Origin of the sequence: Streptomyces puniciscabiei, assembly GCF_006715785.1 — a bacterium.
GTDB classification, from domain to species: Bacteria; Actinomycetota; Actinomycetes; order Streptomycetales; family Streptomycetaceae; genus Streptomyces; species Streptomyces puniciscabiei.
Window position 1 is genome coordinate 394277 of sequence record NZ_VFNX01000003.1, and the last position, 57671, is coordinate 451947.

Annotated in this window: 49 protein-coding genes and 1 pseudogene (1 of these 50 cut by a window edge); 28 read left to right on the forward strand and 22 right to left on the reverse strand. The window is 72.1% G+C overall.

Going from position 1 to position 57671, the window contains the following annotated elements; genetic code table 11:
• The 3 genes from FB563_RS37645 to FB563_RS37655 form a co-directional block, all read right to left on the reverse strand.
• Positions 1–437, reverse strand: the beginning of a protein-coding gene (locus tag FB563_RS37645; RefSeq protein ID WP_055708729.1) for an ABC transporter substrate-binding protein. It extends 916 nt beyond the left edge of the window; 437 of the gene's 1353 nt are visible here — the first part of the coding sequence; it begins with the start codon at positions 435–437; the stop codon falls past the left edge of the window.
• Positions 438–578: 141 nt separating this feature from the next.
• Entirely contained in the window at positions 579–1577 is a 999-nt protein-coding gene (locus tag FB563_RS37650; protein WP_199832947.1) for a LacI family DNA-binding transcriptional regulator, read from the reverse strand.
• A gap of 115 nt (positions 1578–1692) precedes the next feature.
• Positions 1693–2364, reverse strand: a complete 672-nt coding sequence (locus FB563_RS37655; RefSeq protein ID WP_055708727.1) for an MmyB family transcriptional regulator — start codon at positions 2362–2364, stop codon at positions 1693–1695.
• 239 nt (positions 2365–2603) lie between these two features.
• Here FB563_RS37655 and FB563_RS37660 point away from each other — a divergent pair, with 239 nt between their 5' ends.
• From FB563_RS37660 to FB563_RS37670, 3 genes are all read left to right on the forward strand, one after another.
• Positions 2604–3260 (forward strand): helix-turn-helix domain-containing protein, encoded by a 657-nt coding sequence (locus tag FB563_RS37660; RefSeq protein WP_055708726.1) that lies wholly within the window; start codon positions 2604–2606, stop codon positions 3258–3260.
• A 14-nt stretch (positions 3261–3274) separates the two neighbouring features.
• Positions 3275–3832: a hypothetical protein gene (locus tag FB563_RS37665; protein WP_055708725.1), complete on the forward strand. Its 558-nt coding sequence runs from the start codon at positions 3275–3277 to the stop codon at positions 3830–3832.
• Positions 3833–4105: 273 nt separating this feature from the next.
• Positions 4106–4333: a hypothetical protein gene (locus FB563_RS37670; protein WP_055708724.1), complete on the forward strand. Its 228-nt coding sequence runs from the start codon at positions 4106–4108 to the stop codon at positions 4331–4333.
• Positions 4334–4371: 38 nt separating this feature from the next.
• On the opposite strand, the gene FB563_RS37675 is transcribed toward FB563_RS37670, so the two are convergent.
• Both FB563_RS37675 and FB563_RS37680 read right to left on the reverse strand, forming a co-directional pair.
• The gene (locus tag FB563_RS37675) at positions 4372–5052 is read right to left on the reverse strand and encodes a 4'-phosphopantetheinyl transferase family protein (protein WP_055708723.1); all 681 of its coding nucleotides are present in this window, start codon (positions 5050–5052) and stop codon (positions 4372–4374) included.
• Positions 5000–5905, reverse strand: coding sequence for a metallophosphoesterase family protein (locus FB563_RS37680; RefSeq protein ID WP_055708722.1), 906 nt, complete (start codon positions 5903–5905; stop codon positions 5000–5002). The genes FB563_RS37675 and FB563_RS37680 overlap by 53 nt, the downstream gene beginning before the upstream one ends.
• Positions 5906–6225: 320 nt before the next feature.
• On the opposite strand from FB563_RS37680, the gene FB563_RS37685 reads away from it, so the two are divergent.
• A complete protein-coding gene (locus FB563_RS37685) occupies positions 6226–7350 on the forward strand; it encodes an ATP-grasp domain-containing protein (RefSeq protein WP_055708721.1) in 1125 nt (374 codons plus the stop codon).
• A gap of 187 nt (positions 7351–7537) precedes the next feature.
• The gene (locus tag FB563_RS37690; RefSeq protein ID WP_055708720.1) at positions 7538–9226 is read left to right on the forward strand and encodes a carbohydrate binding domain-containing protein; all 1689 of its coding nucleotides are present in this window, start codon (positions 7538–7540) and stop codon (positions 9224–9226) included.
• A gap of 61 nt (positions 9227–9287) precedes the next feature.
• Here the strand turns inward: FB563_RS37690 and FB563_RS37695 are convergent, their stop codons facing one another.
• The 4 genes from FB563_RS37695 to FB563_RS37710 form a co-directional block, all read right to left on the reverse strand.
• The gene (locus FB563_RS37695; protein ID WP_199832946.1) at positions 9288–10538 is read right to left on the reverse strand and encodes an alpha-L-fucosidase; all 1251 of its coding nucleotides are present in this window, start codon (positions 10536–10538) and stop codon (positions 9288–9290) included.
• A 4-nt stretch (positions 10539–10542) separates the two neighbouring features.
• A complete protein-coding gene (locus tag FB563_RS37700; protein ID WP_055708718.1) occupies positions 10543–13584 on the reverse strand; it encodes an alpha-mannosidase in 3042 nt (1013 codons plus the stop codon).
• A gap of 67 nt (positions 13585–13651) precedes the next feature.
• On the reverse strand, positions 13652–14989 hold the full coding sequence (locus tag FB563_RS37705) for a 6-phospho-beta-glucosidase (protein ID WP_055708717.1): 1338 nt from the start codon (positions 14987–14989) through the stop codon (positions 13652–13654).
• Positions 14986–15750 carry a DeoR/GlpR family DNA-binding transcription regulator gene (locus FB563_RS37710; RefSeq protein WP_055708716.1) on the reverse strand — a complete coding sequence of 255 codons (765 nt, stop codon included), beginning with the start codon at positions 15748–15750 and terminating at the stop codon, positions 14986–14988. The genes FB563_RS37705 and FB563_RS37710 overlap by 4 nt, the downstream gene beginning before the upstream one ends.
• Positions 15751–15877: 127 nt before the next feature.
• Between FB563_RS37710 and FB563_RS37715 the strand changes: the two genes are divergently transcribed.
• From FB563_RS37715 to FB563_RS37745, 7 genes are all read left to right on the forward strand, one after another.
• Positions 15878–16897, forward strand: a complete 1020-nt coding sequence (locus FB563_RS37715) for a carbohydrate kinase family protein (protein WP_142219204.1) — start codon at positions 15878–15880, stop codon at positions 16895–16897.
• A 57-nt stretch (positions 16898–16954) separates the two neighbouring features.
• A complete protein-coding gene (locus tag FB563_RS37720; protein WP_055707124.1) occupies positions 16955–18241 on the forward strand; it encodes an ABC transporter substrate-binding protein in 1287 nt (428 codons plus the stop codon).
• Complete coding sequence (locus FB563_RS37725; RefSeq protein ID WP_055707123.1) at positions 18241–19212, forward strand: carbohydrate ABC transporter permease; 972 nt, start codon at positions 18241–18243, stop codon at positions 19210–19212. The genes FB563_RS37720 and FB563_RS37725 overlap by 1 nt, the downstream gene beginning before the upstream one ends.
• A 5-nt stretch (positions 19213–19217) precedes the next feature.
• Positions 19218–20081: a carbohydrate ABC transporter permease gene (locus FB563_RS37730; RefSeq protein WP_055707122.1), complete on the forward strand. Its 864-nt coding sequence runs from the start codon at positions 19218–19220 to the stop codon at positions 20079–20081.
• Entirely contained in the window at positions 20078–22996 is a 2919-nt protein-coding gene (locus FB563_RS37735; RefSeq protein ID WP_055707121.1) for a glycoside hydrolase family 2 TIM barrel-domain containing protein, read from the forward strand. Before FB563_RS37730 ends, FB563_RS37735 begins: the two co-directional genes overlap by 4 nt.
• A 44-nt stretch (positions 22997–23040) precedes the next feature.
• Positions 23041–24864, forward strand: a complete 1824-nt coding sequence (locus FB563_RS37740) for a LamG-like jellyroll fold domain-containing protein (RefSeq protein ID WP_055707120.1) — start codon at positions 23041–23043, stop codon at positions 24862–24864.
• A gap of 108 nt (positions 24865–24972) precedes the next feature.
• A complete protein-coding gene (locus FB563_RS37745) occupies positions 24973–25719 on the forward strand; it encodes an IclR family transcriptional regulator (RefSeq protein ID WP_055707125.1) in 747 nt (248 codons plus the stop codon).
• Positions 25720–25749: 30 nt separating this feature from the next.
• On the opposite strand, the gene FB563_RS37750 is transcribed toward FB563_RS37745, so the two are convergent.
• Positions 25750–26088, reverse strand: coding sequence for a nuclear transport factor 2 family protein (locus tag FB563_RS37750; protein ID WP_055707119.1), 339 nt, complete (start codon positions 26086–26088; stop codon positions 25750–25752).
• 177 nt (positions 26089–26265) lie between these two features.
• Here FB563_RS37750 and FB563_RS45035 point away from each other — a divergent pair, with 177 nt between their 5' ends.
• Both FB563_RS45035 and FB563_RS37755 read left to right on the forward strand, forming a co-directional pair.
• Positions 26266–26397 carry a hypothetical protein gene (locus tag FB563_RS45035; RefSeq protein WP_267888653.1) on the forward strand — a complete coding sequence of 44 codons (132 nt, stop codon included), beginning with the start codon at positions 26266–26268 and terminating at the stop codon, positions 26395–26397.
• A gap of 200 nt (positions 26398–26597) precedes the next feature.
• On the forward strand, positions 26598–27998 hold the full coding sequence (locus tag FB563_RS37755) for a glycoside hydrolase family 16 protein (RefSeq protein WP_055707118.1): 1401 nt from the start codon (positions 26598–26600) through the stop codon (positions 27996–27998).
• An 85-nt stretch (positions 27999–28083) separates the two neighbouring features.
• On the opposite strand, the gene FB563_RS37760 is transcribed toward FB563_RS37755, so the two are convergent.
• Positions 28084–28989, reverse strand: a complete 906-nt coding sequence (locus FB563_RS37760; RefSeq protein WP_055707117.1) for a helix-turn-helix domain-containing protein — start codon at positions 28987–28989, stop codon at positions 28084–28086.
• 146 nt (positions 28990–29135) lie between these two features.
• Between FB563_RS37760 and tkt the strand changes: the two genes are divergently transcribed.
• From tkt to FB563_RS37795, 7 genes are read left to right on the forward strand one after another with little or no spacing between them, the layout of a single operon-like run.
• A complete protein-coding gene (tkt, locus tag FB563_RS37765; protein WP_055707116.1) occupies positions 29136–31211 on the forward strand; it encodes a transketolase in 2076 nt (691 codons plus the stop codon).
• Positions 31212–31241: 30 nt separating this feature from the next.
• Complete coding sequence (gene tal, locus FB563_RS37770; protein ID WP_055707115.1) at positions 31242–32387, forward strand: transaldolase; 1146 nt, start codon at positions 31242–31244, stop codon at positions 32385–32387.
• The gene (zwf, locus tag FB563_RS37775; RefSeq protein ID WP_055707114.1) at positions 32384–33991 is read left to right on the forward strand and encodes a glucose-6-phosphate dehydrogenase; all 1608 of its coding nucleotides are present in this window, start codon (positions 32384–32386) and stop codon (positions 33989–33991) included. Before tal ends, zwf begins: the two co-directional genes overlap by 4 nt.
• Positions 33988–34914: a glucose-6-phosphate dehydrogenase assembly protein OpcA gene (gene opcA / locus FB563_RS37780; protein ID WP_055707113.1), complete on the forward strand. Its 927-nt coding sequence runs from the start codon at positions 33988–33990 to the stop codon at positions 34912–34914. Before zwf ends, opcA begins: the two co-directional genes overlap by 4 nt.
• 1 nt (position 34915) lies before the next feature.
• On the forward strand, positions 34916–36577 hold the full coding sequence (pgi, locus tag FB563_RS37785) for a glucose-6-phosphate isomerase (protein WP_142219205.1): 1662 nt from the start codon (positions 34916–34918) through the stop codon (positions 36575–36577).
• A gap of 1 nt (position 36578) precedes the next feature.
• Positions 36579–37457, forward strand: coding sequence for a phosphogluconate dehydrogenase (NAD(+)-dependent, decarboxylating) (gene gnd, locus FB563_RS37790; protein ID WP_055710398.1), 879 nt, complete (start codon positions 36579–36581; stop codon positions 37455–37457).
• A gap of 6 nt (positions 37458–37463) precedes the next feature.
• Positions 37464–38051, forward strand: a complete 588-nt coding sequence (locus FB563_RS37795) for a histidine phosphatase family protein (RefSeq protein ID WP_055710397.1) — start codon at positions 37464–37466, stop codon at positions 38049–38051.
• Positions 38052–38375: 324 nt separating this feature from the next.
• On the opposite strand, the gene FB563_RS37800 is transcribed toward FB563_RS37795, so the two are convergent.
• The 3 genes from FB563_RS37800 to FB563_RS37810 form a co-directional block, all read right to left on the reverse strand.
• The gene (locus tag FB563_RS37800) at positions 38376–40292 is read right to left on the reverse strand and encodes an ArnT family glycosyltransferase (protein WP_055710396.1); all 1917 of its coding nucleotides are present in this window, start codon (positions 40290–40292) and stop codon (positions 38376–38378) included.
• 170 nt (positions 40293–40462) lie between these two features.
• Entirely contained in the window at positions 40463–42274 is a 1812-nt protein-coding gene (locus FB563_RS37805; RefSeq protein ID WP_142219206.1) for a bifunctional sugar phosphate isomerase/epimerase/4-hydroxyphenylpyruvate dioxygenase family protein, read from the reverse strand.
• A 14-nt stretch (positions 42275–42288) separates the two neighbouring features.
• Entirely contained in the window at positions 42289–43182 is an 894-nt protein-coding gene (locus FB563_RS37810) for a shikimate dehydrogenase (protein ID WP_055710628.1), read from the reverse strand.
• A 166-nt stretch (positions 43183–43348) separates the two neighbouring features.
• Here FB563_RS37810 and FB563_RS37815 point away from each other — a divergent pair, with 166 nt between their 5' ends.
• A complete protein-coding gene (locus tag FB563_RS37815) occupies positions 43349–44014 on the forward strand; it encodes a TetR/AcrR family transcriptional regulator (protein ID WP_055710629.1) in 666 nt (221 codons plus the stop codon).
• Between the two features lie 197 nt (positions 44015–44211).
• A complete protein-coding gene (locus tag FB563_RS37820; protein ID WP_142219207.1) occupies positions 44212–45573 on the forward strand; it encodes an MFS transporter in 1362 nt (453 codons plus the stop codon).
• An 87-nt stretch (positions 45574–45660) separates the two neighbouring features.
• Here the strand turns inward: FB563_RS37820 and FB563_RS37825 are convergent, their stop codons facing one another.
• The gene (locus FB563_RS37825; RefSeq protein ID WP_055705916.1) at positions 45661–46002 is read right to left on the reverse strand and encodes a VOC family protein; all 342 of its coding nucleotides are present in this window, start codon (positions 46000–46002) and stop codon (positions 45661–45663) included.
• Positions 46003–46224: 222 nt separating this feature from the next.
• Complete coding sequence (locus FB563_RS37830; protein ID WP_055705912.1) at positions 46225–46821, reverse strand: TetR/AcrR family transcriptional regulator; 597 nt, start codon at positions 46819–46821, stop codon at positions 46225–46227.
• 104 nt (positions 46822–46925) lie between these two features.
• On the opposite strand from FB563_RS37830, the gene FB563_RS37835 reads away from it, so the two are divergent.
• Entirely contained in the window at positions 46926–47804 is an 879-nt protein-coding gene (locus FB563_RS37835; protein ID WP_055705911.1) for an NAD(P)-dependent oxidoreductase, read from the forward strand.
• An 11-nt stretch (positions 47805–47815) separates the two neighbouring features.
• Here FB563_RS37835 and FB563_RS37840 read toward each other — a convergent pair whose 3' ends face one another.
• The gene (locus FB563_RS37840; RefSeq protein ID WP_055705910.1) at positions 47816–48259 is read right to left on the reverse strand and encodes a PPOX class F420-dependent oxidoreductase; all 444 of its coding nucleotides are present in this window, start codon (positions 48257–48259) and stop codon (positions 47816–47818) included.
• A gap of 90 nt (positions 48260–48349) precedes the next feature.
• Here FB563_RS37840 and FB563_RS37845 point away from each other — a divergent pair, with 90 nt between their 5' ends.
• From FB563_RS37845 to FB563_RS37855, 3 genes are all read left to right on the forward strand, one after another.
• Positions 48350–48931 carry a TetR/AcrR family transcriptional regulator gene (locus FB563_RS37845; RefSeq protein ID WP_055705909.1) on the forward strand — a complete coding sequence of 194 codons (582 nt, stop codon included), beginning with the start codon at positions 48350–48352 and terminating at the stop codon, positions 48929–48931.
• Entirely contained in the window at positions 48928–50313 is a 1386-nt protein-coding gene (locus FB563_RS37850; protein WP_079048737.1) for an MFS transporter, read from the forward strand. The genes FB563_RS37845 and FB563_RS37850 overlap by 4 nt, the downstream gene beginning before the upstream one ends.
• A 61-nt stretch (positions 50314–50374) precedes the next feature.
• Positions 50375–51598, forward strand: coding sequence for a serine hydrolase domain-containing protein (locus tag FB563_RS37855; protein ID WP_055705915.1), 1224 nt, complete (start codon positions 50375–50377; stop codon positions 51596–51598).
• Positions 51599–51659: 61 nt separating this feature from the next.
• Here FB563_RS37855 and ribA read toward each other — a convergent pair whose 3' ends face one another.
• Positions 51660–52331, reverse strand: coding sequence for a GTP cyclohydrolase II (ribA, locus tag FB563_RS37860; protein ID WP_055705908.1), 672 nt, complete (start codon positions 52329–52331; stop codon positions 51660–51662).
• Positions 52332–52369: 38 nt separating this feature from the next.
• Here ribA and FB563_RS37865 point away from each other — a divergent pair, with 38 nt between their 5' ends.
• A complete protein-coding gene (locus FB563_RS37865) occupies positions 52370–53158 on the forward strand; it encodes a creatininase family protein (protein ID WP_079048736.1) in 789 nt (262 codons plus the stop codon).
• Positions 53159–53595: 437 nt separating this feature from the next.
• On the opposite strand, the pseudogene FB563_RS37870 reads toward FB563_RS37865, so the two are convergent.
• From FB563_RS37870 to FB563_RS37885, 4 genes and pseudogenes are all read right to left on the reverse strand, one after another.
• Positions 53596–54789 (reverse strand): annotated as a pseudogene (locus FB563_RS37870) (lysylphosphatidylglycerol synthase transmembrane domain-containing protein); the annotation flags it as partial.
• A gap of 89 nt (positions 54790–54878) precedes the next feature.
• The gene (locus FB563_RS37875; protein WP_055705907.1) at positions 54879–56009 is read right to left on the reverse strand and encodes a class I SAM-dependent methyltransferase; all 1131 of its coding nucleotides are present in this window, start codon (positions 56007–56009) and stop codon (positions 54879–54881) included.
• Positions 56006–57208, reverse strand: coding sequence for a glycosyltransferase family 4 protein (locus FB563_RS37880; RefSeq protein ID WP_199832796.1), 1203 nt, complete (start codon positions 57206–57208; stop codon positions 56006–56008). Before FB563_RS37880 ends, FB563_RS37875 begins: the two co-directional genes overlap by 4 nt.
• Positions 57181–57579: a 6-pyruvoyl trahydropterin synthase family protein gene (locus FB563_RS37885; protein WP_023545418.1), complete on the reverse strand. Its 399-nt coding sequence runs from the start codon at positions 57577–57579 to the stop codon at positions 57181–57183. The genes FB563_RS37880 and FB563_RS37885 overlap by 28 nt, the downstream gene beginning before the upstream one ends.
• Positions 57580–57671: the final 92 nt, after the last annotated feature.

Consider the following 57671-nt stretch of genomic DNA (forward strand, 5'->3'; position numbering starts at 1 on the left):
ACCTTTCCGCCGACGGTGTAGATGTCCCGCAGCTGCTTCTGGATGGTGCCGTAGGACTTCAACTCCTTGAGGTACGGCGTGAGATCGGCTGCCTGGCCGATGTCCACGACGTGCTTGGCGTCGGTGAAGTACGTGTAGAAGACGTCCTCCATCTGACCGCCGGCGAGCTTGGCGTCGAACGTCTTCGGGTCCTGGCAGGGGAAGGCGTCGTGCGGCACGACGTCGATGTCCGGGTTCCGCTTCTCGAAGGAGGCGACGTCCTCCTCGAAGAAGCTCCGGTCGACCTTGGCGCTCCTGGGCGGCTCGCAGTTGACGGTGATGCGGGTCTTGCCGCTCGCCGAGCCGTCGCCGCCCGAGCCGCAGCCGGTGGCGGCAAGGGCGAGCGAGGAGCAGACGCCGATCGCGACGAAGGTACGACGGAACCCGGTGCTTGTCATCGGTGGACCCCCAGATGGCACTCATGGCAGGAGCGGTGGGCGCCGCACACTCAAGCACCGCCGACATCTCTTCGCAAGATGTCGCGCAGGCTCTGTAATTATTTGACAGATGGCTGGATGCTCACGATCACCGTCGGTCAGTCACCCACGTGGGGCTTGCGCGGTGGAGCCGCGCACCACCAGCTCCGGCTCGAACAGCAGCTCCTCGGCGGGTACGGCGGTGCCGCCGATCTGGGCGTTCAGCAGCTCCACGGCGGCGCGGCCCATGGCCTCGATGGGCTGGCGGACGGTGGTGAGCGGGGGCTCGGTGCAGTTCATGAAGGCCGAGTCGTCGTAGCCGACGACCGAGATCCGCCCCGGCACGCCGTACCCCTTGCGGCGCGCGGCCCTGACCGCGCCCAGTGCGAGCGGGTCGCTGGCGCAGATGATGCCGGTGACACCCCGGTCGATCAGCCGGGACGCGGCGGCGTGACCGCCCTCGATGGAAAAGATCGCCCGCGCGACGAACTCCTCCGGCAGGTCGCCTGCGATCGCCCGCGCGGCGGCCAGCTTGCGCGCCGAGGGCACGTGGTCGCCGGGGCCGAGGACCAGCCCGATGCGCTCGTGGCCGAGCGAGGCCAGGTGCCGCCACGACTGCTCCACGGCGACGGCGTCGTCACAGGACACGCCGGGGAAGCCGAGGTGTTCGATGGCCGCGTTGACCAGCACGACGGGGATGTTGCGGTCGGCCAGCAGCCGGTAGTGGTCGTGCGGGGCGTCCGCCTGGGCGTACAGACCGCCGGCGAAGACGACGCCGGAGACCTGCTGCTGCAGCAGCAGTTCGACGTAGTCCGCCTCCGAGACGCCGCCCTTGGTCTGCGTGCACAGCACGGGGGTGAGTCCGAGCTGGGCGAGCGCACCGCCGATGACCTCGGCGAACGCCGGGAAGATGGGGTTCTGCAGCTCCGGCAGGACCAGGCCGACGAGCCGGGCGCGTTCGCCGCGCAGCTGGGTGGGGCGCTCGTAACCGAGGACGTCGAGGGCCGTCAGCACCGCCTGCCGGGTGGCTTCGGAGACGCCGGGTTTGCCGTTGAGCACCCGGCTGACGGTCGCTTCGCTGACGCCGACCTTCTTCGCCACTTCCGCAAGTCGTCGAGTCATGGACGCAAGAGTAGCGCAACTATTGCAAGGCGCTTGCGTAAGACGGGGGGCTCCCGTGTCCCTTCGGAGCGCTCGACCCGGCGCCGCCGGCGACCTGAACGCCGGCGGTGCCGGGTCAGCTCTCGGGGGAAGGGACGATCGTGAGGTGGGTCGCCGTGCTCCGCGAGCGGCGCGGACGGCGTACCGGCGCGGTGGGCCGGCGGTTCTCGCGCAGGACCAGGGAGAGGCGCCGGTAGCCGAGGTCGAGCAGGGCCTGCGGTGTCTCCTCGACGATGCGGCACTCGGTGGGGCCGCGCCGCGGGTCGGGGTGGAGCAGCAGCCGGACGGCGCCGTCCAGCCGGGTCGCGCTCTCGCCGACGGCATGGATCCAGTGCGGCAGGCCCTGCCGGTAGGCGGCCTCCATGAGCGGGTCCTGGGCGATGTCCCGGCGGATCGCCTGGAGTTCGTGGTCGTGGCCGTACGTCTCCAGGGCGGTCCTGAGGTGGGCCAGCATCGGCAGGCACCAGCCCTGTTCGTGCTCGCCGAGGACGTCGGCCGCGTCCGGGTGGAACAGGACGAACCGCAGGAAGTTGTCCCCGGGCATGGCCGTCGCGTGCCGGCGCGCCCCGCGGAAGAGTGTCTCGAACGCGCCGTTGGCCATGACCACGTCCCAGCGGTGGTCGACGACCAGGGACGGGCAGGCGAGGGACTCCAGCAGTGCTGCGTAGTCCTGCAGATACGCCTGGTTCGCGCAGGTGTCGGGGACGGGCCGCGGTGCCGGCCGCTGCCCTCCTGCCTGATGTGCCATCGGGAGGTCACCCCTCTTGCCTCTGCGGCCTTCACGCGGCCCTGCGATCCTGCGGCCCGCGACAAGACCGTGTCAACTATCGTGGCATTTTGCGGCCGTTGACGGCTGAAATTCGCCACAGTTGTGGCTACACCTGGATGTGAGTTCGAGGCACCCGCTACTCTCCGGGAAGTTCACGGCGATCGCTCGTGAGAAGCACGCCGCATCTGAAGCCCTTGAGAGACGTAGGAGTTCTGTCGGTGACGGATGGCTACGAGGATCGGGGCGCCACGGCGACCGCCCAGCTGCCGGCCGTCGTCGCCCGCGTCACCGCGCTCGCCGACCGGCTCGGCGTGCCGCACGCCGAGGTCTTCGACGTCGGGCGGCTCTCCGTGGCCTGCGGGGTCCCGGAGCCGGTGGTCAGGGCGTTGCTCGCGGGACGGCCGGCCGGCGAACCGGACGTCCAGGCACGCTTTCTGCAGCGCCTGGACCTGCTGCGGCGCACTCGGCTGAAACCCAACGGCCGCAAGTACACCCAGCAGGAGATCGCCGACGGCGCGGGCATGTCCCGGCAGCAGGCCGGCGCCCTCATCAACGGCGACCGGCGGCCGACCATGGAGCACTGCGACGCGCTGCAGCGCTTCTTCCGGGTGCACGCCGGCTTCCTCACCGCGGAGGACCCGGAGGCGCTGGCCGGTGCGCTGCAGCGCACCGAGCAGGAGCTGCTGACCAAGCTCGCCGACCGGGAGCGGGCCGCCGCCGGGGCCGAGGAGGATCCGCTGGAGCGGTTGCTGCAGGACCACGGGGTGCGCGGAATAGCCTGGCGGGCCGCGCAGTTGCCCACCGACCAGCACCGGGACAAGGTCGCGGAGTGGCTCGACATGCTCCTGGAGAGCGTCAAACGGCCCGAGTCGTGAGCCGGGGGAGGACTGTGGGCATCGGCAGGGACATGCGCCGGCTGTGCAACGAGCTGGTGGGCGGGCTGGCGCTGCCTGCACCGGCGCCGCCGCCAGAGCTGTACCGCGCGCTGTGCGAGGCGATGAGCCGCAGACGGGGCCGGCCGGTGCATTTCCGTGCGGCCGCCTTCCCGCCGGGCACGGCGAGCGGCCTGTGGCTGGACCTGACCGACCGCGACCTCGTCGTGGTGGAGGAACGCACCGCGCCCGACCACCAGTTGGTGATCCTCGGCCACGAGCTGTGGCACATGCAGGCCGACCACCGCGGACACCACGTCGGCGGGGTCGGGGTCGCCACCCGGCTGCTGCACGACGACACCGACGAAGAGGCGCTCCGGGCCACGGTGCAGCGGGTCGCGGCCCGGACCCGCTTCGACCTCACCGAGGAGCGGGACGCCGAGACCTTCGGTCTGCTGCTGGCCACCAAGTGCCGTACCTGGCTGGCCGGTTCGGCCCTGCGCGGCCCGGTGCACCGCGACGACGTGGCCGGGCGCATCGAGGCGTCCCTGGGGTACCCGGGGCCGCAGGGCTGATCCGGCCGCAGGGCTGATCCGGCCGCAGGGCTGAACCGAGGCCGTAACGGCGCAGGGCCCCGGTGCCGTGCTGTGGTCCGGTCGGCCGGCTGTCGTGCGCCGGTCGGCGGCCGTACCGGGCCGTCACCCCTCAGGCCTCACCGAAAGGATTCGGCCTCGGCTGAGCGGGCGAACCGGGACGCGGCCGAACGGCGTTGTCAGTGGTGGGCGGCAAGCTGGAGAGGTGCGCCGCAGGGCGCACGACCGTGACGCCTACTCGGGGAGAGCCGACCGATGCCCACCGCCGTACTGACCGACCGTGAGCGCACCGCCGTACAGGCCTATCTGCGGCTGCTGCATACCGTGCGCGCCGCCTTCGACGGGCCACCGGACGGCGGCCGGCCCGGCCTGGTGCCACCCGCCGTGCTGGCCGAGGCGGACCAGGCCCTGGCGCGCGCCGGCCTCACGGGCAACGAGGAACAGTTCTTCCGGCTGCTGCGCGACTGGTGTCCGCCGGCCTGACCCGGCCGGGCGCGCCGCGCCGCGTCGCTGCCGGGGGTTCAGGGATGCGGGACGATCACAGCGGTGGCGACCAGCCCGTCGCGTACGGCCCACCGGCCGTCGAGGACCTGGAGCCGACGGCCGCCGACCCGGGGCCCCGGGACGAGGAGTTCGGCACGCAGCGTGCCGTGCGGCTCCTCGCCGGGGCCCGGGTCGAGGGTGAGGTCGGCCTCGGTGAAGTCCAGCCAGCTGCCCACCAGGGGGAACCACGCCTTGTAGACGGACTCCTTGGCGCTGAACAGGATCGTGTCCCAGTGCACGGCCGGCCGCTGCCCGGCGAGCCGGTCGAGCCGCTCGGCCTCGGCGGGCAGCAGGACGGACGCACCGACACCGTCCGGGAGCGGTCCGTGCGGTTCGGCGTCGACGCCCAGGGAGGCCAGGTCGGCGGCGCGGGCCAGGGCGGCGGCGCAGTAGCCGTCGCAGTGGGTCATGCTGCCGATCAGGCCGTCCGGCCAGCGCGGTGCGCCCCGCTCACCGCGGAGGATGGGCTGCGCGGGCACGCCGAGCTTCTCCATGGCGCGCCGGGCGCAGCCGCGTGCGGCGGTGAACTCGCGGCGGCGTTTGGCCACGGAACGCGCGACGAGCGCTTCCTCCCCTGGGTGGAGCGGGGCGTCCCACAACGGGTCGTCACCGTGTGCCTCCACGGCCACGACCGACTCCGGGAACAGCTCCTCGATCACCGGTCTCGACCTCCGTCGGCAGGATGCGGCGCGGCCTTCCCGGCGGTTCCGGGCGCTTGCGCCATTCGCGGGGATAGCCTACGGAGACCTCCTCGAAGCGGACTCCGTCGTGCCAGGTGGTGCGCGGGATGTGCAGATGGCCGTAGACCATGGTCGCGACGCGGAACCGGCGGTGCCAGTCGGCGGTCAGCAGGGTGCCGCACCACATGGCGAACTCGGGATACCAGAGCACCTCGGTGGGATGCCGGTGCAGCGGATAGTGGTTGACCGGTACGACGGGCAGGTCCGCGGGCAGTTCGGCGAGCCTGCGCTCGGTCTCGGCGACCCGCGCCCGGCACCAGTCGTCACGGGTCGGATAGGGGTCGGGATGCAGCAGGTACTCGTCGTTGCAGACGACGCCCGTGCCGTGCGCGTAGGCCAGGCCCTCGGCCTTGGTGGCGCAGCCGGGCGGCAGGAAGGAGTAGTCGTACAGCAGGAACAGCGGGGCGACGGCGACCGGGCCGCCGGGGCCCCGCCACACCGGATAGGGGTCCTCGGGCGTGACGACGCCCAGCTCGCGGCACAGCTCGACCAGGTGTTCGTAGCGGGCGACGCCGCGCAGGGTGACCGGATCCTTCGGGTGCGTCCACAGCTCGTGGTTGCCGGGGGCCCACAGCACCTTGCGGAAGCGGCCCGCGAGCTGCTCCAGGGTCCAGCGGATGTCGGCCACCGTCTCGGCGATGTCACCGGCCACGACGAGCCAGTCCTCGTCACTGGTGGGCCGCATGTCCTCGACCAGTGCGCGGTTCTCGGGATAGCCGATGTGCAGGTCGCTGATGGCCAGCAGCTGCCCGGCCCCGGCCGCAGACTCCACCCTGCACCCCTTCCGATCATCCTCCGCCGGGACCACGAGAACACATGCGCGGACACCCGGACAAGAGGCTCCCCGGTCGCCGTGTCGCGGGGGCACCGCGGCGGACCGGCGCCGATCGGAGGGACCTCGGCGAGCCTGCTGGACGAGTCCCGGAAATCCGTAACATCCGCGTTGCACGCGCGGGCCTTTGAAAGCCGTATGATCGCCCCGACACCAACACCCCATCTCCCTTTTCGCAGGGGTTGTTTGGCGTCCCTTCCTTCCTCCTGCCCGGGCACGGGCCGCTGAGCCCTGCCCGAAAACCATGAAAGGCGGCCTGCATGCTCTCTCGCGTACGCGTCTGGCTCAACCGCACGTACGCGGAGAACGTGTTCTTCATGGATCAGCTGCGCAGAAATCCCAGCGATCGCGCGGTGGAGATCCACGCCACGCACGGGGATCCCGACTCCCCCGTCCTGGCCGCCGCCGACACCGCCGACCTGGAACCGGAGGGCCTGTCCCCGGCCGCGTACGTCGAGTACGCACTCGACCAGTGCGCCCGGCGCGGCATCGACGTGTTCGTGCCCCGGCTGCACCAGGCGGCGATCGTGCGGCACCGCGCGGAGTTCGCCGCGGCGGGTACGGCGCTGCTGGCGCCGACGCCCGAGGCGGTGGCCGTGTTCGAGGACAAGGCGACCGCGTACGAGGCGGTCCGCTCGGTGGGTGTCCCGGTGCCGCCGTGGTGGCGGGTGCGGACGGCCGACGAACTCCTCGCCGCTGTCGAGGAGTTGGAGGCATCCGGGCACAAGGCGTGCTTCAAGCCGGCCGCCGGGGCCGGCGGGGTCGGCTTCCGGGTGATCACCCGCGCCCCGTTCTCGCTCGGCCACCTCGAGGGGTTCCCGAGCCCGTACGTCCAGCTGGACCTCGTCGTCGAGGCACTGCGGCGGTCCGGGCAGCCGGTGGACTGGCTGGTGATGCCGCGCCTGGAGCAGCCCGAGGTGTCGGTCGACTGCCTGACGGGGCCCGACAACCGGCTGCGGCTCGCGGTGGGCCGCACCAAGAACGGCCGGCGAAGGGGCTTCACCCTGGACGAGCGGTGGCTGGAGCCGGCCCGGCTGATCGCGGAGGGCTTCGGGCTGCACCACCTGTCCAACATCCAGTTCCGCATGCTCGGCGACCGGCCGGTACTGATGGACGTCAACACGCGGCCCGCGGGTGGCCTGCACCAGCTGTCGCTGTGCGGGGTGAACGCGCCCTGGGCCGCCGTGCAGTTGGCGCTGGGTGAGGATCCCGGGGTGATCGAGCCGCCGTTCCTGGGGCAGGACTACACGGTGGTCGCGGGGCCGCGATCGCTGCTTCCCGTGCCTGCGCTTCGGCGGCAGAGGGAGGCGGAGATGGAGTCGGAGATCGCCCTTCCGGTGTTGCCTGCGCAGGCGGCTTCTGCGGTGGAGGTCCTGCCGCTTTAGGTCGTACGCCGGCTGCGGGTCGTTCGTGGTTGTTCGCGCCCGCGCGGCGGAGCCGCATATCCACTACAGCCCCGCGCCCCTTCGGGCGCGGGCCCCCTTGACAGCAGGATTGGTCCATACCAAATTCATTGGCGCACCTCCGCACAGCCGTGCACTCCCGAACACCCCATCCCCACAGGGAGATCGCGTGCGCAATCCACTCGGACGTCACAGACGTCGGCTTCTCGCCCTCCTCGGTTCCGTCGCCCTGGCGATCGGCGGGGCCATCGCCCTTCCGGGCACCGCCCAGGCGGCCAACCTCCTCACCAACCCCGGCTTCGAGTCCGGCGGCCTGTCCCCCTGGACCTGCACCGGCAATCTCGGCTCGGTCGTCTCCTCCCCCGTGCACAGCGGCTCGAAGGCACTGCAGGGGGCGGTGACGGACAGCGACAACGCCCAGTGCAGCCAGACCGTCGCCGTGCAGCCGAACACGACGTACACCCTCAGCGGCTGGGTACGCGGCAGTTACGTGTACCTGGGCGTGAACGGCGGCGCCTCGACCTGGACGACCTCGCCGACGGCGTACAGCCGGTTGAGCATGTCCTTCACCACCGGTGCCTCGCAGACCAGCGCCACCATCTACGTCCACGGCTGGTACGCCCAGGGCACCTACTGGGCCGACGACATCGGCCTGGACGGCCCGGGCGGCGGCGGGGGCGGCGGTGACACCCAGGCGCCCTCCGCCCCGACGGGCCTTGCCTCGACCGGCAAGACGTCGTCGAGCGTTTCCCTGTCGTGGAACGCCGCCACGGACAACGTGGGCGTGACGGGATACGACATCTACAGCGGCTCGAACCAGGTGCTGACCGTCTCCGGCACGTCCGCCACGGTCAGCGGGCTGTCGCCCAGCACGTCGTACACCTTCACGGTGAAGGCGCACGACGCGGCCGGGAACGTCTCGGCCGCCTCCAACGCCGTCTCCGTGACCACGAACGCGGGCAGCGGCGGCGGCACCGGGTTCAAGCAGGCCGCACCGTATCTGTACGAGGGCTGGGGTGACCCGCCGAGCCCGACGACGGTGATGAGCGCGACCGGCATCAAGTGGTTCACCATGGCGTTCGTGCTGGACTCCGGCGGCTGCACCCCGGCCTGGGACGGCAGCCGGCCGCTCACCGGCGGCGCCGACCAGAGCGCGATCAACGCCGTCCGGTCCGCCGGCGGTGACATCGTGCCGTCCTTCGGCGGCTGGCAGGGCAGCAAGCTCGGCGCCAACTGCTCCTCGGCCGCCGCGCTCGCCGGCGCCATCCAGAAGGTGATCGACGCCTACGGCCTGAAGGCCGTCGACATGGACATCGAGAACACGGACGAGTTCGAGAACGAGGCCGTGCAGGCGAAGATCCTCACCGCGCTGAAGACGGTCAAGGCCAACAACCCCGGCCTGAGGACCATCGTCACCTTCGGCACCTCGACCACCGGGCCGACGTACTACGGCAACCGGCTGATCGAGCAGGCGCAGTCGCTCGGCGCGAACATCGACGTGTTCACGATCATGCCGTTCGACTTCGGCGGTGGCTCGGACATGTACGGCAACACCGTCAACGCCGCGGAGGGCCTGAAGAACAAGCTGAAGTCGACCTTCGGCTGGGACGACGCGACCGCCTACGCCCATATCGGCATCTCGGGCATGAACGGCCTGTCCGACCAGCAGGAGACGACCACCCCGGCGATCTGGACCCAGATCCGCGACTGGGCGAACTCCCACCACATCGCGCGGCTCGCCTTCTGGGCGGTCAACCGGGACCGGCCGTGCGCGGGCGGCGGTGTGGTGAGCAACTGCTCCGGCATCAGCCAGAACAACTGGCAGTTCACCTCGATCACGGCCGGGTTCACCGGCTGATCCGTACGGTCGAGCGCGCGGGGGTGCCCAGACCGGGCACCCCCGCGCGGCGACCCCCGGATCAGAACCGGCCCGAACCGCGGTACAGCTCCAGCTCCCCGTCGAGTTCCACGGCCAGCACGGTGGCGTACGGGTCGAGGTCCGCCGCGGCCGGCGGGTCGATCCACAGCACGCCGACCGCCTCGTGCAGGCCGCCGGTCACCCGGTGGCCCAGTTCGGTGCCGGTGCCGAGCACGGTGACCCTGCGGACCGCCGTCGCCAGGCCCCGGACGCCGATCTCGGCGCGCGGGATGTCGAACAGGGTGAGGTAGAGGGTACGGCGGTCGGCGGAGAGGGTGCTGGGGCCGTAGTGGTGCCCGGCGGGCAGGCCGCGGACCGTGCCGTACACCGCCTCCGCGTGCCCGCGGATCCACTCCCCCAGCGCTTCCAGGCGCTCGGCCTGCGGCTGCGGGATGGTGCCGTCCTCCATGGGGCCGACGTCGAGGAGCAGGTTGCCGCCCCCGCCGATGGTCTCGGTGAAGTAGCGGATCAGCTGCGACACCGACTTGTGGTTGTGGTCGTGGTGCTGGTAGCCCCACGAGTCGTTGATCGTGAGGCACAGCTCCCAGGGGCCGTCCGGCGGCACGAGGGGAGCACCCTGCTCGGGGGTGGCGTAGTCGCCCTCGCCGAGCATGCGCGCGTTGAAGACGACGTCGGGCACGTACGACCGGACGAGAGCGGCGAGTTCGGGGATGCGCCACTGCTCCTCGCTGCGGTCCCACTCGCCGTCGAACCACATCAGGTCGGGCCGGTAGCGGGAGGCCAGCTCGCGGATCTGGCCGTCCCGGTAGGCGAGGAAACGCTCCCAGGCCTGAAGGTCCTCCTCCTCGGCGGCGACCTCGGAGTAGCGGTTGTCCGCCAGCTCCGGTGGGCGGCCCGGTTTGCGCGTCGAGGCGTAGTCGGGGTGGTTCCAGTCGGAGTGCGAGTAGTAGAGGCCGACCTTCAGGCCCCTCTCGCGCAGGGCCTCGGCGTAGGGGCCGATGTAGTCCTTGCCGAGGTTGAGGTCGCCGTACCGGGTGTCCCACAGGGCGACCCCGTCATGGTGGCGGCTGGTCAGGACGGCGTACCGGGCGCCGGCGCGGGCGAACAGGTCCGCCCACGCCTTCGGGTCGTACCGGGCGCCCGTGAATCGCTCCAGCTGGGACATGTACCTCTCGTGCGGGACGACGCCGTCGTAGAACGACCAGGACTCCTGGACGCCGTCGACGGCGTAGATGCCCCAGTGGACGAAGATGCCCAGCTTGGCGTCGGTGAACCAGGGTTGCATGGGCACGGGGTCAGCCCCTGCGCAGCCGGAGCGTGAGGATCTGGAAGGGCCGCAGCTCCACGGGCACACCCCCGTCGGCCACCTCGGCCTCCTGCAGCGGGCGCTCCAGCAGGTCGGTGACCGATGCGCCCGCGAGCGGGAAGCCGGTCCGCAGGACGCCCCGGGCCCGGCCGCCGCGCGACTCGTAGAGCCGTACGACCACGTCGCCCGACGCGTCGTCGGCGAGCTTGACCGCCTCGACGGTCACGCCCGCCCCGTCCACGGAGACGACCGGCTCGGGCTCGCCCGCCGAATCCGCCGTCCGCAGGGGGAGGTTGAGGGCGTAGCCCTCGGCGACGGCGTCCTCGATGCTCGCGCCGGGGAGCAGGGAGTAGGTGAAGCGGTGGCGGCCCTGGTCGGCCCCGGGGTCCGGGATGCGCGGGGCGCGCACCAGGCTGAGGCGGACCGTGGTCGTCGTCCCGCCGTCCTCGCGGACCGTGCGGGAGACGTCGTGGCCGTAGGTGGAGTCGTTGAGGACCGCGACGCCGTAGCCGGGCTCGGCGATGTGCACCCAGCGGTGGCCGGAGACCTCGAAACGGGCCGCCTCCCAGCTGGTGTTGGTGTGCGTCGGGCGCTGGACGTGGCCGTAGGCGATCTCCGCGCAGGAGTGCGGGGCCCGGATGTCCACCGGGAAGCCGGCCTTGAGGATCTTCTCGGCCTCGTGCCAGTCGATGTCGGTCTCGAAGTCGATGCGGGGGCTGCCGGCGCGGAGCGTGATCGTCTGGGTGATCGTCGAGCCCTTGCCGAAGGAGCGTGAGACGCGGATCGAGCCGAGCAGCGGGTCCTGGTCGACGATCTCGATCTCCGAGGCCTCCAACAGGTCCGTGTAGCGGTTCTTGTAGTGCTTGTCGATGTCCCAGGCGTCCCAGTAGTTCGGGAGGTCCGTGTGCAGGCGCAGCAGGTTGCCCTGGCCTGCGAGGACTTCGCGGTTCGCGCGCAGGTCGACCACGGAGGACAGGGTGCCGTCCGCGGCGACCTCCACGCGGACCAGGCCGTTGTCGAGGACCCGCCCGTCGACCGTCACCGGGTGCGGGGGCTCGGCGCCCGTCAGGGGGGCGCTGCCGCTCGCGGGTACCTCCACGTAGGCCGGTGCGCCCGCCGCCGTGCGGATCACCTCGGCGCGGTCGAACGGGCTGGTGTTGAACACGCGGGTCCCGCCGTCGCCGAGCGCGGCCACCGCTTCGGCCGTCAGCTCCTCCACCTCCCTCGCGACCCGGGCGTACTCGGCCTCCGCCTCACGGTGCACCCAGGCGATCGAGGAGCCCGGCAGGATGTCGTGGAACTGGTGCAGCAGCACCGTCTTCCACAGGCGGTCGAGCTTCTCGTACGGGTAGGCGTAGCCCGGCGCGTGCAGCGCGGCCGTCGTCGCCCACAACTCGGCCTCGCGCAGGCGGTGTTCGGAGCGGCGGTTGCCCTGCTTGGTGCGGGCCTGGGAGGTGTACGTGGCCCGGTGCAGCTCCAGGTACAGCTCGCCGACCCACACCGGGGCGTCCGGGTACTCCTCGCGGGCCTTGGCGAAGAACGCGTCCGGGTGCTCGACGACGACCTTGGGCGAGCCCTCCAGGTCCCTCAGGCGCCTTGCCCGCTCCATGATCTCGCGGGTGGGGCCGCCGCCGCCGTCGCCCCAGCCGAACGGGGCCAGGGAGCGGGTGGCGCCGCCCTTCTCGGCGTAGTTGCGCACCGCGCGGGACATCTCCTCGCCGCTGAAGCGGGCGTTGTAGGTGTCGACCGGCGGGAAGTGCGTGAAGATGCGCGTGCCGTCGATGCCCTCCCACCAGAAGGTGTGGTGGGGGAACCTGTTGGTCTGGTTCCAGGAGATCTTCTGCGTGAGGAACCAGTCGTTGCCCGCGAGCTTGGCCAGCTGCGGGTAGGCGGCGCTGTAGCCGAAGGAGTCGGGCAGCCAGACGCCCTTGGTCTCGACGCCGAAGTGCTCGATGAAGAACCGCTTGCCGTGGATCAGCTGGCGGGCGACGGCCTCGCCGCCGGGCAGGTTGCCGTCGGCCTCCACCCACATGCCGCCGACGGGCGCCCACTGGCCCTTCTCGACGGACTTCTTGATCCGCTCCCACACCCGCGGGTAGTGGTCGCGCACCCACTCGTACTGCTGGGCCTGTGAGCACGCGAAGACGAAATCCTCGTACTCGTCGGCCAGGGACGTCACGTTCGAGAACGTCCGGGACGTCTTGCGCTTGGTCTCGCGGATGGGCCACAGCCACGCCGAGTCGATGTGCGCGTGGCCGACGCCGGAGATGATGTGCGCGCTGGCGTGGGCGGGCCTGGACAGCACCGGCTTCAGGGATTGCCGTACCGCAGGGGCCGAACCGGCGATGTCGTCCAGGTCCAGCAGGTCGAGGGCGCGGTCCAGCGCGTGCAGGATCTCGTGCCGGCGCGGCTCGTGCTCGCCGAGTTCCACCATCAGCTCGCGCAGCACCTGGAGGTCGAGGTCCAGGTGCCAGACCTCCTCGTCGAGGACGGCGAGGTCGGCGCGCCTGAAGGTGTACAGCGGCCTGTCGCCGGCGGTCAGGACGTCGCCGAGCGGAGTCGGCGCCGCGAAGCCGCCTGCCAGGATGTCCGGGTTGGAGGCGGCCTCGACCAGGTAGTGCACGGCCTCGCCGCCGTCCGCGGGGTTGGCGACCGGCACGTACTGGTTGAGCGGGTTGACCGCCTTCAGCGGGGTCCCGTCGGTGAGGTGGACCAGGGCCTCGGCCTGGTTGCCGGGCCAGTCGCCGACGAAGCCGAGGTCGATGACCGCCTCGACGCGCCTGCCGGCCCACTCCGCGGGCACCCGTCCGCTCATCCGGAACCAGGTCGTGCCCCAGGGCGGCCCCCAGGGGGTGTCCATCGCGAAGGGCTCGTACGGCGCGGCGGCGGCCTCGGCGAAGGGCACCGGCTCGCCCGGCGCCTGCCAGGCCTCGACCGCGAGGGGTGTGGTGGCCGCGTAGATGGCGGGCTTGATGCGCTGGTGGTGGAGACGCTCGGCGCGCTCCTCGATCCTGCGGCGTTCGTCGTGCATCAGGGGTCTCCAGTGCGGGGGAGCAAGCGGTGGGCAAGCGGGCCAGCAAGCGCTTTCCGACGGGCGTTCACCCAAGGTACGCGAGGCCCGGATGGACCTCGATGTACCCCTCGACCAGCCGACGGGCCACGTTCACGGAGTCGACCAGGGGGTGCAGCGCGAAGGCCTTCACGGCCGTCGCACGGGAGCCCGACTCGGCGGCGGCGAGCACCTCGCGCTCGACCGCCTTCACCGCGCAGACCAGGCCGGTGGCGTGACCGGGCAGCGGGTCTGCGGCGACCGGGTGGGCGCCGTTGGCGTCGACCAGGCAGGGCACCTCGATGACGGCGTCCGTGTCCAGGACCGACAGGGTGCGCCGATTGCGGACGTTCAGGATGAGGGTCGTGCGCTCGTCGCGGGCGATGGCCCGCATCAGGGCCAGGGCGACCTTCTCGTAGCCGCCGGAGAGGTCGTCGGCCTCGCGCTCGCCGGCGCCGGCCGTCTCCCGGTTCTCCGCCATGTACGTCGCCTCGCGCTCGGCCCGGGTGCGGTCCCAGGCCTCGAGGGCCGACACGCCGGCGCGGACGGCCTCCTCGTAGAAGCGGGCCTGCTGGTCGCGCAGGAAGGCCCCGCGTGTTGGGGCGCCGCTCCTGTATGCGCGGACGGCCTCGCGGTTGAAGTAGTAGTAGTGCAGGTACTCGTTCGGGATCGCCCCGAGCGACTGCAGCCAGTCGACGCCGAAGAGCTTGCCCTCCTCGAAGGAGCCGAGCAGGTCGGGGTCGGCGAGCAGGCGCGGGAGTTCGTCGCGGCCGGCGATGCGCAGTCCGCGGACCCAGCCGAGGTGGTTGAGGCCGACGTAGTCGATCCAGGCCTCCTTCGGGTCGGCACCGAGCACACGGGCGATACGGCGGCCGAGGCCGACCGGTGAGTCGCAGATGCCGATGACGCGGTCGCCCAGGTGGCGGGACATGGCCTCGGTGACAAGACCTGCCGGGTTGGTGAAGTTGATGACCCAGGCGTCCGGGGCGAGCCGGGCGACCCGGCGCGCGATGTCGACGGCGACGGGGACGGTCCTGAGGCCGTAGGCGATGCCACCCGCGCCGACCGTCTCCTGGCCGAGCACGCCCTCGGCCAGGGCCACGCGCTCGTCGTTCGCCCTGCCCTCCAGGCCGCCGACGCGGATCGCCGAGAAGACGAAGTCGGCGCCGCGCAGGGCCTCGTCGAGGTCGGTCGTGGCGGTCACCCGGGGAGCGTCCTCGGCGCCGGCGGCCTGCTCGGCGAGGACGCGGGTCACCGCGGACAGCCGGCCGGCGTCCAGGTCGTGCAGCACGACCTCGGTGACCCGCCCCTCGCCGCGGTCGCCCAGCAAGGCGCCGTACACGAGCGGCACCCGGAACCCGCCGCCGCCCAGAATCGTCAGCTTCACGCCTGTACCTTTCCCGCCAGGACCACCTCGACGCCCGCCTCCTGAAGCGAGGAGCGGGTCACCGGGTCGACCGGCGCGTCCGTCACCACCACGTCCAGCTCCTCGGGACCGCAGACTCTCGCCATGCCCGTACCCGGGAACTTGGCGGAGTCGGCCAGCAGGACGACCTTGTCGCCGGCCTTGATCATGGCCCGCTTCACGGGCACCTCCACGACCGTCGTGTCCATCACCTGCCCGCCCGGGCGCACACCGCTGGTGCCGAGGAAGAGCCAGTCCGCGTGCAGCTGACGCAGGTTGTCCTCGGTGAGGAAGCCGACCAGGGAGCGGTACTCGCGGCGGACCATGCCGCCGAGCAGCACCAGCTCGATGCCCTCGTCCTCGGCGAGCTCCTCGTAGACCACCAGGTTGCTGGTGATCACGGTGAGGCGGCGGCCGTGGAGCTGGCGGGCCAGCCGGTAGGCGGTGGTGCCGATGTCGAGCAGCACCGACTGGCCGTCGCGGACCATCGCCGCCGCACGCGCCGCTATCGCGTCCTTCTCGGCCACGCGCACCTCGGCGACCTCGGCGAAGGGCTGGTCGCCCTCCTCGACGACCGCACCGCCGTGCACCCGCGTGAGCAGACCGTCCTCCTCCAGCTTGACCAGGTCGCGCCGGACCGTCGCGGGGCTCACACCCAGCTGCTCGGAGAGGTCGGTCACGGACGCGGGGCCGCCGGAGCGCAGGGCCCGCAGGATGAGTTGGTGTCGTCGTTCTGCCAGCACGCCATGAACACTACTCGTCATCTTCAATCATTTCTATGCTCAGTTCTGCTCGGCTATTGACCAATCTCCCCCGGCGGCGCACGATTCCCGTCATCGAAAATGACGAGGTTTGACGAGAGGCGTGCGCGTGGACGACGACAGGCCCGACGTGCTCCTGACCGGGCTGCTCTTCTACGACCTCGTCCTCACGGGGCTCGGGAAGCCGCCGACGCCCGGCGAGGAGACATGGACGGCCGGCATGGGCTGCGGCCCGGGCGGTATCGCGAACCTCGCGGTGGCCGCGTCACGCTTCGGTCTGCGCACCTCGCTGGCCACCGTCTTCGGGGACGACTTCTACGGCGTGTACTGCCGTCAAGTCCTGGGCGACCAGGAGGACGTCGACCTCTCGCTCTCCCGCACCGCCGACGGCTGGCCCACCCCCGTCACCGTCGCGCTCGCCACCGGCCACGACCGGGCCCTGGTGACCCACGGCCAGGAGCCGCCGTACTCGCAGGACGCGCTGATGGGCGACCCGCCCCAGGCGCGCACCGCCCTCGTGCACCTGGAGGCCGAGCCCCGCGAGTGGCTCGCCAAGGCCGCCGCGCACGGCACCCGCGTCTACGCCGACGTCGGCTGGGATCCCACCCAGGAATGGTCCGCCGACCTCCTCGACCAGCTGAATCTGTGCCACGCCTTCCTCCCCAACGAGAACGAGGCGATGGCCTACACCCGCACCGACAGCGCGCGGGCCGCCCTCGCCGCGCTCGCCGAGCTGGTCCCCGTGGCCGTGGTCACCCGGGGCGGAGACGGGGCGATGGCCGTCGACCAGACGACCGGCGAGTACGCGGAGGCCCCGGCCCTCGACGTGGACGTGCTGGACGCGACGGGCGCCGGCGACGTGTTCGGCGCGAGCTTCGTGGCGGCCTCGCTGGGCGGCTGGCCGCTGGCCGAGCGGCTGCGGTTCGCCGTCCTCGCCGCCGGACTGTCCGTCCGCCACCACGGCGGCGCGCTCGCCGCCCCCGGCTGGTACGGCGTCGACCGCTGGTGGCGCTCCGTGACCGAACCCGGTCTGAGGCGCGCGTACGGCTTCCTCGCGGACCGGCTCCCGGCGGACGTCGGCCCGCCGGTCCGCCGCGCCCCCGTGACCCCGCCCGCGCGGCCGCACTGACCCACCCCCCTCGTTCGCATGCCAAGTCCCGTGAAGATCCGAAAGGCGGTGGGAGCTGTGCGGCTCTCACGAAGAGGCCTGCTGCGCGCGGGCCTGGCCGGTACGGCCGCCACGACCCTCGGCGGGCTGACGTCCGGCTGTGCCGTACCGACCGGCTCGACCGGCCGGAACATGGTCCTGTGGTACTGGGACGGCGGCCTCGGCGACACCGTCCTGAAGAAGGCCGAGTCCCGCTACCGCTCCTCGGTCGACCTCCGGGCGATCAAGGTCGGCGGCTACTACCGCTCCAAGCTGATCACCACGCTGGCCGGCCGTGCCCGCATCCCCGACATCGCGGGCCTCAAGGGCGAGGACATGGCGTCCTACCTGCCCGACGCCGACCAGTTCGTGGATCTGCGCAGCCTCGGGGCGGAGAAGTACAAGAGCCGGTACCTGACCTGGAAGTGGGAGCAGGGCATCGCCGACGACGGCACGATGGTCGGCTTTCCGATCGACTGCGGGCCGGTGGCGCACTTCTACCAGTACCCGGTGTTCCGGAAGGCGGGACTGCCGTACGAACCGGCCGACGTCTCCAGGGAGTTGAACACCTGGGAGAAGTTCTTCACGGCGGGCGAGCGACTGCGCAAGCGGATCCCGGGGACCTCGCTGCTCACCGACGTCAACAGCGTGTTCGAGAACGTGGTGCAGCAGGGCGGCAAACGGTACGTCGACAAGGACCGCAATTTCATCGGCGACCAGGAGCATGTGCGCCACGCCTGGGCGCTGGCCGTGGAGGCCAAGCGGCGCGGGATCGTCTCGAACCTCGTCACCGGCACCCCGGACCAGATCTCCGCCGTGGACGACGGCAGGCTCCCCAGCCAGCTCGGCGCGTCCTGGGCGACGTACGACATCAAGAACGGCAACCCGAAGACCAAGGGCAGGTGGCGGATCGCCGACATGCCGGTACGGCCCTCCAACAACGGCGGCTCGTTCCTGTCGATCACCAAGGCGTGCCGGGAGCCCGAGCGGGCCTTCGAGATCATCGCGTGGATGCTCGACGCGGCCAACCAGGCCTCGGGCTACGTCGACGCGGGCCTGTTCCCCTCCACACCCGCCTCCTACGGCCTGCCGCAGCTGCGCGAGCCCGACCCGTTCTTCGGCGGCCAGGTGACGACGGACGTCTTCGGTCCGGCCGCGCAGAAGATCGCGGTGGCTTACAACAGCCCGTACGACGTGGCGCTCGGGCAGCCCATCAAGGACGAGATCAAGAACGTCGGCGTCCTCGGCAAGAACCCGGACAACGCCTGGAGTGACGCCATGAGCAAGTGCCGGCGCATCGCGAAGCACCTGGGGGTGAACTACTGATGGCCACCGCGCTGGAGAAGCCCCAGCCCCCCGTCGTCGCGGAACGGACAGCGGCCGCCCGACCCCGCACGGGGTTCCGCACGTACTGGCACCTCTACGCCGCGATCTCCCCGTTCTATCTGCTCTTCCTCGCCTTCGGCCTGGTCCCCGTCGGCTTCTCGCTCTACCTGTCGTTCCACCGCTGGGACGGCCTCGGCCCGATGGAGTGGGCGGGTCTGTCGCAGTACCGGTACCTGCTGAGCGACAGCGACTTCTGGAGTTCGATCGGGAACACGATCGTCATCTGGACGCTCGCGACCTTCCCCATGATCTTCCTGGCGATGGTCACGGCCGTGATGCTCAACTCGGCGGTCCGCTTCAAGAACGTCTACCGCTTCGCGTACTTCCTGCCGAACGTGACCTCGGTCGTCGCCGTCGCGATCGTCTTCGGCTCGGTCTTCTCCACCAACTTCGGCCTGGTGAACGCCCTGTTGCAGGCCGTGGGGCTGGACCAGGTGGCGTGGCTGAACACCCCGTGGGGCATCAAGGTCGCCATCGCGACGCTGATGACCTGGCAGTGGACCGGCTACAACGCGATCATCTTCCTCGCCGGCCTGCAGACCGTTCCGAGCGAGTTGTACGAGGCGGCGCGGGTGGACGGTGCGGGTCCCGTGCAGACGTTCTTCCGGATCACGCTGCCCATGCTGCGGCCGACCCTGCTCTTCGTGCTCGTGGTCTCGACGGTCACCGGTCTGCAGAGCTTCACCGAGGCGCAGGTGCTGCTGCAGAACACCTCCAACGACTCGACGTTCTCCGGCGGCCCGGGTCACGCGGGCCGGACGATGGTCCTCTACTTCTTCCAGCAGACCTTCGACAACAACGACTTCGGTTACGGCGCCGCCGTGGCGTGGGGGATCTTCCTCGTCGTCGTCATCTTCTCGATCATCAACTGGCGCCTGGTGCGGCGCCGGGGCGAAGACCAGGAGGCCTGAACGCCATGGCATCCCTCCAGGACACCAAGCGGCCCGGGGGCATCAAGGGAACCCGCGGCCGGGGCATCGCGCTGCACGCCGTGCTCGTCGTCGGGCTGCTGCTGTCGGCCTTCCCGTTCTACTGGGCCGTGATCATGTCGACGCACACGTCGACCGAGATCTTCTCCTACCCGCCCAAGCTGCTGCCGGGCTCGCACTTCCTGCGGAACGTCCGCAGCCTCTTCGACAACGTCGACTTCTTCGGCTCGATGCTCAACTCGCTGCTGGTGGCGTCGGCGGTGACCTTCCTGGTCCTGTTCTTCGACTCGCTGGCCGCGTTCGTCTTCGCGAAGTTCGACTTCCCGGGCCGCAGGCCGCTGTTCGCCCTGCTGATGCTGATCTTCATGGTGCCGACGCAGCTGGCGATCATCCCGCAGTTCGTGATGATGGCGAAGATCGGCTGGATCGGCTCCATGACGGCGCTGATCGTGCCGGCGGCGGCGAACGCCTTCGGCATCTTCTGGATGCGCCAGTACATGAGGAGCGCGATCCACGACGAACTGCTGGACGCCTCCCGGATCGACGGCGCGAACTTCCTGCGCCAGTACTGGCACGTGGCACTGCCGGTCGTCCGGCCGGGCCTGGCCTTCCTCGGCATCTTCACCTTCATGGGCCAGTGGAACGACTACGCCTGGCCCCTGGTCGCCCTCACCAACCCCGACAACGTCACCCTCCAGGTGGCGCTGTCCCAGCTCAACGGCGTCCACGGCACCACCGACTACGGCATGGTCATGACCGGTGCCCTGCTCGCCCTCGTCCCGCTGCTGATCGTCTTCGCGATCGGCGCCAAGCAGATCATCGGCGACCTCGGCAAGGGGGCCATCCGTTGACGGATCCCCTCTCCGCCCTCAGCCCCTGGCGGACACCCGAGCTGACCTCGTGGGGCCGCCTGCCCATGAACGCCGTCGACCGGCGCTCCGGCGCACTCCCCCTGGACGGCGACTGGCGCTTCCAGTTGCTGCCCACGCCGGACGCGCCGGTCGGCGATGCGTGGTCCTCGGCGCACGTCCCCGGCGCCTGGACCCTGCAGGACACCGGCGACCCGCCGCGGTACACCAACGTCCGCATGCCGTTCGCCGACTTCCCGCCCGGCTCGCCCGCGGCCAACCCGACGGGCGTGTACGAGCGTGCGGTGGACGTGCCCGGCGAGTGGGCCGGGCGACGGATCGTGCTGCGGGTCGGGGCCGCCGAGAGCGTGCTCCTCGTGTACGTGGACGGGCGGCCCGTCGGCGTCTCCAAGGACTCCCACCTGGCCGCCGAGTTCGATCTGACGGAGGTGGTGCGCGCCGGTGAGCGGTCGGTCGTACGGCTGACCGTCATGAAGTGGTCGGACGCCTCGCACATCGAGGACCAGGACCAGTGGTGGCACGGCGGGATCACCCGCTCGGTGCTGCTGTACGCGACCGACCCGCTGCACCTGGCCGACGTGACCGTGCGGGCCGGGTACAACGGAGAGCTGCGCGTGGACTGCCGGGTGCGTCACGCCCGCGGTGCGCTCCCCGGGGGGTGGTACGTCAGCGGCGAGCTGGAGGGTGAACTCCTGCTCCAGGACGGCGAGTTCGACCGCGCCGCCATCGAGGACGAGCGCGTCTCCGACTTCCTCGGCGAGGCCCGTCTGCGCACCACCGTCCCGCACGTGCGCACCTGGAACGCCGAGACGCCCGAGCTGTACGACCTCACCGTCCGCCTGCACCGCCCGGACGGAACCGTCGCCGACACCTCGCGGCACCGCATCGGCTTCCGCGACGTCGGGATCGCCGGCCGGGACCTGCTCGTCAACGGCGAGCGGGTGTTCATCCGGGGTGTCAACCGGCACGACTTCCACCCGCTGACGGGCCGCACGGTGTCGTACGAGGACATGCGCGCGGACCTGGTCCTGCTCAAACGATTCGGCTTCAACGCGATCCGCACCTCCCACTACCCGGGCGACCCGGCCCTGTACGACCTCGCCGACGAGCTGGGCCTCTACGTCGTCGACGAGGCCGACATCGAGTCCCACGACCACGCCCACGAGATCGCCGACGACCCGCGCTATCTCAACGCCTTCGTGGACCGGGTCTCGCGGATGGTGCTGCGGGACAAGAACCACCCGTCGGTCATCATCTGGTCGCTGGGCAACGAGTCCGACTACGGCGCGAACCACGACGCGGCGGCGGGCTGGCTGCGTCGGCACGACCCGACCCGGCCCATCCAGTACGAGGGGGCCGCCAAGCTCGACTGGGCCGCGACGGACGACGTCTCCGACATCGCCTGTCCGATGTACGCGCCGATCGAGGACTGCGTCGCCCACGCGCTGTCCGGGCGGCAGACCAGACCCCTCGTCCAGTGCGAGTACTCCCACGCGATGGGCAACAGCAACGGCACGCTGGCGGACCATTGGGCGGCCATCGAGTCCACGCCGGGTCTTCAGGGCGGGTTCATCTGGGAGTTCTGGGACCACGGGATTCTGCAACGCGTGAGCGACGGCAGACCCGCCGGGCGCGCGGGCGCCGGGCTGTACGACAACGGTGTCACCGCACCCGGCCACCGCTGGGCCTACGGCGGCGACTTCGGCGAGACGGTCCACGACGGCGCGTTCGTCGCCGACGGCGTCGTCTTCCCCGACCGCACCCCGAAGCCCGCGCTGTACGAGCACCGGGAGATCGCGGCGCCCGTACGCATCGAGTGCTACAAGCACGAGGGCATCGTGCTCGGCAACCACCAGCACTTCCGCGGCCTGGACTGGCTGGCCGGCGAGTGGGAGCTGGTGCTGGCCGACGGCAGGAGGCTGACCGCGCCGGCCGAGCTGCCCGACCTGCGTCCCGGCCAGACGGCCGCGGTGCCGCTGCCCTTCGAGGTGCCGCGCGACGGCGGCGAGGCCTGGCTGACCCTGCGGGTGACCGTGGCCGAGGAGCAGCCGTGGGCGCCGCGCGGCACCGAGGTGTGCGTACCGCAGGTGCGGCTGCGCGGGCCCGCCGTGGTGGCCGACGTGCCGGCGGAGGGGCACGTCGAGGTCGACGGCGAGGGCCTGCTCGTGCACCCGCTGCTGACGGCGGCACCGACGCTGTCGCTGTGGCGGGCGCCCACCGACAACGACGAGCTGGGCGGCATGGCGCGGCGCTGGCGGACCTGGGGACTCGACTCGCTGGTCCGCAAGGTCGTGTCGGTACGGCAGGAGCACGGCCGGGTGACCGTGGACGCCGAGTACGCCGGCACGGTCGGGGTCGTACGGCACCGGCAGGTGTGCACGCCTGTCGAGGGCGGCATCCGCATCGACGAGGAGGCCGAGCTGCCGCAGGAGTTCGACGACGTGGCCCGGGTCGGCACGGTCTTCGAGACGGCGGGGGGCCTGGACCTGCTGGAGTGGTTCGGGCAGGGGCCCTGGGAGTCGTATCCCGACCGCTGCGCGGGCGCGCCCGTCGGCCACCACTCCCTCCCCGTCGACGCCTTGTTCACCCCCTATCTGCGTCCGCAGGAGAGCGGCGGCCGGCACGGTGTACGGCGGTTCACGCTGTCGGCGCCGGACGCGACCGGTCTCGCGGTCGAGCTGGACGAGCCACGGCAGGTCTCGGTCACCCGGCATCGCGCCGAGGACCTGACGGCCGCGGCGCACCACGACGAACTGGTGCCGCGTTCCGGGTGCGTGGTGCACATCGACGCGGCGCACCGAGGGCTGGGCACGGCGTCGTGCGGCCCGGACACCTTCCCCGAGTACCGCATCCAGGCGGGCGTCCATCGCTGGAGCTGGACCCTGCGCGTTCTGTGACCCCCCGCGCCGTTCCCCGTCACGCCACCCCTCACGGAGCACACGTGTGTACTTCGCATGACCACAGCCGGGGCGAGGCCCCACAGGCCGGTGCCGGCAGACGCGGTTTCCTCAGGGCCACCGCACTGCTCGGCGCCGCCGCCACCGCCGGGGTGGCGCTGCCGGCCGTCGCCGATGCGGCCGGGAGCAGCCGGCGGCCCGACACGGAGAGCCGTCGCTTCACGCTCGCGGTGATGCCCGACACCCAGTACCTGTTCGACGGACCGAGCATCCACCCGGCGCCGCTCGAAGCGTCGCTCCGCTATCTCCTGGAGCACGGCAGGGACGACAACATCGTCTTCCTGACCCACCTCGGCGACCTCACCCAGAACGGCGCCGAGGACGAGTTCGCCGCGATCGGCGAGGCCTTCGGGATCCTCGACCGTCGCAGCGTCGGCTACAGCGTGCTGGCCGGCAACCACGACGTCAGGTCGTCGACGGACGACCAGCGCGGCCCGACGCCGTACCTGGACACCTTCGGGCCGCACCGCTTCCGGGGCAAGCCGACGTTCGCGGGCGCCTCGCCGGACGGCTACCACACCTGTCACCTGTTCCGGGCGGGTGGCCGTGAGTGGATGGTGCTCGCGCTGGACTGGCGGCTGTCGGCGCGGGGGTACGCCTGGGCGAAGGACGTGCTCGCCCGGCACCCGAGGACGCCGGTCGTGCTCACCACGCACGAACTGGTCGTCGGGGACGAGCAGTTGTCGGCGTACGGGCAGCAGCTGTGGGACCAGTTGATCGAGGACCACGACCAGATCTTCCTCACTCTGAACGGCCACTACTGGCCCGCGGGCCGCGCGGTCCGCAAGAACGCGGCCGGCAACGAGGTGCACCTGCACCTCACGAACTACCAGAACCGCTACTTCGGCGGCGCGGCGATGATCCGCCTCTACCACTTCGACCTGGACCGGAACGTCATCGACGTGGAGACGGTCTCGCCGTGGATCCTCGGCCGGGCCGGGAAGGGGCTGGGCGAGCTGGAGCGGCAGGAGATCGAGCTCAGCGGCGACGCGGACCGCTTCTCGGTCGAGATCGACTTCGCCGCCCGTTTCTCCGGCTTCGATCCGGTGCCGTCCCGCCCGGCGCGGCCCGCGTCGACGATGCTGATACCGGGCACGGTGGCCTACTGGCGCTTCGAGTCGCCCGTCTCCGGCACCGTCCGCGACCTCTCCGGCCGTGGCAACGACCTCACCGTGGTCGCGGTGGGCGGCGGCACGCTCGGCTGGTCGGCCGACCACCATCCCGACCAGCCCGGCCACGGCAGCCTGGAGTTCCGGGGCCACAAGGCGCCGCTGAGCGGCGCGTACCTGCGCACCGTCGACTCCGCCCCGCTCAACTCGGCCACGTTCGAGAACGGTTACACGATCGAGGCCTTCTACCGGCTGCCCGCCGACTGGGACCCGGACCACAACGCCTGGTCCGGGATCGTCGGCCGCACCGGCACGGGCGGGGCGGCCGGCAAGACCGCCGACGATCCCGACGAACCGCTCGCCACGCTCTCGCTCTCCAACGACCGCGAGCCCCAGTGGGCGATGCGCCCGCTCAACCAGGAGGGCATCGCCACCAACTGGGGCCAGGAGACGCCCCTGGAGACCTGGTGGCACCTCGCGGTGGTGAACGACGGCAGGCACACGACCCTGTACGTCGAGAGCTGCCCGGTCGTCCGCAACCCGGGGGCCGCCGCGGTCGGCATCACCTCGGTCGGCCTGCCGTGGCTGCTCGGCGGCTACGAGTACGCCGGGAAGATCGACCAGATCCTGCACGGACGGCTCGGCGACGTACGGATCGTCTCCCGGGCGCTTCCCGTCACCTCCTTCATGACCCACTGACGCACCCGGAAGGGCGGGGCGGCACGCCGCGGTCGAGCAACGCGGAGCGGCGTCGGTTACGATCCCGGCCGGGACGAAGGGTGACCGGGGCGACAGGGTGAGGTGTCCGTGAGCGATCGGTCCGCGGCCGACCGGTTGCTGGCCGTGCTCGGCGCGTTCGACCATGAGCACCCCGCCCTCTCCCTGACGGACATCAGCCGCCGGGCCGGGCTCAGTCTGACCACGGCGCACCGGCTGGCGGGCGCCCTGACCGCATGGGGCGCGCTGGAGCGGGACGCGGCCGGGGTGTACCACGTGGGTCTGCGGCTGTGGGAGGTGGCCGCGCTCGCGCCGCGCGGCCTGGGCCTGAGGCAGCTGGCGCTGCCGTACCTGGAGGACCTGTACGAGGCGACGCACGAGAACGTGCAGCTGGCGGTGCGGGACGGCACGGAGGTCGTCTACATCGAGTGGCTGTCGGGCCGTTCGGCGGTGGGCGTGCACATCCGGGTCGGCGCGCGCTGGCCGCTGCACGCCACCGGCGTCGGGCTCGTCCTCCTCGCCCACGCGGGCCCGGACCTGCAGGAGGAGTACTGCGCCGGGCCGCTGGCCGCCTTCACCCCGTACACGATCACCGATCCGGGGCGGCTGCGCCGTACCCTCGCCGAGGTGCGCCGCTCCGGCGTGGCGGTGAGTGAGCGTCAGGTGACGGAGGACGCGCTGTCGGTGGCGGCACCGGTGCGCGGGCCGGGCGGGGACGTGGTGGCGGCGGTGTCGGTGGTGGTGCCCCGGGCGGGTGCCCAGGTCCCGGCGCTGGCCCCCGCGGTACGGCTGGCGGCCCGGGGGATCTCCCGGGCGCTGGGCTGGCGGCCGCAGTAGGACGAGCGCCGAAGGACCCGCTGGGCCGGCTCACGCCCTCCCGCCGAAGAAGACCTGTACCTCCCGGATGAGCCCGTCGCGGACGGTGATCGCCTCCATGTTGCGGTACCGGTCGCCTCCGGCGAGTTCGTACTCGTACTGGACGAACACCACCTCCTCGTCCACGGCGACGAGGTGCAGCACACGCTGCTCGGCGAACCGGTCCGCGGTGGGAAAGCAGCGCTCGAAGAACGCCGCCTTGTCGATGCGGTCGTCCTGCGGGCTGGTGAAGGTGAAGTCGTCGGCGTACAGCGGGAGGGCCGCCTCGCGGTCCTGTGAGCGGTAGTGGCGGAACGCCGCCTCGACGACGCTCGCCGGGGATCCGTTCATGCGTTTCTCCTCGGCCGGGAGGGCGTGTCCTCACCGGAATCTCAGGGAGCGCCCGCCGGATTCAAAGGAGCGTCCCAGACAAGCCTCGCAGGATGCCCACGCACCGTCGGAGAACCCAGGAAGGCGTGTCGTGGCAGTGGCGCACATATCGAACCGGTCCACAGGGCAGCCACGGAGGTGGGCTGTGTCGGGCTGCATGACGCCAAGGGCGCGGGCGACAGCTCGGGCGAGCGGACCGTCGACCCGGCCAACGGGCTCAACGGATGGAATCTGTCCTGGGCGGACTGGAAGGCGGGCAGCGCGGTCTGAGTCGGATCCGAGCCGGGTCTGAGCCGGTACGGGCGGCTTCACCCCCTGAACTCCCCTGCGGATCAAGGACTTTCTTTGTTTCATCTCTTGACGACCGCAGGGGCGGGGAGCACATTGGCGGCACCTTGAGAGCGCTCTCAGCCGAATTGTGGGAGCGCTCTCACACTGCCCCCGCACACTCCCCGTACCGAGAGGCCCCCATGAGCGATTCCTCCGGCACACCCAGAACCCGCCGCCCCCTGCGCCGCGCGTTCGCCGCCGCCGTCGCCACGCTCGGCCTGGCGGCGGCGATCGCCACGGCCGCCACCGCGCCCGCCGGCGCCACCGCTCCCACGCCCCCGTCCGGCTGGAGCCAGGTCTTCCTGGACGACTTCAACGGCGCGGCGGGCTCCGGCGTCAACACCGCCAACTGGCAGTACGACACCGGTACTTCGTACCCGGGCGGTGCCGCGAACTGGGGCACCGGCGAGGTCGAGACGATGACCTCCAGCACGAACAACGTGGCACTCGACGGCAACGGCGACCTGCTCATCACCCCGCGCCGCGACGCCTCCGGCAACTGGACCTCCGGCCGGATCGAGACCACCCGGACGGACTTCCAGCCCCCGGCCGGCGGCAAGCTGCGCGTGGAGGCCCGCATCCAGATGCCCAACGTGACCGGGGACGCGGCCGCCGGCTACTGGCCCGCCTTCTGGATGCTGGGCGCGCCCTACCGCGGCAACTACCAGAACTGGCCGAGCGTCGGCGAACTGGACGTCATGGAGAACGTCCAGGGCCTGAACAAGACCTGGGCCACCATGCACTGCGGCACCAACCCGGGCGGCCCGTGCAACGAGACGACGGGCCTCGGCAACTCGACGGCGTGCCCGAACACCACCTGCCAGTCGGGCTTCCACACCTACACCATGGAGTGGGACCGCTCGGTGAGCCCGGAGGCGATCGGGTTCTACGTCGACGGCGTCAACTACCAGACGGTCACGGCGAACCAGATGGACGCGACCACCTGGGCCAACGCCACGAACCACGGCTTCTTCGTCATCCTGAACGTGGCGATGGGGGGCGGCTTCCCCGCGGCCTTCGGCGGCGGTCCGACCGGCGCCACGGACCCCGGCCACCCGATGGTCGTCGACTACGTGCAGGTCCTGCAGTCCTCGGGCAGCGGCGGCACCACTCCCCCGCCGTCCGGCAACCGCGACGCCTACAGCCCCGTCCAGGCGGAGTCCTACGACAGCCAGTCGGGCGTCAGCACCGAGACCACGAGCGACACCGGTGGCGGCCAGGACATCGGCTGGATCGCGAACGGCGACTGGGCGCTGTACAAGGGCGTGAACTTCGGCTCGGCACCGGCCACCCAGTTCTACGCCCGGGTGGCGAGCGGTGCCGCGTCCGGGGTGAGCGGTCTGGTGGAGGTGCGCCTGGACAGCCGGTCCAGCCCACCCATCGGCAGCTTCGCCGTCGGCAACACCGGGGGCTGGCAGTCCTGGCGGACGATCCCGGCCAACATCGGCTCGGTCACCGGAACGCACGACGTCTACCTGACCTTCAGCAGCGGCCAGCCTGCCGACTTCGTGAACGTCAACTGGTTCGACTTCGGCCACTGATCAGCCGACGACAGGGGGTGGCCCGCGCCCGTGGGCCAACCCCCGACTCGTCATGTGCGGGACGGTCGGGGCGCGGGGACGTGCGCTACCGCAGTTCCGCCCGGAACGCCACCGGAGTGTGTCCGGTGTGCAGATGGAAGAACTTGGTGAAGTTCGCCGCGTCGGGGAAGCCCACGGCCGCCCCGACGCGGCCGATCGGCAGATCGGTGTGGGCGAGGAGGCGCTTGGCCTCCAGGACGACGCGTTTGTCGATGAAGCCCTTGGGGGTCTCGCCGGTGGCGGCGCGGACGGCGCGCACGAGGGTGCGGCGGGAGTAGCCGAGGGCGTCGGCGTAGGCGCTGACGCTGTGATTGGTGGCGAAGCCCTGCTCGACGGCGTCCCGGAAGCGGGTGAAGGTGCTGTCCGCCGGCGGCCGGCCCGCCTCGGCGGAGCTGGCCGCGAGGTGCGCGAGGCGCAGCAGGCACGCGGTGAGGGTGTGCCTCAGGACGGCGGTGTGCAGGCTGAGCGGGAGCGTGGCGGTGTCCTCGTACTCGCGCCGCAGCTGGTCGAGACAGGCCTGGAGCGCGGCGAGCCGGTCCGGGTCGGGGTGCAGCAGGGGCGGCAGGTCGTAGCGGTACAGGCCGGTGGCCTCGACGGTGGCGCGCGGCAGGAAGCCGGGCTGCATGGTCAGGACGGTTCCGCGGTACACGGCCTCGCGGGAGAAGCGGTGGACCTGTCCGGGGCGGATCCACAGCAGGTCGCCGGCGCCGGCCTCGTACTCGGCGAAGTCGATCATGTGCCGTACGGGTCCGTCGGTGAACAGCATGACCACGTGGAAGTCGATGCGGTGGACGCGGTGCAGGGGGGCGTCGGCGTGCCAGGTGTGGTCGGTCCCCATGGGGCCGATCTGCATGCCGACGCCGCCGACGGCCAGCTCGGTCGGGAAGGGGAAGGTCCTGATGCCCTCACCGCCCGCACCCGACTCCTCACTTTGGGGCGTTCTATCAGCCATGTCCTTTTCGTGCCGTCCCTGTCGCGCGATCACTGTCCCAGATTCACCACAGGCTGACACACCCCGACCTTTCCCCGAAAAAGTCAGACTTTTAAGTTTGAACGCGTCAGGCCAGCTTTCCCGCACTGAACGAGGACTTCTTGAAGATGACCACGCAGACTTCCGACGGCTTCGAGTGGACCGACCTCGACCGGCGAGCCGTGGACACCGCCCGTCTTCTGGCGGCCGACGCGGTGCAGAAGGTGGGCAACGGCCACCCGGGCACGGCGATGAGCCTGGCGCCTGCCGCGTACACGATCTTTCAGAAGGTTATGCGTCACGATCCCGCCGACCCCGAGTGGACCGGCCGGGACCGCTTCGTCCTCTCCCCCGGCCACACCTCGCTGACCCTCTACACGCAGCTGTTCCTGGCCGGGTACGAGCTGGAGCTGGACGACCTGAAGGCCTTCCGCACCCATGGCTCCAAGACCCCGGGCCACCCGGAGTACGGCCACACCGCCGGCGTCGAGACCACCACCGGCCCGCTGGGCCAGGGCGTCGCCAACGCGGTCGGCATGGCGATGGCGGCCCGCTACGAGCGCGGCCTGTTCGACCCCGAGGCCCCCGCGGGCACCTCCCCCTTCGACCACACCGTCTGGGCGATCGTCTCAGACGGCGACCTTCAGGAGGGCGTCTCCGCCGAGGCCTCCTCGCTCGCCGGCCACCAGAAGCTCGGCAACCTGGTCTTCCTCTACGACGACAACCACATCTCCATCGAGGGCGACACCGCGACCGCCTTCTCCGAGGACGTGCTGAAGCGCTACGAGGCCTACGGCTGGCACACCCAGCGCATCGAGCCCACCGCCGACGGCGACATCGACGTCCCCGCCCTGTACGCGGCGCTCAAGGCCGCGCAGGCCGAGACCGAGCGGCCGTCGATCATCGCGATGCGCACGATCATCGCCTGGCCCGCCCCGAACGCGCAGAACACCGAGGCCTCCCACGGCTCCGCGCTCGGTGAGGAGGAGATCGCCGCCACCAAGCGCGTCCTGGGCTTCGACCCGGAGCAGACCTTCCAGGTCGCGGACGAGGTCCTGAAGCACACCCGGCGGGCCCTGGACCGGGGCGCCGAGGCGCACGCCGCCTGGGACAAGCGGATCACCGAGTGGCGCAGCGCCCAGCCGGAGCGCGCCGGGCTGTTCGACCGGGTGAGCAAGGGCGAGCTGCCCGAGGGCTGGGAGCAGAGCATCCCGGTCTTCGAGGAGGGCAAGTCGGTCGCCACTCGCGCCGCCTCCGGCAAGGTGCTGCAGGCGCTCGGCCCGGTGATCCCCGAGCTGTGGGGCGGCTCCGCCGACCTCGCCGGGTCCAACAACACCACCATCGACAAGACCAGCTCCTTCCTGCCCGAGGGCAACCCGCTGCCCGAGGCCGACCCGTACGGCCGTACCGTCCACTTCGGCATCCGCGAGTTCTCCATGGCCGCGGAGATGAACGGCATCGCCCTGCACGGCAACACCCGGATCTACGGCGGCACCTTCCTGGTGTTCTCCGACTACATGCGCAACGCGGTGCGCATGTCGGCGCTGATGCAGCTGCCGGTGACGTACGTGTGGACGCACGACTCCATCGGCCTCGGCGAGGACGGCCCCACCCACCAGCCCGTCGAACACCTGGCCTCGCTGCGCGCGATCCCCGGCCTGAACGTCGTCCGCCCGGCCGACGCCAACGAGACCGCGGTGGCCTGGGCCGAGATCCTGAAGAGGCACGCCGTGAACCCCGCCCCGCACGGGCTCGCGCTCACCCGCCAGGGCGTGCCGGTGTACGCGCCGAACGAGGACGCGGCCAAGGGCGGCTATGTGCTGCGCGAGTCCTCGACCGAGGTCCCGGAGGTGATCATCATCGCGACGGGCTCCGAGGTGCAGCTGGCCGTGGCCGCGCGGGAACGGCTGGAGGCCGAGGGGATCGGCACGCGGGTGGTGTCCATGCCGTCCGTGGAGTGGTTCGAGGAGCAGCCGCGCGAGTACCGCGAGCGGGTGCTGCCGCCGTCCGTGAAGGCCCGGGTCGCCGTGGAGGCCGGGATCGGTCTGACCTGGTACCGGTACGTGGGCGACGCGGGACGCATCGTCTCCCTCGAGCACTTCGGCGCCTCCGCCGACGCCACGACCCTGTTCGCCGAGTTCGGCTTCACCCCTGAGAACGTCGCCGCTGCGGCCCGCGAGTCCCTCGCCGCGGCGCGCGCCTGACACCGACGCCCGATACGACCCGAAAGAAGAATGATCACTGTGACCGAAGCAATCGCGACCCCGGGAGCCCTCAAGCGCCTCGCCGACGAGGGCGTGTCGATCTGGCTCGACGACCTGTCGCGCAAGCGGATCACCTCGGGCAGCCTCGCCGAGCTCGTGGCGAGCGGGAGCGCCGTCGGTGTCACCACGAACCCCTCGATCTTCCAGGCCGCCATCGGCTCCGGCGAGGGCTACGAGGAGCAGCTGAGCGACCTCGCCGTACGCGGGGTGACCGTGGACGAGGCCGTGCGGATGATGACGACCGCCGACGTGCGCGACGCCGCCGACATCCTCCGTGACGTGTACGACGCCACCAACGGCCGGGACGGCCGCGTCTCCATCGAGGTCGACCCCCGCCTCGCGCACGACACCGGGGCCACCGTCGCCGAGGCCAAGCAGCTCGCCTGGCTCGTCGACCGTCCCAACGTGATGATCAAGATCCCGGCGACCAAGGCGGGCCTGCCGGCCATCACCGAGGTCATCGGCCTGGGTATCAGCGTCAACGTGACCCTGATCTTCTCCCTGGAGCGGTACCGCGAGGTCATGGCCGCCTACCTGGCCGGCCTGGAGAAGGCCCGCGAGCGTGGCATCGACCTCTCCACGATCCACTCGGTGGCGTCCTTCTTCGTCTCCCGTGTGGACTCCGAGATCGACAAGCGGCTGACCGCCCTCGGCACCGACGAGGCCCTCTCGCTCAAGGGCCGCGCGGCCCTCGCCAACGCCCGGCTCGCCTACGAGGCCTACGAGGAGGTGTTCGCCTCCGAGCGCTGGATCGCGCTCGCCGGTGCCAGGGCGAACAAGCAGCGCCCGCTGTGGGCCTCCACGGGTGTGAAGGACCCCGCCTACAAGGACACCCTGTACGTGGACGAGCTGGTCGCGCCGGGCACGGTCAACACCATGCCGGAGGCCACCCTGAACGCCGTCGCCGACCACGGCGGGATCACCGGCGACACGGTGACCGGCGGCTACGCACAGGCCCGCGCCGACCTGGCCGCCGTGGAGCGGCTCGGCATCCCCTACGACGAAGTCGTCCAGCAGCTGGAGGACGAGGGCGTCGCCAAGTTCGAGGCCGCCTGGCAGGAACTGCTGGACGCCGTGGCGACGTCCCTGAAGAGCAAGGGAGCTGACGCCCGATGACCGAGAACGCACCCGCCGCCGAGGCACCCGCGCCTCAGGCGCCCGCACCCGAGGCGGTGCAGGTCCCGGTGGGTCCGGCCGCCGGCTGGGAGAACCCGCTGCGGGACACCAGCGACCGCCGGCTCCCCCGGATCGCGGGCCCGTCCGGGCTCGTCATCTTCGGGGTGACCGGTGACCTGTCCCGCAAGAAGCTGATGCCGGCGGTGTACGACCTCGCCAACCGCGGTCTGCTGCCGCCGGGCTTCTCCCTCGTCGGGTTCGCCCGGCGGGACTGGGAGAACCAGGACTTCGCGGAGGTCGTGCACAGCGCGGTGAAGGAGCACGCCCGCACCCCGTTCCGCGAGGAGGTGTGGCAGCAGCTGGCCGAGGGCATGCGGTTCATCCCCGGAGACTTCGACGACGACACCGCCTTCAAGCAGCTGAAGGACGCCGTCGAGGAGCTGGACGCCTCCCGCGGCACCGGCGGCAACTTCGCGTTCTACCTGTCGGTGCCGCCGAAGTTCTTCCCCAAGGTCGTGCAGCAGCTGAAGAAGCACGGGCTGGCGAACCCGCCCCAGGGCTCCTGGCGGCGCGCGGTCATCGAGAAGCCGTTCGGCCACGACCTGGACAGCGCCCGCGAGCTGAACGCGATCGTGCACGAGGTGTTCGAGCCGGACCAGGTGTTCCGCATCGACCACTACCTCGGCAAGGAGACCGTCCAGAACATCCTGGCGCTGCGCTTCGCCAACCAGATGTACGAGCCGATCTGGAACCGGTCGTACGTCGACCACGTGCAGATCACCATGGCCGAGGACATCGGCATCGGCGGGCGCGCGGGCTACTACGACGGCATCGGCGCCGCCCGTGACGTCATCCAGAACCACCTGCTGCAGCTGATGGCGCTGACCGCCATGGAGGAGCCGATCGCGTTCGACGCGGAGGCGCTGCTCACCGAGAAGCTGAAGGTGCTGAAGTCGGTGCGGCTGCCGGAGGACCTCGGCAGGCACACCGTCCGGGCGCAGTACGCGGATGGCTGGCAGGGCGGCGAGAAGGTGGTCGGCTACCTCCAGGAGGAGGGCATCGACCCGAAGTCGAAGACCGACACCTTCGCCGCGATCAAGCTGGGCATCGACAACCGCCGCTGGGCGGGCGTGCCGTTCTACCTGCGTACCGGCAAGCGGCTGGGCCGCCGGGTCACCGAGATCGCGGTGGTCTTCAAGCGGGCCCCGCACTCCCCCTTCGACTCCACCGCCACCGAGGAACTCGGGCAGAACGCGATCGTGATCCGCGTCCAGCCGGACGAGGGCATGACCGTGCGGTTCGGCTCCAAGGTGCCGGGCACCTCGATGGAGATCCGGGACGTGTCGATGGACTTCGCCTACGGCGAGTCCTTCACCGAGTCCAGCCCGGAGGCGTACGAGCGGCTCATCCTGGACGTGCTGCTCGGCGACGCGAATTTGTTCCCCCGTCACCAGGAAGTGGAAGAGTCCTGGAAGATCCTCGACCCGATCGAGGAGTACTGGGCGGCGCACGGCAGGCCGGCGCAGTACGCGTCGGGCAGCTGGGGACCGAGTGAAGCGGACGAGATGCTCGCACGAGACGGACGGAGCTGGCGCAGGCCATGAAGATCGACCTGACCGACACCACGGCAAGCAAGATCAACAAGGCGCTGGTGCAGGGCCGCCGCGCCATCGGCACCCCCGCCGTGGGCATGGTCCTGACGATGGTCATCGTCACGGACGAGGAGAACGCCTACGACTCGATCAAGGCCGCCGAGGACGCCTCGCACGAGCACCCGATGCGGACCCTGGTCGTCATCAAGCGGCACGTGCGCACCCTGCGCGACCGCACCCACTCCCGGCTCGACGCCGAGGTCCGGGTCGGCTCCGAGGCCGGCACCGGCGAGACGGTCGTGCTGCGCACCTACGGCGAGGTGTCCGACCACGCCGACTCGGTCGTGCTGCCGCTGCTGCTGCCGGACGCGCCCGTCGTCGTGTGGTGGCCGGTGGACGCGCCCGACGCCCCGTCCGAGGACCCGCTCGGCGCGCTCGCGCAGCGCCGGATCACCGACCTGTACGCGTTCGAGCGGCCCATGGAGGTCCTGGAGACCCGCGCCCGCAACTACGCCCCCGGCGACACCGACCTCGCCTGGACCCGGCTCACCCTGTGGCGGTCCATGCTGGCCGCCGCCCTGGACCAGGCCCGGGTGCCGATCACGACGGCCGCCGTCGAGGCCGAGGCGGCCAACCCCAGCGCCGAACTGCTGGCCCGCTGGCTGGAGGCCCGCCTGAAGGTGACCGTGGACCGCGTGGTCACCGCCGGACCGGTCGTCACCGCCGTACGGCTCGGCACCCAGAACGGCGAGATCCGCATCGACCGCCCCGAGGGGCCGCTCGCCACGCTGACCCTGCCGGGCCAGCCGCCGCGCACCCTGGCCCTGAAGGTCCGCCCCACCTCCGAACTCATCGCCGAGGAGCTGCGCCGCCTCGACGCCGACGAGATGTACGCCATCGCCCTGAAGGGCGAGGCCGCCAAGGAGAACGCCTGAGATGGCCCAGTCCGAGTCTGTCAAGCTCACCCACCGGCCCGAGTGGACGGCCCTCGCCGACCACCGCGCCGAGGGGCAGCCGCACCTGCGCGAACTGTTCGGGGCGGACCCCGGCCGCGCCGAGCGGTACGTCGTACGGGTCGGCGACCTGTACATCGACTACAGCAAGCACCTGATCACCGACGAGACGCTGGCCCTGCTGCAGGAACTCGCCACCGCCACCGGCGTGTTCGCGCTGCGTGACGCCATGTTCCGCGGCGAGAGGATCAACGTCACCGAGAACCGTGCGGTCCTGCACACCGCGCTGCGCGCCCCCCGGGACGCGGTGATCGAGGTCGACGGGGAGAACGTCGTCCCGAAGGTGCACGCCGTCCTCGACAAGATGACCGGGTTCGCCGGCAAGGTCCGCTCGGGCGAGTGGACCGGCCACACCGGCAGGCGCATCAAGAACGTCGTCAACGTCGGCATCGGCGGCTCCGACCTCGGCCCGGCGATGGCGTACGAGGTGCTGCGCCCTTACACCGCACGGGAGTTGACGTTCCGCTTCGTGTCGAACGTGGACGGCGCGGACCTGCACGAGGCCACCCGGGACCTGGACCCGGCGGAGACCCTGTTCATCGTCGCGTCCAAGACGTTCACCACGATCGAGACGATCACCAACGCGACCTCGGCCCGTTCCTGGCTGCTCAAGGCCTTCGACGGCGACGAGAAGGCGGTCGCGAAGCACTTCGTGGCGCTGTCCACGAACGCGGAGAAGGTCGCCGAGTTCGGCATCGACACGGCCAACATGTTCGAGTTCTGGGACTGGGTCGGCGGCCGCTACTCGTACGACTCCGCGATCGGCCTGTCCCTGATGATCGCCATCGGCCCGGACCGGTTCCGGGAGATGCTCGACGGCTTCCGGCTGGTCGACGACCACTTCCGCACCGCGCCCGCCGAGGCCAACGCCCCCTTGCTGCTGGGCCTGCTGGGCATCTGGTACGGCAACTTCCACGACGCCCAGTCGCACGCGGTGCTGCCGTACAGCCACTACCTGTCGAAGTTCACCGCCTACCTCCAGCAGCTGGACATGGAGTCCAACGGCAAGTCGGTGCAGCGGGACGGCCGGCCGGTGGAGTGGCAGACCGGGCCGGTGGTGTGGGGCACCCCGGGCACCAACGGGCAGCACGCCTACTACCAGTTGATCCACCAGGGCACCAAGCTGATCCCGGCGGACTTCATCGGCTTCGCCCGGCCCGTCGGCGAGCTGAGCGAGGAACTCAAGGCCCAGCACGACCTGTTGATGGCCAACTTCTTCGCCCAGACCCAGGCGCTGGCCTTCGGCAAGAGCGCCGAGGAGGTCCGCGCGGAGGGCGTGCCGCAGGAGCAGGTCACCCACCGCACCTTCCGCGGCGGCCACCCCACCACCACGATCCTCGCCGGTGAGCTGACCCCGTCCGTGCTCGGCCAGCTGATCGCCCTCTACGAACACAAGGTGTTCGTGCAGGGCGCCGTGTGGAACATCGACTCCTTCGACCAGTGGGGCGTGGAACTGGGCAAGGTCCTCGCCAAGCGCGTCGAGCCCGCCCTCACCGAGGGCGCTCAGGTCCCCGGTCTCGACCCGTCCACCACGGCCCTCGTCGCCGCCTACCGCACCCTCAAGAACGCATCGGAAGTGAACTGATATGCAGCTCGGTCTCATCGGTCTCGGCAAGATGGGCGGCAACATGCGCGAGCGGATCCGCCGCGCCGGCCACACCGTCATCGGCTACGACCGCAATCCCGAGGTCTCCGACGTCAAGTCGCTCGCCGAACTGGTCGAGAAGCTGGACGCGCCCCGCCATGTGTGGGTGATGGTCCCGGCCGGCACCGCCACGCAGACCGTCATCGACGAGCTCGGCGACCTGCTGGAGCCCGGCGACACGGTGATCGACGGTGGCAACTCCCGCTGGACGGACGACGAGAAGCACGCCGCCGCCCTCGGTATCAAGGGCATCGGCTTCGTCGACGCAGGTGTCTCCGGCGGTGTGTGGGGCCTGGAGAACGGCTACGCCCTCATGGTCGGCGGCGACAAGCAGCACGTCGAGCCGCTGAAGCCGATCTTCGAGGCGCTCAAGCCGGAGGGCCCGTACGGCTATGTCCACGCGGGCCGGGTCGGCGCCGGGCACTTCTCCAAGATGGTCCACAACGGCATCGAGTACGCCATGATGCAGGCCTACGCCGAGGGCTGGGAGCTGCTGGAGAAGGTGCACTCGGTGGAGAACGTGCGCGAGGTGTTCCGCTCCTGGCAGGAAGGGACGGTCATCCGTTCCTGGCTCCTCGACCTCGCGGTCAACGCCCTGGACGAGGACGAGCACCTGGAGAAGCTGCGCGGCTACGCGGAGGACTCCGGCGAGGGCCGCTGGACGGTGGAGGCGGCGATCGACAACGCCGTACCGCTCCCGGCGATCACCGCCTCTCTCTTCGCCCGGTTCGCCTCCCGGCAGGACGACTCTCCGCAGATGAAGATGATCGCGGCGCTGCGCAACCAGTTCGGTGGCCACGCGGTCGAGAAGAAGGACTGACCCGCCGTGGGGGACCTCCTGCTGGTCCGCCACGGTGAGACGGAGTGGAGCAGGTCGGGACAGCACACCAGCTTCACCGACCTGCCCCTGACCGGGCACGGCGAGGAACAGGCCAAGTCCCTCGCCCCGCTCCTCACCGGCCGGACCTACGCCCTGACACTGGCCAGCCCGCTGGACCGCGCGCTGCGCACCGCCGAACTCGCGGGCCTCGTCGGGGTCGTGCCCGATCCCGACCTGCACGAGTGGGACTACGGCGGCTACGAGGGCATCACCACCGTCGACATCCACCGCACCCGCCCCGGCTGGGACCTGTGGACCGACGGCGTGCCGCCCGGCCCCGAGGGCCACCCCGGCGAGTCACCGGAGGAGATCGGGGCCCGCGCCGACCGCGTGCTGGCCCGGGTGTCCCCGGCCCTGGCGGAGGGGGACGTGGTCCTCGTCGCCCACGCGCACTTCCTGCGCGTGCTCACCGCCCGCAGGCTGGGCCTGCCGCCCGCCGAGGGCCGGCTGTTCCAGCTGGCCACGGGCACGGTCAGCCGACTGTCGACCGAGCACGGACGACCCGTGATCGCCGAGTGGAACAGACGGGCCTGACGGCCCGTCGGCCGCGGCCCGGTTCACCCCAGGTGAACCGGGCCGCTGTCGTACAGCAGCGGGGATCACGGGCGGCCGCCGGCAGTGCCCTCCAGCACAGCAGCCGGGCACGCGGCCGCCAGCGCCCAGACGGAACGCACAGCCCTGACCGCCCCTCTCCCACACCCCCGGCTCACCCCCGGTGAGCCAGGCCGCAGTCACACAGCAGCCGGGATCACAGGCGGCCGCCGGCAGTGGGCGGCGCTCCGGCACAGCAGCCGGGCGCGGCCGCCAGGGCGCAGACGGAACGCACGGCCGTGACCGATCCTCGCCCGCAACCCCGGCTCATCCCCGGTGAGCCGGGCCGCAGTCGTAGAGCCGGTGGGACCGGTCGCCGGAGTGGTACGCCGACGGGGGGACGAGCGCGCAGTGGACGGTCGTCCAGCGCACGAGCCCACCGACGGGCGTGTCGTGCCGGTACCCGGCCAGGACGTCCCCTCGGGACAGGACGACGTAGCGCAGCCGGCCGGAGCGGATCAGCCGGTGGAAGCGGGCGGGCGAGGGGTACGGGACCCGCCCGGTGAAACCGCCCATGGGCATGACGTGTGCGTTCGCCGATATGACGTAGGGCGCGGCGGACCACCAACCGGGGATCGCGGCCACATACTCGGCGCTGCCGCGGTGGGCGGTGAGGTAGGCGAGCAAGTGCCGCTGGTCTGAGTTCAGTCGGGCGAGCGGATTGCCCTGGCGGTGGCTGCTGGGGCCGACGCGGCCCAGCGAGCCGGGCTGGTTGTAGCGCGGTGACAGCGCCGACGCCGACCACGCGGCGGGCACCAGCAGGACCGCGGCCAGTCCCACGGCCAGACCGGCGGTGACCATGCGCGGGCGGTGCCGGACCGCGGTCAGGGCCAGACCGGCCAGCGCGAGGGTGGCGGCGACCGGGGCCGACCAGGGCAGGAAACGTGGGTACCACAGGGTCAGCGCCACACACCAGGCGGCGTTCCCGGCGAGCGCCACCGGCAGTACCCAGGCCCGTCGGCCGCCCCTCAGGGCCGCCCGCCAGGCCGGTACGACACCGGCGCCGGCGAACGCCGCGAGGGGCACCGCGACCACGCCCATGTAGTAGGTGTGCCCCGTCACGCTGCCGAAGCTGAAGACGAGGAAGAACGTCGCCAGCCATCCGCCCCACAGCACCTGGCCCGCGAGCACGCGGTCCGTACGGGGGACGCGCCGCCGCCACAGTGCCACCGCGCCGCCGGCCAGGCCGAGCGCGGCGAGCGGGTAGAGCCACCCGGTCTGCGTGGCGAGCCCCGGGCTGAACATCTTCCACACGCTGTCGCCCATGCCGGGGCCCGAACCGGCCGCCCGCAGGATCTCGTTGGGCGTGACGCTGCCGGTGCCGGCCGCGTCGACACCGACGGTGTGGAAGCGGGTGAGGAAGTTGTAGCCGACGACCAGACCGAACGCCGAGTTGTCCGTGGTGCCGTCGAGATACGGCCGGGCGGAGCCCGGGGTGAGGGTGGCCACCACCATCCACGACACCGACACCGCGAAGGTCACCGCCGCGGCGAGTGCGAGATCGCGCAGCCGGCGGCCGAGGCTCCGGGGAGCGGCGACCAGGTAGGTGGCGGCCAGCGCGGGGAGCACCGCCCAGGCCTCCAGCATCTTGCACTGGAAGGCCACGCCCACCCAGAACCCGGCGAGCAGCAGGGGGACGAGCCTGCCCCGCTCGGTCGCCCGCCAGACGGCCTCGGCGGCGAGAAGCAGCAACAGGACGAACGGCGCATCCTCGGTGACGGACCGCCCAAGGCCGACGGTCACCGGAGTGAGGGCCAGGAAGGCGGCGGCCAGCAGCCCGGCGGGCACGCCCGCCCAGCGACGCACCAGCACATGGAGCACGACCACCGAGGCCACGCCCTCGAGCGCCTGCGGCAGCACCAGCGCCCACGGGTGGAAGCCGAACACCAGCGCCGACAGGGCCTGCGGCCACAGGAACCCGGGCAGCTTGTCGATGGTGAGGGTGTTGCCCGGGTCGAAGGAGCCGTAGAAGAAGGCGACCGGGTTGTCCGTCATGCTGCGCACCGCGGAGGCGTAGAACCCGTGGTACGCGCTGTGGCCGAGGCCCCACAGGGACAGCAGCGCGGCGAGCGCGGCGATGGCCGCCAGCGCCGGACGCTCGTACCGGCCGGTACGCGGGCGGGGCGGGGCGGCGGGCGGCGGCCCGTCGCCCCGGACGACCGACTGGGTGGGGGTGGTCAGCATGAACGGCCTTTCGGGCTCCCGGAAACGCAGTGATCCGGGCGCGGCGCGCATGCCGGATCTCGCGGAGTATCCGCCGCCTGACGTGTACGGAGCCTGAACCGCAGCTGAACCCGGTGGAGGTCTCACCGGCCTCTCACTCGTACGACAAGTCCGGTAAGACGCCGGTCGGTTCAGTGCAAGAGCCGTCCCGCGTGCTGGGCCGCGAGGCGTACCGGGGCGTTCGCGGCGCCGTATCCCTGGTAGCCGGGGTCGCGCTGGACGAGTTCGAAGAAGACCCGGCCGACGGTCTCGGTGTAGCAGTGCCGGAAGGCGCCGCCCGCGTCCCGGTCGTACAGGATGCCGAGGTCGCGGTACGTCTCCAGCTCGTCGTCGGGGAGGTCGTACCGGGCGGCGAGGTCGTCGTGGTAGTTGGCCGGCACGGGCAGCAGCCGGCCGCCCGCGGCGCGGAAGGCGCGGGCCGCGGCCACCACGTCGTCGGTGGCCAGCGCGATGTGTGCCGCGTGCACGGTGTCGTCCGCGGGTGCCGCGCCGACGCCGAGGGCGATGCGGACGCCGCCGTCGGCGCTGGTGACGGCGCGACTGCGCATCAGGCCGTAGGGGTCGGCGAGGTCGACGCTCTGCTGGGCGGTGAGGCCGAGGACGCTGCGGTGGAAGAGGGTGGCCTCGTCGAAGTGGTGCCAGGGCTGGGTGAGGGCGAGGTGGTCGATCCGGGTCGCTTCGATGCCGGTCGGGGAGGGCTCCGGGGCATCCGGCAGGTCGGCGAAGTCGGCCCGCCAGTCGGAGAGTTCGGGATCACCGGTGGCACAGAAGAACAGTTCCGTGCCGTCGGGGGCCGCGACGGCGTCGAGCGGGGCGTCCTCGGGGGCACGGCGGCGGGGCAGGACGGGGGCGAGCAGGGCTTCGGCGCGGCGGGCGGCAGCGGCGGGGTCCGGGGACTCCAGGCCGATCGCGGCCAGCCGGGTGCCGTCGCGGCGGGCGGTGGCGGCGCTGTTGACCAGGATGCGGGCCTCGCCGCGCTGCCACAGGTCGACGGGCTTGCCGCGGTGCCGGGCGGCGCGGGTGAAGCCGAGGGCGGTCAGCAGCGCGGTGACGGGTTCGGCGTCCGGGGTGAGGAGTTCGGCGAAGGCCACCCCGGTGGGCACGACGGGCGGCGGCAGCTCGGTCGCACCGGCGGCCTCCTCGAGGAGCAGCAGGGAGCGGTGGGCGTCCACGGCGGTGGGGCCGGCGTCGGCCTGCCGGAAGACGTCGTTGAAGACCTCCAGGGACAGCGGCCCGCGGTAGCCGGTGGCGAGGACCTGCCGCACCAGCCCTGTGACGTCGAGGCCGCCCTGTCCTGGGAAGCAGCGGTAGTGACGGCTCCACTGCAGGACGTCCATCGCGAGCAGCGGGGCGTCGGCGAGCTGCAGGAAGAAGATCTTCTCGCCGGGGATGTCCGCGATTCCCTCGAGGTCCTTCGGCTCGCAGGCGCGGGAGAGGATGTGGAAACTGTCCAGACAGACGCCGAGCGCCGGGTGCCCGGCGGCCTCGACGATCCGCCACGCGTGCCGGTAGGTGTTCACGTGCCGCCCCCAGGCGAGCGCCTCGTACGCCACCCGGATCCCGAACCCCTCGGCCAGCTCGGCCAGTCGGGCCAGCTGTCCGGCCGCTCGGGCGTCGTCGTCCACGGCGTGGGGCGACACGCTGGAGCACACGAGGACGGTGTCGGCGCCGAGCCGGTTCATCAGCTCGAACTTGTGCCGGGCGCGCCGCAGGTTGCCCACGAAGACCTCGTCGGGCACGCCCTCGATGTCCCGCATCGGCTGGTACAGATCGATGCTCAGCCCGAGGTCGGCACAGCGCGCACGGATCTCCTCGGGAGCGAGCGGGCACGCCAGGAGATCGTTCTCGAAGATCTCCACCCCGCCGAACCCGGCCCGCGCGGCCGCGGCGAGTTTCTCGGTGAGGGTGCCGCTGAGGGAGACGGTGGCTATGGAGGTGCGCATGCCTGTGCTCCTCGTCATCCGACCGCACTCCCCGAGCGCTCGACGCCCACCAGCTCCTCGAAGTCGGCCAGCATCCGGCCGCTGTCCGGCTCTCTCCCCGTGAACAGCCGGAACGCGTCGGCGGCCTGGAACACGGCCATCCCGCCCCCGGGCAGAACGGCGCACCCACGCGCGTGAGCGACCCGCAGCAGCTCCGTCCGAAGCGGCCGGTACACCACCTCGGCAACCCACAGACCGGGATGCAGCAGCTCGGCCGGCAGAGGCAGCCCGGGGTGCGCGGCCATACCGGTGGGCGTGGCATGCACCAGGCCGCCACAGCCGTCGGCCGCGCCGAGCAGCGCCGGAAGCCGGTCCACCGTCGCCGCCTCCGCCCGGCCGGGGCCGAAGTGCCGTACCAGGGAGTCGGCGAGGCCGGCGGCCCGCGCGGGCAGCGCGTCGACGACGGTGACCCGCCCGGCGCCCAGGGTGAGCACGGCATGCGCGACGGCCGCCCCCGCGCCGCCCGCGCCGAGCTGGACGACCCGCTCCAGCGGGGCGTCGGGCAGGCCGCGCGCGAAGGAGGCGGCGAATCCGGTCACGTCGGTGTTGTGGCCGACGGCCCGGCCGTCGTCGAAGACCACGGTGTTGACCGCGCCGAGTGCCTCGGCCCGCGGGTCGAGCGCGTCGAGGTGGTCGATGACCAGCTGCTTGCAGGGATGGGTGATGTTCAGCCCGTCGTAGCCGAGGTCGCGGGCGGCGCGGACCAGATCGCCGACGGCCTCCGGCGCCCGGCCGAGGGCGTCGAGGTCGAGGAGCCGGTAGAGGTGGCGCAGGCCCTGCCGGTCCGCCTCCCGCTGGTGCAGGGCGGGACTGAGTGAGGGGCCGATCCCGGCCCCGATCAGCCCGACGAGATACGAGTCCTTGGCCACGTGGCCCTCCTGAGGCGGCACTAATGTACGAACCAGTACGTTAGCTATATCAGCCACCGGTGCGGCACGGAAGACCCGGGCGGCCTCCGGGCCCCCTGCTTCTACAATCACCGGCACGCACCCAGCGAGCGCGCCACCCAGGCGCCCACCGGCCCGAAGGACAGCGATGACCAGCGTCGAAGAGCCCGTACGACCCGGGGGACGGGTGCGCGACGCGGCCCGCACCAAGGCCGAGATCCTGGACGTGGCCACGCAGGAGTTCGCACGGGCGGGCTACGACGGAGCCCGGGTCGACGAGATAGCGGCCCGCACCCGCACCACCAAGCGAATGATCTACTACTACTTCGGCGGCAAGGAGCAGCTGTTCACGGCCGTGCTGGAGCGGGCATACGGGGTGATCCGCGAGGCCGAGCAGCAGCTGGACGTCGAGCACCTGGACCCCGTCGCGGCGATCCGGCGCCTGGCCGAGCTGACCTTCGACCACCATGAGCGGCACCCGGACTTCATCCGGCTCGTCAGCATCGAGAACATCCACGGCGCGGAGCACATCGCGGCCTCCGAGAAGCTCGGGAAGATCGGCTCCCCGGCCCTGGAGGTGATCCGCCGGATCCTCACCGCGGGACAGGAGTCAGGGCTGTTCACGGCCGACGTCGACGCGGTCGACCTGCACGCGATGATCAGCTCGTTCTGCTTCTTCCGGGTGGCCAACCGGCACACCTTCGGCGCCCTGTTCGGCCGGGACCTGGTGGACCCCGGCCGGCGGGAGCACTACCGGACCATGCTGGGCGACATGGTGATCGCCTACCTGACCGCGGAGCGCACGGCCGGCTGACCCCGGCAGGCCCGCACTCCCGCACGGACCGCTGCACGGACTCTTGACAGCGGGGAAACACGGGCGCAACATCCCACCCACCACGACTAACTATCCAGTGGGTTAATTAGCGCCGAGATCCGGCCCTCGCCCGCTCCCTCCCCTCGTCGCTCACGCCGCCCTTCCGTAGGGTGGACGTCCCCCGAAGGAGCACCGCCGTGTCCGTCCCCGCCCCCGCGTCCGCCGCCGACGCCCCTCCCGGACAGCCCTGGAAGGCGGCGACGGCCGCCTGGATCGGCAGCGCCCTGGAGTACTACGACTTCTTCGTCTACGGCAGCGCCGCCGCGCTGATCTTCCCGAAGGTGTTCTTCGACTCCTCCGACCCGGCGACCGCGACCCTGCTGTCGCTCGCCACCTTCGGCGTCGCCTATGCCGCCCGCCCGCTCGGCGCGCTGGTCCTCGGGCACGTCGGCGACCGGCTCGGCCGCAAGAAGATCATGGTGTTCACCCTGATCCTCATGGGCGTGTCGACCTTCCTCATCGGCTGTCTGCCCACCCGCGCCCAGGCCGGCTCGCTCGCTCCGGTGCTGCTCGTGCTCTGCCGTGTGCTGCAGGGCATATCGGCGGCCGGCGAGCAGGCGAGCGCGAGTTCCATGAGCCTGGAACACGCCCCGCCGGACCGGCGGGGCTTCTTCACCAGCTTCACGCTGAGCGGCACCCAGGGCGGTCAGCTCATCGCCACGCTGGTCTTCATCCCCGTCTCCCGGCTCCCCGAGGACCAACTGCTGTCCTGGGGCTGGCGGGTGCCGTTCTGGCTGAGCGTGGCGGTCGCCGTCACCGGTTACGTCATCCGGCGCCGGCTGCGCGAGACCCCGGCCTTCGCGAAGCAGGCGGCGACCGAGGGCGTGGTCCGGCTGCCGCTCGCGGTGCTCATCCGCGAGCACTGGGCGGACGTGCTCCGGGTGATCGCGGGCGCGCTCATCGCCTCGGTCAGCACGGTCTTCACGGTGTGGGCGCTGGCGTACGCCACCAGTGATTCGGTCGGTATGTCCCGCACGTTCATGCTGTGGGTGGGCGCCCTGGCCAACCTCTGCGCGCTGGCCGCGATCCCGCTGTGGGCCACGCTCTCGGACCGGATCGGGCGCCGGCCGGTGTTCCTGTTCGGCGCGGTGGGCAGCGCGGCCGCGATGGCCGGCTATCTGTGGGCGATCTCCACGGGCTCCCGCCCGCTGACCCTGATCCTCGGGATCGTCGCCTTCGGTCTCGTCTACAGCGCCGCCAACGGGGTATGGCCCGCCTTCTACGGCGAGATGTTCGCGACCCGGGTGCGGCTGTCGGGCATGGCCGTCGGCACGCAGATCGGCTTCGCGGTGGCCGGGTTCGCGGTCACCTTCGCCGCCGAGATCGCCGGTCCGGGCGGCGACGACTGGTCGGCGGTCGCCCTGTTCACGGCCGCGCTGTGCCTCCCCCCGGCCCTCGCCGCCCTCACCGCCCGCGAGACACACAAGGTCCCCACCGAACTCCTCGGCGAACGGCCGGACAGCCGGCCGAAGCGGGCGGAAAGGGTCACGGCGGCCTAGGACCGCACGGTCCGAGGCCCGGGCCCACCGGCCGCGCGTGCGAACACGCCTGCGCGACCCGCCCGTCCGCCGTCTGCGCCGTTCCCCCTACGGCCTCGGATGCCTGGGCTCGTACAGGACGAGCTCGCCGCCGCCCGGCAGGCGCAGCGCGGTCACCCGACCCCAGCGGGCCTCCTCCACCTGCCGGGTGAACTCCACGCCACGCTCGGCGAGTTCACGCCGCGTCGCGTCGAGGTCGTCGCACATCAGCATCAGCTCGTGCGCGGGCTCGCCGTCGGTGGGGTGGCAGGCCACCTCGGCGGGCGGCGCCCGGAAGATCAGCCATCCGTGGCCCGCGTCGGCATGCGTCCACCCGAGCGTGTCGCGCAGGAAGACCCGGTCGGCCTCCGCGTCCCGGCTGTAGAGCACCACATGTGCACCATTGATCACGCGCGGAGGGTAGAGCGACGGGCGGGGCCGGGCAAGCACCGCGCCCGCGAGCCGCTGCACCCCGGGTGGCCGCGACAGGGTTTCGCACCGGCCGCACTCCACACCGGCGCAGTCACCGCATGCCCGGCACCGGCACCATCGCCGCTCCCCTACGCCGGCCGCACCACCCCCAGCGCATCGCGCACCCCCGCACCGGCCGCGTGCGGAGGGCCGCCCCTCCGCTCACCCGCCCGGCCGGACCGCCGCGTCGAGCAGGGGCCCGAGTTCCCGTACCGCCGTGGTCAGGGGGCGGGCGTCCTGTTCGGCACGGGCCATCAGGATCGCGCCCTCCAGGGTGCTGATCATGAGGGTGGCCAGGGATTCGGCACGGGCCGCGGGCACACCCATGCCGGTCAGGGCCTCGGCGAGCGGCGTCCGCCAGGTGGTGAACGCGGCGGCCACGGCCTCGCGGGTCGAGCCGTCGGCCGAGGCGCAGTCGATGGTGGCGGCGGCGACCGGACAGCCCCCGACGAAGCCGCGCGCCGCGTACTCGTCGGTCCACTGGGCGACCATCGCCGCGAACAGACCGCTCGGCGTCGGCTCCGCGAGTCCCGCGAGAAAGCGGGCGATCCGCTTGCCCGCATACCGTCCGGCCCAGCCGACCGCCTCGTTGACCAGCTGTTCCTTCCCGCCCGGGAAGTAGTGCTGAAGCGAGCCGCGCGGCGCCCCGGCGTGCGCGGCGACCTCCCGCATGCCGGTCGCGGCGACGCCGTCGCGCCGGATGAGCTGGGCCGCGCTGAAGACCATCCGCTCCCGCGGTCCGTGCCTCGTCTCGCTCATCGCCGCCCTCCCGGTCCTCGTCGCACCCACCCTATGACCGGCGTCATAACCGCCGCTACTATGACAGCGGTCATAGTCGGCAACCTGAGCGAGGGGCGGTCCCCGTGAACGTCGGTTTCATCGGTCTCGGAGTGATGGGCCGCCCCATGGCACAGCGCCTGGTGTCCGCCGGCACTCCCCTCGTGGTCTGGAACCGGACCGCCGAACGCGCCGCACCCCTGCACGCGGCCGGCGCCACGGTCGCCCGGGACCCGGACGAGCTGTTCGCCCGGGCGGACGTGGTGCTGCTGATGCTGGCCGACGAGGCCGCCGTGGACGCCGTCCTCGGCCGGGGCACGCCCGCGCTGGCCGCACGGGTCGCCGGGCGCGTCGTCGTCCACATGGGCACCACCTCCCCCGAGTACTCCCACGCCCTGGAGTCCGACGTCCGCGCCGCCGGCGGCCGGTACGTCGAGGCACCCGTCTCCGGGTCACGGGTGCCGGCGGAGGAGGGCCGGCTGGTGGCGATGCTCGCCGGGGAGGCGGACGCCGTGGAGACCGTGCGGCCGCTGCTCGCGCCGTTGTGCCGGGAGACGTTCGTGTGCGGCCCGGCGCCCGGTGCGCTGCTGATGAAACTGTCCGTGAACCTCTTCCTGATCACCCTGGTGACCGGACTGACGGAGGCCTTCCACTTCGCCGAGCGCCAGGGCCTGGACCGGCGGCTGTTCCTGGACGTCCTCGACGCGGGACCGATGGCCAGCGGCGTCTCCCGGATGAAGGCGCCGAAGCTGTCCGACCGGGACTTCTCGGTGCAGGCGGCCGCGCTGGACGTCCTGAAGAACAACCGGCTCATCGCCGAGGCGGCCCGCAAGGCACACCTGGCCTCACCGCTCCTCGACGTGTGCCACGCCCTGTTCGAGGAGACGGTGACCCAGGGGTACGGCGGCGAGGACATGGTCGCCGTACTGCGGGCGATCGAGACGCGGACCGCCGGGGCGCCGTGACCGGGGACCGGTCAGCGCTTCGGGATGCCGTACACCCGGTCGACGCGCAGCCGCACCACCAGGCGGCGGTCGCGGACCATCGCCGCCCGGTAGTCGTCCCAGTCCGGATGCTCGCCCTGGACGTCCCGGTACAGGCGGATCAGTTCCTCGACGGTGGCGTCGTGCGGGTCCCGGGCGACCGGGGAGAGTTCGGCCGTGCCCTCGGCGACGGTGAAGGCCCAGCGGTCGGCGCTGGTGACGTGGTAGGAGGCGCGGGGGTCGCGGCGCAGGTTGCGGGTCTTGGCGCGGTCATCGGTGACGGAGATGCGGATGACGCGCTCGTCGGGGTAGTAGGCGTGGTTGACGTTGGACAGCTGGGGGCGGCCGTCGCGTTTGAGGGTGACCAGCAGGCCGGCGTTGCCTTCGGAGAGCAGGTCCAGCAGCGCGTCCTGGGCGGGGGCGGAGTCTTCACTCATGACACCGTCAACTCGGCGGAACCGTCCCCGCATTCCCGCACCCGCGGTACTTAGTAGACAGTGTCTACGTCTGCCTGATAGACACGGTCCATGACTGAGTCCGAGATCGGCTTGCGGGAGCGTCTGGTCGACACCGGCGTGGAGCTGCTGGAGGCCGAGGGGCTGCAGGCACTGACCCTGCGCGAGATCGCCCGGCGCGCCGGCGTCTCGCACGGGGCGCCGCGCCGCTACTTCCCCACCCACCTGGAGCTGCTGTCGGCCATCGCCCGCAGGGGCTTCGCCGACCTGGCCGAGCGGGTGAGGGCGACACTCGCACGCGGCCCGGCCGGTCCGCGCCCGCGGGTGGCGGCGCTGGCGCGCACGTATCTGGAGTTCGCGCTCGACAACCCCGGCATGTACGAGCTGATGTTCCGTCACGACCTGCTGGAGAGCGGACACCTGGGGTTGCGGGAGACGAGCCTTCCCCTGTTCCGCGTGTTCGCCGGGCTCGTCGGCGAGGCCCTGCCCGGGGCCGACGCCCGGCGGGTCACGGGCGCCCTGTGGGCCAATCTGCACGGGATCGCCCAGATGTGGCGCTGGCGCAGCCTGCAACTCGCCGTCGGCGACGAGGACTTCGGGCCCCTGCTCGAGGCCGTGCTGCTGGCCCACCTGGGCCCGGAGGGTGGCCGGTGAACCGGCGGTGGACGCTGGCGAGCAGTGTCGCGGGCGCGGTGGCCGTCGCGCTGGACGGTACGGTCCTCACGGTGGCACAGCCCCGTCTGCAGGGGGAGTTGGGGGCGTCGTTCGCCGAGGTGCAGTGGACCAGCACCGCGTATCTCATCGCCGTGGCCGGTCTGCTGGTGTTCGCGGGGCGGCTCGGTGACCGGTACGGGCAGCAGCTGGTCTTCGCGGTCGGCATGCTGGGGTTCGGGGCGGCGTCGGCGGGGATCGGCGGCGCGCCCGGTGTCGGCTGGGTGATCGGGCTGCGGGCCGTGCAGGGGGTGTTCGGGGCGCTGCTGCAGCCGGCGACGCTGGGCATGCTGCGGGCCGCGTACCCGCCGGACCGGCTCGCGCGGCCCCTGGCCCTGCGGACCGCCGCGATCGGGCTGGCCGCGGCAGCGGGGCCGCTGGTGGGCGGGGCGCTGGTGACCGGCCTGGGCTGGCGGGCCGTGTTCTTCGTGAACGTCCTGCCCGCGCTCGTCTTCGGCCTGCCGCCGCTGCTGCGGCCGCAGCGGCCCGCCGCGGGCTCCCGGACTCCGCTGGACGTGCCGGGTGCCGTACTCCTCGCGGTGACCCTCGCCTGCCTGGTGCACTCGCTGACCGCGCGGCCCGCCTCCGCGGCGGGACTCGCCGTCGCCGCGGTCACCGCCGCCGTCCTCGTGCGGCACGAGCGGCGTACGGCGAGCCCGCTGCTGCCGCCCGCGGTCATCGGCTCGCGCGCGGCCGGGGCGGCGCTCGGCGTGCTGGTGGTCGTGTCCGCCGCGTTGTTCGGCACCCTCTTCGTGGCCACCTACCTGCTGCAACGCCGCCTGGGCCTGGACCCCTTGGACAGCTCGCTGCGCAGTCTGCCGCTCGCGGTGCTGATGGTGGCGTCCGCCGCGCTGTGCCCATTGCTGCTGCGCCGCTTCGGGACCCGTGCTACGACGACGGGGGCGACGGCGCTGCTGGCGCTCGGTGTCCTCGTGCTGTCCGGGCTCCGCTCCACGCCCGCGCTGAGCTGCGCGTTCGCCCTGCTGGGCGCGGGTTTCGGGACGGTGATGGTGGCGGCCACCCAGGTGGTCGTACGACAGGCCGAGGTGGCGGTGGCCGGCGTGGCGGGCGGGCTGCAGCAGACGGCGCTGAACATCGGCCCGGCCCTGGGAGTGGCCACGGCGACCGCGCTCATCGGCGCCGGGACCGCGACCGCCCTGCTCAGCCTGGCGGCCGTCGCGGCACTCGGCGTGCCGCTGGCCCGCGCGCTGCCGGGCGCCGACGGCGGCGACGGCGACGACACACTGCCCGGGGCCGACGGCGTCGCGTCGCTCACAAAAACCGCTGATGAACGGGTGCATGGTGGTGTTCCTGGGCGACGATGAGAGCCGGGTGCGTCCGGCGGGCAGCCGGGGGCATCGCGTACGAGCCGACCGGAGGAGAGCGATGGCAGGGCTGCGGCAGGAAGTCGACCCGGACGAGGCGGGGCTGGACGTCAAGGCGCTGGACCGCCTGGACCGGCAGATCGCGCACCATGTCGACGAGGGGCGGCTGCCCGGCTTTCTGGTGGCCGTGTCGCGCCGCGGCCGGGTCGCCCACCTCACCACGTACGGCCTGCGCGATGTCGCGGCCAGGCTGCCGGTCGAGGCGGACACGCTGTGGCGGATCTACTCCATGACCAAGCCGGTCACCGCGGTCGCGGTACTGCTGCTGGTGGAGGAGGGCAGGCTGTCCCTGGACGACCCGCTCGAACGTCATCTGCCGGCGTTCGCCAACCCCCGGGTGTACGACGGCGGTTCGGGAGCGGACCTGCGCACGCGCCCGGCCGCCGGCCCGATCCTGATCCGGCACCTGCTCACCCACACCGCAGGCCTGACCTTCGGTTTCTACCACCAGCACCCCGTCGACGCCCTCTACCGCGCATCCGGCCTGGAGTACTCGGTCCCGCCGGGCGCCGATCTGCCGGAGACGGTGGAGGTGTACGCGCGGATGCCGCTGCAGTTCGACCCGGGCACGCAGTGGAACTACTCGGTGGCATCGAACGTGCTGGGCCGGGTCGTCGAGGTGGTGTCCGGGCAGCCACTGGACGCGTTCTTCGCCGAGCGGATCCTGGGTCCGCTCGGCATGACCGACACCGGCTTCCACATCGCGCCCGAACAGGCGGACAGACTGGCGGAGTTGTACGGGGAGACGGACGAGGGCGGGATCGAGCCGGTGCCGGGGCTGCCGGTGCGCGGCCGGCCGAGGTTCCTGTCCGGCAGCGGCGGCCTGGTCTCCTCGGCGTACGACTTCCACCGGTTCATGGAGATGCTGCGCCGGGGCGGCGAACTGGACGGCGTACGGCTGCTGTCCGCGGACGGCGTCGGCATGATGACCCGCAACCAGCTGCCCGGCGACGCGGTGCTGCGCTCCTTCGGCGCCCCCGCCCACCAGGAGCCCGGCAACGACGGGCTCGGCTTCGGCTTCAACGTGTCGGTGGTGACCGACCCGTCCCGCACCCTGGCCCCCTCCAGCCTGGGCACCTACGGCTGGACCGGCGCGGCCACGACCGCCTTCTGGGTCGACCCGGCCCATGAACTGACGGTCCAGTTCATGACACAGGTTCGCCCGAAGACGCTGAAGATCTTCCCGGAACTGCGGCGGCTGGTGCACGAGGCGCTGACGGACTGAGCGCGACCGCCGGGGCGCCCGCCGCCCATGGGGGAGGCGGCGGACGCCGGTACGGCCGGCCTCAGGAGCCGTGGGCGACGGCGTCCAGATGGGGCAGGATGTGGTCCATCCGCTCCCGCTTGGTCCGCAGATACGTGATGTTGCTCTCGCACGGCTCGATCAGCAGCGGCACCTGCTCGGCGACCTGGATGCCGTGCCGCACCAGCGCCTCCCGCTTGCGCGGGTTGTTGGACATCAGGCGCACCGAGCGCACCCCGAGGTCGTGCAGGATCTGAGCCGCGACGCCGTAGTCACGGGCGTCGACGGGCAGGCCGAGCGCGAGGTTCGCCTCCACCGTGTCCAGGCCCTCCGCCTGCAGCGCCATCGCGCGCAGCTTGGCGAGCAGTCCGATGCCGCGGCCCTCGTGGCCCCGCAAGTAGACGACGATGCCGCTGCCTTCGGCGACGACGGCACGCAGCGCGGACGCCAGCTGGTCGCCGCACTCGCAGTGCCGGGAGCCGAACGCGTCCCCGGTCAGGCATTCGGAGTGCAGCCGCGTCAGCACGTTCTCGGTGCCGATCTCGCCGTACACCAGGGCCACTTGTTCGTCACCGCGGTCGTGGTCCAGGTAGCCGATCGCCTGGAATTTCCCGTACACGGTGGGCAGCGGGGCATTCACGACGCGTTCCGCGCCCGAACGCCGCGGGGACTTCTTGCCGACTACGCCGATGTTGACGCCGGAGTTTTCTGTCATGATCTGATTCCTAAGCAGAGACGAAAGGCCGTGAAAAGATGAGTGGTTCGGGCGCGCGTGCGGCGGCAGGTGGGGGAACAAACGGCGTGGCGCACGGGGTGCTGCCGGCGGACACCACCGAAGAGGTACGGACGCGGGGGGCGGGCGTTTCAACACAGGTGGCCGTCCTTCCCGTGGGCAGTTTCGAACAGCACGGTCCGTTCCTTCCGCTGGCGACCGACACGCTCGTCGCCTGTGCCGTGGCGCGGGAGATCGCCGCCGCGTACCCGGTGCACCTCCTTCCTCCGGTGACGGTCTCCTGCTCGCACGAGCACGCGGGCTGGCCGGGGACCGTCAGCATCTCCGCCGTGACCCTCCATGCGGTGGTCTCGGACATCGCCGCGTCGCTGCGCCGCTCCGGCGTCGACGCGCTCGTCGTCGTCAACGGGCACGGCGGCAACTACGTTCTGGGCAACGTCGTCCAGGAGGCCTCCGCACGCGGTGAGCGGATGGCGCTGTTCCCGGCCGCCGAGGACTGGGAGGCGGCTCGGGAGCGGGCGGGGGTGCGTACCTCGCTGCTCACCGACATGCACGCCGGGGAAATCGAGACCTCGATTCTGCTGCACGCTCATCCCGAATTCGTCCGCCCTGGTTACGAGTCCGCTGATTTCACCACTGACGACCGTCGTCATCTGCTCACCGTGGGAATGTCCGCCTATACCGAATCGGGCGTCATCGGCCGTCCTTCCCTCGGATCGGCGGAAAAGGGGAAGGCACTGCTGGCGAGCCTGGCGGAATCCTTCGAGCCGTATTTCGCACTGCTCACGTCGGCGACGGAACACGGGTAGCCGGGGGCGAGCGCCGGGCCCGCGCCGACCGCAGTGTCCCGTCCGGACGCCGAGTCGTGCGCGGACACGGGGCCGCGCGAGGGCGCGGTGTCCGGCGCGGGCGCCGTGGCTTGCCCGCGCGCGGCGCCACGCGAGAGCACGGAGTCCGGCGCGGGCGCCGTGGCTTGTCCGCGCGCGGCGTCATGCGAGAGCACGGAGTCCGATGCAGACTCCGTGGCTTCTCCACGCCTGACGCCATGCGTGGGCGCGGAGTCCGATGCAGACTCCGTGGCTTCTCCACGCCTGACGCCATGCGAGAGCACGGAGTCCGCCGCAGACGCCGTGGCTTGCTCGCGCGCGGCGCCACGCGAGAGCACGGAGTCCGGCGCGGGCGCCGTGGCTTGTCCGCGCGCGGCGTCATGCGTGGGCGTGGGGCCATGCGCCACCCAGTCCTGTCCGGGCGTCGCATCCTGTCCGCGCGCAGGGTCATGCGCGCGCCCGGGACCGTGCGCGGACGCGGGGTGCTGTGGAGGCCGTGGGTCGTGCGGTACGGAAGCCGGGGCCGGGTCCGTCGGGGCGGGGGCCGGCTGGCCGGTGGCCTGGGGAGCCGCCGTGGCGCGCAGGCCGGAGTACCAGCGGACGGTGAGGACGATGGCGCCGGGCAGGCTCGCCACGAAACTCAGCACGCCGTACACGACGGCGACGGCGACCCCGGTGCTCGCGCCGAGTCCCGCGGCGCCGAACGCCCAGGCGGTGACGCCCTCGCGGGGCCCGAAGCCGCCGACGTTCAGCGGCAGCCCCATGGCGACCAGGGCGAGGACCGCGAGCGGGACCAGCTCCACGACGGCGGCGGCGGAGCCGGCGACCCGGGCCGCCACGACGAACATCGCCACGTGCCCGGCCAGGACGACGGCGGAGGACAGCGCGATGCCCGGACCGCCCCGGCGGGAGAACAGGCCCTGGCGCACCTCGCCGAGGGCGGCGCGCACACCCCCGGCCCGGCGGGAGGACGTACGGTTCATGCGCACGGCGAGGCCGACGGCGAGCGCGCCGACCACCGCGAGGGCCACCATCGGGGCGAAGTCGCGGGCCTCGGCGCGGACCGGGGACGGCAGCGTCGGCAGCGCCGCCACGGCCAGCACGGCCAGCGCGAGCTGCCCGGCGACGCGTTCCAGTACGACGGCCTTCACCCCCCGCCGCAGGTCACCGGTGCTCTGTCCGTGCCGGACCGCCCGGTGCACATCGCCCAGGATCCCGCCGGGCAGCGCCGCGTTCAGGAACAGCGCCCGGTAGTAGTCGGCGACGGCCGGGCCCAGCGGCAGCCGGATGCCCAGGCCCCGGGCCACCAACTGCCAGCGCCAGGCGCTGAGTACGGTGGTCACCGCGCCGATGCCGAGCGCCACCAGCACCGTCGCGGTGTCGATCCGCCGCAGCCCGTCGACGAGCACGCCCGTACCCAGCCGCCACAGCAGCGCCCCGAGGATGACCGCACCGGCGACGGTCCCGAAGTGCGTACGCAGCGCGCGGAAGCGGGGGCGCCGGGGCGCGGAGGGCTGGGGCGGCTGCGGGAGCGAGGGCTGCGGTTGCGTAACCCCGGTCCCGGCCCTGCGAGCCGTCCGCGCGGTGCCCGCAGCGGCCACGCGCGCGTGCATCGTGCCGACGCCGTACACGCACACATCGGCCGGCCCGCCGCCGTGCACGCGTGCGTGCGCCGTGCCGGAGGGCGTCGCCGGCCGCGAGCTCATGACGCGCCGCCCGTCGGCCGGGGCAGGGCCAGCAGGTCGCTGTGGTGGACGACGGCCCGCAGCTCACCGGCCGCGCAGGCGGCGAGCCGGTCCCGCAGATACCGCTCGGCGCGGTCGCGCAGCGCGGGCCGCTGTTCCACGGCCGCGCCCACCCAGCCGCGCAGCCACTGCTCGATCAGCGCCGACTCCCCGGGACCGAGCCGCCAAGGGCTCGGGTGCACGCGTACGGAGGCTCCGCGCGCGGCGAACGCCTCGCAGGCCACGGTGACCGCGTCCGGGCCGAGCAGCCCGGCGCGCCGCTGATGGGCGTTGAACGCCTCGGCGATCTCCGCGTCCAGCGGGTCGGCCGGGGTGAGTTCGACGCGCCCGGCGACCGAAAGGGTGAGCAGCGCGGGGCAACCGGCCCCGGCGCAGGCGTCGACGAGGGTGACGACCTCCTCACGGGTGAGCACGTCGAGCAGCGCGGAGGCGGTGACCAGCGAGGCCCCGGCCAGCGCGTCCGGCGTCAGCCGGGCGACGTCGCCGCGCCGGGTCTCCACGGTGACGCTGCTGCCGTCGGCGGCGGAGCGCGGGGAGCCCACGGCGGCGAAGTGCAGCAGATAGGGGTCGCGGTCGTGCAGGACCCAGTGCTGGGGGCCGTCCAGGCGGGGCGCGAGCCAGCGGCCCATGGAGCCGGTGCCGCAGCCCAGGTCGTGCACGGCGAGGGCGCCGGTGTGGCCCGGCAGGTTCGCCAGCCGGATCCGCAGGGGGTCCAGCAGGTCCTGCGCGCGGGCGGTGGCGTCGGCCCCTTCCCGCAACCTGAGCCATTCGGGCGCGTAGCGGGGCGCCTCCTCGGCTTCGTCGTGCCGCAGCCGCACGGTGGCCCGCTCACCGGGACGGCCGACGGGCCCGGCCCCGGCGACGACCGGGGCGTCCACGCCGCGCGGCCCCTCGTCGACGGCACCGTTGCGCCCCGTACCGGACGCCTCCGAACTCGCCCCGTCGTCCGGGACACCGGCCCTCTTGCCACCGGCCTCGCGCGCCGGCTCCCTCTCGTCCTCGGCCTGCCGCAGCGGACCCACCGCCCTCCGTCCGGTCTGGGCCGGGATCGACGCCATGCCGTTCGTCGTGGTCTCCGGCGTGGTCATGCCGCCCTCCTCGGGGCTTCGGGGAGTCGTGCGAGGACTCCGGCCAGGCTGCGGGCGGTGGTGGCCCAGCCGTCGAGCGCGGCGCGGCGGCCGCGCGCGGCGGCCTTGAGGCGGCGGCGTACGTCGGGCTCGCCGAACCAGCCGCGCAGTTCGGCAGCGAGAGCGGCGGGGTCCTCCGGCGGGACGAGGATGCCGGGCACCCCGCCGTCGGGGGCGCGGCCGACCGCCTCCGGCAGTCCGCCCACGTCGGTGGCGAGGACCGGGATGCCGCGGGCCAGGGCCTCGGTGACCGCCATGCCGTAGGTCTCGGCGTAGGAGGTGAGGACCATCAGGTCGGCGGCCGCGTACGTGGCGTCGAGGTCGGCGCCGGAACGCGGGCCGGTCAGGTGCAGCCGGTCGCCGAGGCCGTACCGGGCGATCAGCTCCCGCAAGTGGGCCACGTACGCGGGGTCGTGGCCGAGTCCGCCGACCAGCTCGCAGGTCCACGGCAGGTCCCGTACCGCCGCGAGCGCCTCCACGAGCCGGTGCTGGCCCTTGCGCGGGGTGACGGCGGCCACGCACAGCAGCCGGGAGACGCCGTCGGTGCCGGGCGCGAGGGGCGCGATGTCGGCGCCGGGGGCTGCCACGTGCACCCGTTCGGGGGCGAGCCCGTGGTGGGAGACGAGCCGCCGTACGGCCCAGTCGCTGGTGGCGATGACGGCGGGCGCGGCGCGCAGCACGGCACGTTCGCGGGCGTCGAGGTCGGCGGCGACGGCCGGGTCCAGGCCCGTCTCGTCGCCGAGCGGCAGGTGGACGAGCACGGCGAGGCGCAGGCGGTCGGCGTGCGGGGTGACGATGTCCGGGACGCCGCAGGCGACGATCCCGTCCAGCAGCACCACCGCGTCGTCCGGCAGCTCGCCCAGGGTGCGGGCGAGGTGGTCGCGGGCGGCCCGGTCGGGGCGGGGCCAGGTGCCGGGTGCGCCGTGCCGGGTCACCTGCCAGCCGAAGCCGGGCAGGTCCAGGCAGACCCGGCGGTCGTAGGCGTTGCCGCCGCTGGGCGCGGCCGGGTCGTCGACGCCGCCCGGCACGACGAAGTGCACCGTGCGAAGGGACATGGGGATGATTCCGGGCTTCTCGGAGGTGGTGGGCTGTGCCGGGACGTACGACAGCCGGGTCCGCGTGGTCGCCCCGGTCACAGGCCACGCTCGTAACTCGCCCAGGCGATGTGCGACTCGTGGAGGGTGACGGTGAGGCCGGCGAGGCCCTTGGCGCCCTCGCCGAGGGCGCCCTTGTGGATGCGTTCGGCGAGCCGGTCGGCGATGACCTTGGCGAGGAACTCGGTGGACGTGTTGACGCCCGCGAACTCGGGTTCGTCGTCCAGGTTGCGGTAGTTCAGCTCGGCGGTGATGAGGCGCAGTTCCTGCGTGGCCAGACCGATGTCGACCACGATGTTGTCCTCGTCCAGCTGCTCGCGGCGGAAGGTGGCGTCCACGAGGAACGTGGCGCCGTGCAGTCGCTGCGCGGGCCCGAACACCTCGCCGCGGAAGCTGTGGGCGATCATGATGTGATCGCGGACGGTGATGCTGAACAACGGACGCCCTCCAGGTACGACGCGTCTGGCCCCCCTGTCCTTACCCGTCGGGGGATGCCGTGTAGTACGGCTCTTCGCTTCCCCGCGTTCAG

Bases quoted from the DNA above. Each gene is read 5' to 3' on its own strand.
- FB563_RS37750 (WP_055707119.1), bottom strand. From the start codon at position 26,088: ATGAACGGATCCCCGGCGAGCGTCGTCGAGGCGGCGTTCCGCCACTAC.
- tkt (WP_055707116.1), top strand. From the start codon at position 29,136: ATGACCACGCAGACTTCCGACGGCTTCGAGTGGACCGACCTCGACCGG.
- FB563_RS37805 (WP_142219206.1), bottom strand. From the start codon at position 42,274: ATGCGCACCTCCATAGCCACCGTCTCCCTCAGCGGCACCCTCACCGAG.
- FB563_RS37755 (WP_055707118.1), top strand. From the start codon at position 26,598: ATGAGCGATTCCTCCGGCACACCCAGAACCCGCCGCCCCCTGCGCCGC.
- gnd (WP_055710398.1), top strand. From the start codon at position 36,579: ATGCAGCTCGGTCTCATCGGTCTCGGCAAGATGGGCGGCAACATGCGC.
- FB563_RS37855 (WP_055705915.1), top strand. From the start codon at position 50,375: ATGGCAGGGCTGCGGCAGGAAGTCGACCCGGACGAGGCGGGGCTGGAC.
- FB563_RS37830 (WP_055705912.1), bottom strand. From the start codon at position 46,821: ATGAGCGAGACGAGGCACGGACCGCGGGAGCGGATGGTCTTCAGCGCG.
- FB563_RS37655 (WP_055708727.1), bottom strand. From the start codon at position 2,364: ATGGCACATCAGGCAGGAGGGCAGCGGCCGGCACCGCGGCCCGTCCCC.
- FB563_RS37725 (WP_055707123.1), top strand. From the start codon at position 18,241: ATGGCCACCGCGCTGGAGAAGCCCCAGCCCCCCGTCGTCGCGGAACGG.
- FB563_RS37815 (WP_055710629.1), top strand. From the start codon at position 43,349: ATGACCAGCGTCGAAGAGCCCGTACGACCCGGGGGACGGGTGCGCGAC.
- zwf (WP_055707114.1), top strand. From the start codon at position 32,384: ATGACCGAGAACGCACCCGCCGCCGAGGCACCCGCGCCTCAGGCGCCC.
- FB563_RS37875 (WP_055705907.1), bottom strand. From the start codon at position 56,009: ATGACCACGCCGGAGACCACGACGAACGGCATGGCGTCGATCCCGGCC.
- FB563_RS37800 (WP_055710396.1), bottom strand. From the start codon at position 40,292: ATGCTGACCACCCCCACCCAGTCGGTCGTCCGGGGCGACGGGCCGCCG.
- FB563_RS37650 (WP_199832947.1), bottom strand. From the start codon at position 1,577: ATGACTCGACGACTTGCGGAAGTGGCGAAGAAGGTCGGCGTCAGCGAA.
- FB563_RS37760 (WP_055707117.1), bottom strand. From the start codon at position 28,989: ATGGCTGATAGAACGCCCCAAAGTGAGGAGTCGGGTGCGGGCGGTGAG.
- FB563_RS37845 (WP_055705909.1), top strand. From the start codon at position 48,350: ATGACTGAGTCCGAGATCGGCTTGCGGGAGCGTCTGGTCGACACCGGC.
- FB563_RS37670 (WP_055708724.1), top strand. From the start codon at position 4,106: ATGCCCACCGCCGTACTGACCGACCGTGAGCGCACCGCCGTACAGGCC.
- FB563_RS37685 (WP_055708721.1), top strand. From the start codon at position 6,226: ATGCTCTCTCGCGTACGCGTCTGGCTCAACCGCACGTACGCGGAGAAC.
- FB563_RS37865 (WP_079048736.1), top strand. From the start codon at position 52,370: ATGAGTGGTTCGGGCGCGCGTGCGGCGGCAGGTGGGGGAACAAACGGC.
- tal (WP_055707115.1), top strand. From the start codon at position 31,242: ATGATCACTGTGACCGAAGCAATCGCGACCCCGGGAGCCCTCAAGCGC.
- pgi (WP_142219205.1), top strand. From the start codon at position 34,916: ATGGCCCAGTCCGAGTCTGTCAAGCTCACCCACCGGCCCGAGTGGACG.
- ribA (WP_055705908.1), bottom strand. From the start codon at position 52,331: ATGACAGAAAACTCCGGCGTCAACATCGGCGTAGTCGGCAAGAAGTCC.
- FB563_RS37730 (WP_055707122.1), top strand. From the start codon at position 19,218: ATGGCATCCCTCCAGGACACCAAGCGGCCCGGGGGCATCAAGGGAACC.
- opcA (WP_055707113.1), top strand. From the start codon at position 33,988: ATGAAGATCGACCTGACCGACACCACGGCAAGCAAGATCAACAAGGCG.
- FB563_RS37840 (WP_055705910.1), bottom strand. From the start codon at position 48,259: ATGAGTGAAGACTCCGCCCCCGCCCAGGACGCGCTGCTGGACCTGCTC.
- FB563_RS37700 (WP_055708718.1), bottom strand. From the start codon at position 13,584: ATGCACGACGAACGCCGCAGGATCGAGGAGCGCGCCGAGCGTCTCCAC.